The organism is Acinetobacter sp. CY73, from assembly GCF_059515865.1.
In genome coordinates, this window is record NZ_JCAKMZ010000021.1 from 1 (window position 1) to 57,671 (window position 57,671).

General features: G+C 38.0%; 47 protein-coding genes and 3 pseudogenes (1 of these 50 running past the window's edge). 27 read left to right on the forward strand and 23 right to left on the reverse strand.

The genetic code is table 11. The annotated features are described in order from the left end of the window. Positions 1-148: 148 nt before the first annotated feature. From AC5YD2_RS10740 to AC5YD2_RS10750, 3 genes and pseudogenes are all read right to left on the reverse strand, one after another. On the reverse strand, positions 149-526 hold the full coding sequence (locus AC5YD2_RS10740) for an IS630 transposase-related protein (RefSeq protein ID WP_496125791.1): 378 nt from the start codon (positions 524-526) through the stop codon (positions 149-151). A 97-nt stretch (positions 527-623) separates the two neighbouring features. Further along, positions 624-1,081, reverse strand: a pseudogene (locus AC5YD2_RS10745) (alpha/beta fold hydrolase); the annotation flags it as partial. A 174-nt stretch (positions 1,082-1,255) separates the two neighbouring features. After that, on the reverse strand, positions 1,256-2,041 hold the full coding sequence (locus tag AC5YD2_RS10750) for a crotonase/enoyl-CoA hydratase family protein (RefSeq protein ID WP_496126324.1): 786 nt from the start codon (positions 2,039-2,041) through the stop codon (positions 1,256-1,258). Between the two features lie 218 nt (positions 2,042-2,259). Here AC5YD2_RS10750 and pnuC point away from each other — a divergent pair, with 218 nt between their 5' ends. The 4 genes from pnuC to AC5YD2_RS10770 all read left to right on the forward strand — a co-directional run bounded on the left by pnuC (position 2,260) and on the right by AC5YD2_RS10770 (position 6,127). After that, positions 2,260-2,835, forward strand: a complete 576-nt coding sequence (pnuC, locus tag AC5YD2_RS10755) for a nicotinamide riboside transporter PnuC (RefSeq protein WP_496126325.1) — start codon at positions 2,260-2,262, stop codon at positions 2,833-2,835. 39 nt (positions 2,836-2,874) lie between these two features. Continuing rightward, positions 2,875-3,180: a hypothetical protein gene (locus tag AC5YD2_RS10760; protein ID WP_496126326.1), complete on the forward strand. Its 306-nt coding sequence runs from the start codon at positions 2,875-2,877 to the stop codon at positions 3,178-3,180. Positions 3,181-3,600: 420 nt separating this feature from the next. Further along, positions 3,601-4,794: a GGDEF domain-containing protein gene (locus AC5YD2_RS10765; protein WP_496126327.1), complete on the forward strand. Its 1,194-nt coding sequence runs from the start codon at positions 3,601-3,603 to the stop codon at positions 4,792-4,794. 220 nt (positions 4,795-5,014) lie between these two features. Then, entirely contained in the window at positions 5,015-6,127 is a 1,113-nt protein-coding gene (locus AC5YD2_RS10770; protein ID WP_496126328.1) for a GGDEF domain-containing protein, read from the forward strand. A gap of 412 nt (positions 6,128-6,539) precedes the next feature. On the opposite strand, the gene AC5YD2_RS10775 is transcribed toward AC5YD2_RS10770, so the two are convergent. Both AC5YD2_RS10775 and AC5YD2_RS10780 read right to left on the reverse strand, forming a co-directional pair. Further along, on the reverse strand, positions 6,540-7,046 hold the full coding sequence (locus AC5YD2_RS10775) for a GGDEF domain-containing protein (RefSeq protein WP_496126329.1): 507 nt from the start codon (positions 7,044-7,046) through the stop codon (positions 6,540-6,542). Continuing rightward, complete coding sequence (locus tag AC5YD2_RS10780) at positions 7,047-7,688, reverse strand: hypothetical protein (protein ID WP_496126330.1); 642 nt, start codon at positions 7,686-7,688, stop codon at positions 7,047-7,049. Between the two features lie 584 nt (positions 7,689-8,272). Between AC5YD2_RS10780 and AC5YD2_RS10785 the strand changes: the two genes are divergently transcribed. The 4 genes from AC5YD2_RS10785 (at position 8,273) to AC5YD2_RS10800 (ending at position 14,078) form a co-directional block, all read left to right on the forward strand. Next, positions 8,273-9,433: a GGDEF domain-containing protein gene (locus AC5YD2_RS10785; RefSeq protein ID WP_496126331.1), complete on the forward strand. Its 1,161-nt coding sequence runs from the start codon at positions 8,273-8,275 to the stop codon at positions 9,431-9,433. A 229-nt stretch (positions 9,434-9,662) separates the two neighbouring features. Next, positions 9,663-10,937: a glutaminase gene (locus AC5YD2_RS10790; RefSeq protein ID WP_496126332.1), complete on the forward strand. Its 1,275-nt coding sequence runs from the start codon at positions 9,663-9,665 to the stop codon at positions 10,935-10,937. A 60-nt stretch (positions 10,938-10,997) separates the two neighbouring features. After that, positions 10,998-11,555 carry a hypothetical protein gene (locus AC5YD2_RS10795; protein ID WP_496126333.1) on the forward strand — a complete coding sequence of 186 codons (558 nt, stop codon included), beginning with the start codon at positions 10,998-11,000 and terminating at the stop codon, positions 11,553-11,555. Between the two features lie 402 nt (positions 11,556-11,957). After that, entirely contained in the window at positions 11,958-14,078 is a 2,121-nt protein-coding gene (locus AC5YD2_RS10800) for a 3'-5' exonuclease (RefSeq protein ID WP_496126334.1), read from the forward strand. A 121-nt stretch (positions 14,079-14,199) separates the two neighbouring features. On the opposite strand, the gene AC5YD2_RS10805 is transcribed toward AC5YD2_RS10800, so the two are convergent. Both AC5YD2_RS10805 and AC5YD2_RS10810 read right to left on the reverse strand, forming a co-directional pair. Next, on the reverse strand, positions 14,200-14,685 hold the full coding sequence (locus AC5YD2_RS10805; RefSeq protein ID WP_496126335.1) for a hypothetical protein: 486 nt from the start codon (positions 14,683-14,685) through the stop codon (positions 14,200-14,202). A 128-nt stretch (positions 14,686-14,813) separates the two neighbouring features. After that, a complete protein-coding gene (locus AC5YD2_RS10810) occupies positions 14,814-15,167 on the reverse strand; it encodes a lysozyme inhibitor LprI family protein (RefSeq protein ID WP_496126336.1) in 354 nt (117 codons plus the stop codon). 226 nt (positions 15,168-15,393) lie between these two features. Between AC5YD2_RS10810 and AC5YD2_RS10815 the strand changes: the two are divergent. Then, positions 15,394-15,757: pseudogene (locus AC5YD2_RS10815) on the forward strand (endonuclease domain-containing protein). Positions 15,758-15,850: 93 nt separating this feature from the next. Here the strand turns inward: AC5YD2_RS10815 and AC5YD2_RS10820 are convergent. Together AC5YD2_RS10820 and metH are read right to left on the reverse strand one after the other, a co-directional pair. Continuing rightward, positions 15,851-16,681: a TIGR02391 family protein gene (locus tag AC5YD2_RS10820; RefSeq protein WP_496126337.1), complete on the reverse strand. Its 831-nt coding sequence runs from the start codon at positions 16,679-16,681 to the stop codon at positions 15,851-15,853. Between the two features lie 241 nt (positions 16,682-16,922). Further along, a complete protein-coding gene (gene metH, locus AC5YD2_RS10825; protein ID WP_496126338.1) occupies positions 16,923-20,627 on the reverse strand; it encodes a methionine synthase in 3,705 nt (1,234 codons plus the stop codon). Positions 20,628-21,091: 464 nt separating this feature from the next. On the opposite strand from metH, the gene AC5YD2_RS10830 reads away from it, so the two are divergent. After that, a complete protein-coding gene (locus AC5YD2_RS10830; RefSeq protein WP_496126339.1) occupies positions 21,092-22,714 on the forward strand; it encodes an inorganic phosphate transporter in 1,623 nt (540 codons plus the stop codon). A gap of 92 nt (positions 22,715-22,806) precedes the next feature. On the opposite strand, the gene AC5YD2_RS10835 is transcribed toward AC5YD2_RS10830, so the two are convergent. Together AC5YD2_RS10835 and AC5YD2_RS10840 are read right to left on the reverse strand one after the other, a co-directional pair. Beyond that, entirely contained in the window at positions 22,807-24,351 is a 1,545-nt protein-coding gene (locus tag AC5YD2_RS10835) for a hypothetical protein (protein ID WP_496126340.1), read from the reverse strand. 337 nt (positions 24,352-24,688) lie between these two features. Further along, entirely contained in the window at positions 24,689-25,306 is a 618-nt protein-coding gene (locus AC5YD2_RS10840; protein ID WP_496126341.1) for a rhomboid family intramembrane serine protease, read from the reverse strand. A gap of 159 nt (positions 25,307-25,465) precedes the next feature. Between AC5YD2_RS10840 and nfuA the strand changes: the two genes are divergently transcribed. The 3 genes from nfuA to AC5YD2_RS10855 all read left to right on the forward strand — a co-directional run bounded on the left by nfuA (position 25,466) and on the right by AC5YD2_RS10855 (position 29,872). Beyond that, entirely contained in the window at positions 25,466-26,104 is a 639-nt protein-coding gene (gene nfuA, locus AC5YD2_RS10845) for a Fe-S biogenesis protein NfuA (protein WP_496126342.1), read from the forward strand. Positions 26,105-26,278: 174 nt separating this feature from the next. Next, positions 26,279-28,504: a TonB-dependent receptor domain-containing protein gene (locus tag AC5YD2_RS10850; protein ID WP_496126343.1), complete on the forward strand. Its 2,226-nt coding sequence runs from the start codon at positions 26,279-26,281 to the stop codon at positions 28,502-28,504. 78 nt (positions 28,505-28,582) lie between these two features. After that, positions 28,583-29,872, forward strand: coding sequence for a methyltransferase domain-containing protein (locus AC5YD2_RS10855; protein WP_496126344.1), 1,290 nt, complete (start codon positions 28,583-28,585; stop codon positions 29,870-29,872). A 56-nt stretch (positions 29,873-29,928) separates the two neighbouring features. On the opposite strand, the gene AC5YD2_RS10860 is transcribed toward AC5YD2_RS10855, so the two are convergent. Both AC5YD2_RS10860 and AC5YD2_RS10865 read right to left on the reverse strand, forming a co-directional pair. Beyond that, the gene (locus AC5YD2_RS10860) at positions 29,929-30,933 is read right to left on the reverse strand and encodes a hypothetical protein (RefSeq protein ID WP_496126345.1); all 1,005 of its coding nucleotides are present in this window, start codon (positions 30,931-30,933) and stop codon (positions 29,929-29,931) included. Positions 30,934-30,977: 44 nt separating this feature from the next. After that, complete coding sequence (locus AC5YD2_RS10865) at positions 30,978-31,958, reverse strand: alpha/beta fold hydrolase (protein ID WP_496126346.1); 981 nt, start codon at positions 31,956-31,958, stop codon at positions 30,978-30,980. Positions 31,959-32,262: 304 nt separating this feature from the next. Here AC5YD2_RS10865 and AC5YD2_RS10870 point away from each other — a divergent pair, with 304 nt between their 5' ends. Further along, positions 32,263-32,877 carry a carbonic anhydrase gene (locus AC5YD2_RS10870; RefSeq protein ID WP_496126347.1) on the forward strand — a complete coding sequence of 205 codons (615 nt, stop codon included), beginning with the start codon at positions 32,263-32,265 and terminating at the stop codon, positions 32,875-32,877. Between the two features lie 38 nt (positions 32,878-32,915). On the opposite strand, the gene AC5YD2_RS10875 is transcribed toward AC5YD2_RS10870, so the two are convergent. Next, positions 32,916-33,503, reverse strand: a complete 588-nt coding sequence (locus AC5YD2_RS10875; protein WP_496126374.1) for an arylesterase — start codon at positions 33,501-33,503, stop codon at positions 32,916-32,918. Positions 33,504-33,571: 68 nt separating this feature from the next. On the opposite strand from AC5YD2_RS10875, the gene AC5YD2_RS10880 reads away from it, so the two are divergent. Further along, positions 33,572-34,306 carry an ABC transporter ATP-binding protein gene (locus AC5YD2_RS10880; protein ID WP_496126348.1) on the forward strand — a complete coding sequence of 245 codons (735 nt, stop codon included), beginning with the start codon at positions 33,572-33,574 and terminating at the stop codon, positions 34,304-34,306. Continuing rightward, a complete protein-coding gene (locus AC5YD2_RS10885) occupies positions 34,306-36,894 on the forward strand; it encodes an ABC transporter permease (protein ID WP_496126349.1) in 2,589 nt (862 codons plus the stop codon). The genes AC5YD2_RS10880 and AC5YD2_RS10885 overlap by 1 nt, the downstream gene beginning before the upstream one ends. An 88-nt stretch (positions 36,895-36,982) precedes the next feature. On the opposite strand, the gene AC5YD2_RS10890 is transcribed toward AC5YD2_RS10885, so the two are convergent. Next, complete coding sequence (locus AC5YD2_RS10890) at positions 36,983-37,804, reverse strand: rhomboid family intramembrane serine protease (protein ID WP_496126350.1); 822 nt, start codon at positions 37,802-37,804, stop codon at positions 36,983-36,985. A 77-nt stretch (positions 37,805-37,881) separates the two neighbouring features. Here AC5YD2_RS10890 and mtgA point away from each other — a divergent pair, with 77 nt between their 5' ends. Both mtgA and ppk1 read left to right on the forward strand, forming a co-directional pair. Next, the gene (mtgA, locus tag AC5YD2_RS10895; RefSeq protein ID WP_496126351.1) at positions 37,882-38,562 is read left to right on the forward strand and encodes a monofunctional biosynthetic peptidoglycan transglycosylase; all 681 of its coding nucleotides are present in this window, start codon (positions 37,882-37,884) and stop codon (positions 38,560-38,562) included. A 100-nt stretch (positions 38,563-38,662) separates the two neighbouring features. Then, positions 38,663-40,774, forward strand: coding sequence for a polyphosphate kinase 1 (ppk1, locus tag AC5YD2_RS10900; RefSeq protein WP_496126352.1), 2,112 nt, complete (start codon positions 38,663-38,665; stop codon positions 40,772-40,774). Positions 40,775-40,843: 69 nt separating this feature from the next. Here ppk1 and oxyR read toward each other — a convergent pair whose 3' ends face one another. From oxyR to rubA, 4 genes are all read right to left on the reverse strand, one after another. Next, positions 40,844-41,749: a LysR family transcriptional regulator OxyR gene (oxyR, locus tag AC5YD2_RS10905; RefSeq protein ID WP_496126353.1), complete on the reverse strand. Its 906-nt coding sequence runs from the start codon at positions 41,747-41,749 to the stop codon at positions 40,844-40,846. Between the two features lie 16 nt (positions 41,750-41,765). Further along, positions 41,766-42,701 carry an alpha/beta fold hydrolase gene (locus AC5YD2_RS10910; protein ID WP_496126354.1) on the reverse strand — a complete coding sequence of 312 codons (936 nt, stop codon included), beginning with the start codon at positions 42,699-42,701 and terminating at the stop codon, positions 41,766-41,768. A 57-nt stretch (positions 42,702-42,758) separates the two neighbouring features. Next, positions 42,759-43,937, reverse strand: a complete 1,179-nt coding sequence (locus AC5YD2_RS10915; protein ID WP_496126355.1) for an NAD(P)/FAD-dependent oxidoreductase — start codon at positions 43,935-43,937, stop codon at positions 42,759-42,761. A 78-nt stretch (positions 43,938-44,015) separates the two neighbouring features. Further along, positions 44,016-44,180, reverse strand: coding sequence for a rubredoxin RubA (gene rubA, locus AC5YD2_RS10920; protein WP_087511919.1), 165 nt, complete (start codon positions 44,178-44,180; stop codon positions 44,016-44,018). 537 nt (positions 44,181-44,717) lie between these two features. Here rubA and AC5YD2_RS10925 point away from each other — a divergent pair. Continuing rightward, positions 44,718-45,260 (forward strand): adenine phosphoribosyltransferase, encoded by a 543-nt coding sequence (locus tag AC5YD2_RS10925; RefSeq protein ID WP_496126356.1) that lies wholly within the window; start codon positions 44,718-44,720, stop codon positions 45,258-45,260. A 126-nt stretch (positions 45,261-45,386) separates the two neighbouring features. On the opposite strand, the gene AC5YD2_RS10930 is transcribed toward AC5YD2_RS10925, so the two are convergent. Both AC5YD2_RS10930 and AC5YD2_RS10935 read right to left on the reverse strand, forming a co-directional pair. Further along, complete coding sequence (locus AC5YD2_RS10930) at positions 45,387-45,884, reverse strand: YqiA/YcfP family alpha/beta fold hydrolase (protein ID WP_496126357.1); 498 nt, start codon at positions 45,882-45,884, stop codon at positions 45,387-45,389. A gap of 131 nt (positions 45,885-46,015) precedes the next feature. Then, on the reverse strand, positions 46,016-46,681 hold the full coding sequence (locus AC5YD2_RS10935) for a hypothetical protein (RefSeq protein ID WP_496126358.1): 666 nt from the start codon (positions 46,679-46,681) through the stop codon (positions 46,016-46,018). Positions 46,682-46,791: 110 nt separating this feature from the next. Between AC5YD2_RS10935 and lysS the strand changes: the two genes are divergently transcribed. Further along, the gene (gene lysS, locus AC5YD2_RS10940; RefSeq protein ID WP_496126359.1) at positions 46,792-48,321 is read left to right on the forward strand and encodes a lysine--tRNA ligase; all 1,530 of its coding nucleotides are present in this window, start codon (positions 46,792-46,794) and stop codon (positions 48,319-48,321) included. A 316-nt stretch (positions 48,322-48,637) separates the two neighbouring features. Beyond that, positions 48,638-50,080, forward strand: a complete 1,443-nt coding sequence (locus AC5YD2_RS10945; protein WP_496126360.1) for a capsule assembly Wzi family protein — start codon at positions 48,638-48,640, stop codon at positions 50,078-50,080. 93 nt (positions 50,081-50,173) lie between these two features. Here AC5YD2_RS10945 and AC5YD2_RS10950 read toward each other — a convergent pair whose 3' ends face one another. Further along, positions 50,174-50,704, reverse strand: a complete 531-nt coding sequence (locus tag AC5YD2_RS10950; RefSeq protein WP_496126361.1) for a hypothetical protein — start codon at positions 50,702-50,704, stop codon at positions 50,174-50,176. Positions 50,705-51,126: 422 nt separating this feature from the next. Between AC5YD2_RS10950 and cysD the strand changes: the two genes are divergently transcribed. The 4 genes and pseudogenes from cysD to cysN (AC5YD2_RS10970) all read left to right on the forward strand — a co-directional run. Continuing rightward, entirely contained in the window at positions 51,127-52,041 is a 915-nt protein-coding gene (gene cysD / locus AC5YD2_RS10955) for a sulfate adenylyltransferase subunit CysD (protein WP_496126362.1), read from the forward strand. A gap of 134 nt (positions 52,042-52,175) precedes the next feature. Further along, positions 52,176-53,792: a sulfate adenylyltransferase subunit CysN gene (cysN, locus tag AC5YD2_RS10960; RefSeq protein WP_496126363.1), complete on the forward strand. Its 1,617-nt coding sequence runs from the start codon at positions 52,176-52,178 to the stop codon at positions 53,790-53,792. A gap of 116 nt (positions 53,793-53,908) precedes the next feature. Then, a complete protein-coding gene (locus tag AC5YD2_RS10965) occupies positions 53,909-54,376 on the forward strand; it encodes a YfjT/YkfB family phage-associated protein (protein ID WP_496126364.1) in 468 nt (155 codons plus the stop codon). A 38-nt stretch (positions 54,377-54,414) separates the two neighbouring features. Beyond that, positions 54,415-54,672, forward strand: a pseudogene (gene cysN / locus AC5YD2_RS10970) (sulfate adenylyltransferase subunit CysN); the annotation flags it as partial. 63 nt (positions 54,673-54,735) lie between these two features. On the opposite strand, the gene AC5YD2_RS10975 reads toward cysN (AC5YD2_RS10970), so the two are convergent. Next, on the reverse strand, positions 54,736-55,893 hold the full coding sequence (locus AC5YD2_RS10975) for a sterol desaturase family protein (RefSeq protein ID WP_496126365.1): 1,158 nt from the start codon (positions 55,891-55,893) through the stop codon (positions 54,736-54,738). Positions 55,894-56,188: 295 nt separating this feature from the next. Between AC5YD2_RS10975 and AC5YD2_RS10980 the strand changes: the two genes are divergently transcribed. Both AC5YD2_RS10980 and AC5YD2_RS10985 read left to right on the forward strand, forming a co-directional pair. Continuing rightward, positions 56,189-57,073, forward strand: a complete 885-nt coding sequence (locus AC5YD2_RS10980; RefSeq protein WP_496126366.1) for an SDR family oxidoreductase — start codon at positions 56,189-56,191, stop codon at positions 57,071-57,073. A 204-nt stretch (positions 57,074-57,277) separates the two neighbouring features. Next, positions 57,278-57,671 carry the start of an NAD(P)H-quinone oxidoreductase gene (locus AC5YD2_RS10985; protein WP_496126367.1) on the forward strand. Its footprint extends 596 nt past the window's final position, so the window shows 394 of its 990 coding nt (coding positions 1-394); it begins with the start codon at positions 57,278-57,280; its stop codon lies off the right edge, out of view.

The following is a 57,671-nucleotide window of genomic DNA, read 5'->3' on the forward strand; positions in this document are numbered from 1 at the left end:
CTTAAGGAATGACATCGCTGGCCTCTTGGAGACCAACCATATTCTGCTATTTCATTGGTATTGATGCCTGATTCATCAATATAAAGAATATGATCCTCGCCATATTGTTTCTTCCATTGAGGTAGGAACCATTCAAATACAGCACGACTTAATTTACAGGCTTGTCTGTAAAGAAAACTCTTTTTTTACGCGTCCATCCCATCTTATTAAGGGCTTTTAAAATGACATGGTAACCAACGGTATAACCGAATTGTTGTTCAAACAAAGGGACAAGATCTTTCGCCTGAGTAAAAGGTGTATTTTTTACGAAGTGCTCAAAGGCTTGAAGATCTCGAATCCTCGAAGGGCGTCCTGCATTTTGAGGTTTAGGCTGTTTGAGCTGACCAGTCTGCTGTTCGAGTAGAATCCAATCATCTAGGGTGGTTCTTGCAATATTAAACAGTTCACACGTTTTGGATTTATGCTGTGATTCTTTATAAAACTGCATGACTTTTTCGCGTAAATCGACAGAATATGTTTTTGGCATGATCCTAAATCTTAGTGTTTTTTCTATTGTAGCTCATATTGGATTTTTAGCTATAGTGAGCAGCGTCACCAAAAGAATAAGTTGGATATTTACATCATTTACACCATTGATGGTAAAAACCTAAGGTTAGATCAGCCCCTATATTGAGTTTGCTCCAAGGCAGATAACCCTTTATTGCAACCAGTGGAGGGCCACATGACTTGAACTTTAAATCGCTCTTTAAAAATGTATATTTCCTACCCAACCTGCATCTGCACCTGTGCTAAAGCAATACATCGCTTTAATATTATGATAATTAGTTGTTAGTGCAAAAGTCTGTCAGCCATAGGAATGTCCGACTACAAACAATGGGGTTCGATTGCTGCTGTTAAATCTAAAGCCCCCCAATCCAAATAAGACATTTTAGAGCCTTTAAGTGATTGAGGACGCAGATAAGGCGACACCTCTATAATCAAATGTAAGTACTTCAAATCCTTTTTGAACTGCATATTCTGCGAAACGATGATAAAACAGTTGTGCTACACCTGTAGCACTTGCCACGATTATTTTTTGTCTTCATCGCTTTTTTAGAGCTATGAAGTATGCCAGTGAGTTAGTAATGGTCATTTGTCTGGATTTTTAATGTTTAAGTAGAGCAAGAATAAGCATCAAATTTTTGTATTAAGTTTGACGTAGCAAGATTCATCATGGATTGAGGTAAATTTGAGGATGCATCTTTTTTAAATAGAGTTAATGACCTAAAAATTGAGGTTCTCTTCTTTCAAGCATTGCATTCATACCTTCTTGGACATCTTGACTGGCCAGCAAAGGCTTAAGGTATGCATTAAGATTTTCAAAAGATTGAGATTCACCCAGTTCAATGGCATCTTTAGCTGCTGCCAAGGTGGCTTGCACAGCGAGAGGGGCTGCTTTGGCAATTCTTTCAGCCAGTTCCATGGCACGATTGAGTGGATGATTAGTAGTAAGTTCAGTAATGAGATTCAAGTTGAGTGCAGTCTGAGCATCGAACAAATCACCCGTGAGTAAATAACGCATTGCATTTGACCAGCCAGCAGATTTAACAAAACGCGAGGTTGAACCGCCAAAGGGAAGAATGCCACGTAATACTTCAATTTGGGTAAATTGAGTATTATTTTGAGCAATCGCGATATCAGCATTTAACAGCAGTTCAATTCCTGCAGTATAGCAATAGCCATGAACTGCAACGATCACTGGTTTTTTTCGCTTACGACCGGAAGTTCCCCAAGGGTTAATCATATTGGGATCTGAACTAAAAATACCTGATTCCATTTTAGGTTGAAGTTCGGCGAGGTCTAATCCTGCTGTAAAATGATCTCCATGCGCAAAAATAACCGCGCAGCGTAATTGATCATTGTCTTCATACTCTGTTAATGCATTCGATAGATCGTCAATCATATGACTATCAAAAGCGTTGCGTTTACTGACGCGATCTAAACCAATTAAAAAGAGATGTTGTTGTATTTCTCGACTGACTTTTCCATGTAGCGCAGGCATTTTGATTATTCCTATGTGTAAATATCTATAGTTTTAACTAGAGTATAAATTTTAAGCAAAACTTTTAAGTTCAAAATTGTTTAGTTATTTTTAGATTTAGTACGTTTTAAAAAGTTAGTTATCGTTTTGCAAAGCTTTTCATAAATTCATGTATTTCAATCATTGAAATTATTGAGTTTGATTGGATAATAGCATTATTCAATTTTAAGCAATTTCCTATGTCATTAATTGAAATTATTGCAGTTATTATGAGCATCATTGGCGTGGCACTCACAATCAAAAGAAAAATGTGGTGCTGGTTTTTTAACTTTGTTGCTTTTGTTATGTACGCCTACATTTTCTATCAATATAAATTGTATGGAGAAACAATTCTACAATGTATTTTTATTGTTATGAATCTATATGGTTTTTATCATTGGAGAAAAGGCAATACTGAGCAACACACAATACGAATTGAAAAGTCACATTTTCCAACACTCGCAATGCAAATGGTTCTGGCTTTAATCGGCGGATTATTATTTGGATTCGGACTACACCACTTTACAGATGCCTCCTTACCAATATTAGATGCGCAATTGGCAGCTTTTAGTTTATTAGCCACCTATTGGACCACGCAGAAGTTTATTGCGACTTGGGTGTTGTGGGTGATTGTAGATATTGTTTACGTCGGCATGTTTGTTTACAAGAGTCTTTATCTGACGGCTGGACTATATGCTGTGTTCATCGGTTTGGCGATTCTCGGGTGGAAACAATGGAGCAACGTCAGAAAGCAGCAAAAGATAGGTGCGATTTAAATAGATATAAATGACTTACTAACTGGTAGTGAAACACAAATGCTGATTGATTTTAATACAGCCCAATTGGACAAGTTCGATGCATTGGTACAACAGATTTTAGCCAAACCGCATGAGTATGTTCAGTTTGATTCAATTGCAGATTTTTATAGTGCCGAATGGCTTAAGAGTTTCCCAAAAGGTACCTTTTGGCGTTGCGCAGGACAGGATGATGGAGCCGAACATTTTTATGCTGTAATTTGCTATAAAAATCGTAGGTTGAGTATTGATAATACAGATACAAGTAGTGTCATTTTTAAAATTTCAGATGAAGCTGAGCTTGGTACAATTCATAACGCACACTAAATCTAAACCGGACATCAAAAATTATAATCCCTCATATCTCTGAGGAAATGACAGAGCTTATTATTCACCTTAATTATTTAAGATAAATTTATAAATCAGTCATCAAAATGTAAAAATCAATTTTCTTGATCAATATTTTGTAGGCATATTCAGTCAAAATATCTAGCTGAAATCATAAATCTAACTTTTAATTCGAAGGAATCTTTTGAATATCATGACTTTTGATCAGTGATGACAGTGAGAATAAGTATTGTGTAATGGTTTGATAAAGCGTAAATTAAGCTAATTATTTGTTATTTTATTAATATAATTGTGATGTTTTTATCATTTTAATAAGAATTAATTTTCTAAATGCATGTAGGTATAGGATAAATAGACTTATCGAGTGAATAAGTTTTAGATTCATACAGAATAAATGAAATGAAAATCTATCGTAAAATTACGCAATCTGAAGCGGTTCAACAATTCATGAATAATAGTGTTCTGATGAATTGGAGTGACTTAAATAAAAGCGTTCTAGTCTTATTGTTAGGCGGTGCTGCTCATATTACGTGGATTGGATGGTATCTTTATTTTTCAAATCATCCGTCATTTCAACATTGGTTTAATCATGATTATGGAACATATCATTTAGCACGAATGATTGTATTCTGTATCATCAATTTTGTATTGATTTTTCCCATATTATTTTACTCAAGAAATACTTTTATCAAAAAATATTTACCCTATATTGCTGTAATTTTTTTCGGCATAAGCTTTGTATATGGTGGTTATGCGGTTGGGATTATGAGTCCTGTATCTATAGCTGGCTATATCAGTTTAATTACCGTCGGGATGGTTTTATTTAAAAGAACTGTAATGTATTTGGTTTTTATACCGATCACATTTTATTTGATTATGGCAATTATCTTAACTTTAAATGGTCAAATGACTTATGCACCCATTTATACTCAAGAGTTTAATCAGATTATATTTCATCGAAATGAATTTTGGGTGTATACCCAAATGTATTTCTATATCCCTATATTTTTTTGTTCATTGGTGTTATTTGAAGTATTACTCATTCAATGGCGAAATCGAGAAAAGAAAGTAAGAGAGATGAGTCAAATTGATCCGCTGACGGGTATTTATAACCGTCGAAAAATAGGGCAAAATCTAACGGAAATTCAAAATGAACATCGAGCAGTTGCTATTATTTTAATGGATCTTGATCATTTTAAACAAATTAATGATCGTTATGGTCATGATATCGGAGATGATGTACTCAGGCAAGTAGCCTTTATATTGTCAAAAAATGTCAGAGATGAAGATGTTGTAGGGCGCTTTGGAGGTGAAGAGTTTATTTTGGTGCTACAAAATAAATCTATACAACAGGTGGTAGATATTGCTGAAAGATGTAGACAACAAATTGAAAATACGCCCATAAAAATTACTGATCGAGAAACTATTCAGATCTCTGCGAGTTTTGGTATAACCCTTGGAAATCATTACCAGACTAAAGAACAAGTTTTAAAACAAGCAGATGATGCTCTATATTTGGCTAAAAAATCAGGACGTAATCAAGTGAAGAAATTTCAAGAATGTGAATCTTATTTAAAAAAATCAGATATTTGATCGTTAAATTATCAACCTGATTATTTTAAACAATAGACTACAATTTCATATCATGCTGTAGCATTAAATCATTAATTTAAACAACGAGAAAATAATGAATCACAAGTTAAAGCATAATTCTTCAAAATTTAATTTAAAAGAATAGTTGTTCATTGCGATGCTCAATATTTGGATGAAGTTACCTCAAATTAAGACCTTACGTGAAAGCATGAAAACGTTCATGCAAACTAGTGTCATTATGCAATGGGATAATATCAGTAAAACGATAATGATCTTAGCAATGGGGGGACTCGATTTCTTAGTCTGGCTCGTATGGTTAGTTTATTCCTATCATTCAGCCGAGTTGAATCATTGGATTAACACAAACCACTATCCCTTTTTTGTATGTTTTTACCTGCTGGGTGCGTTGAGTTTTTTTATCCTGATTTATATTTGTAATCGTTATAAAAAAAATAAGAAATTCAAAATATATCTGCCTTATATAGCTGTAGCATACTTTGGAATCATGATGCTATTTTCAGGGTTTGCAATTGGTATTGCGAGTCCAGCAACAATTGCAGGATATATAACGGTGGTCACTGTAGGATTAGTTTTATATAGACGTAAGATTATTTATTCCACGTTTATACCAGGAACGATTATCTTACTGTTGCTTATTACACTAAGTGCAAAAGAATTCATCATTTATGCTCCAGTTTTTAGTAATGAATTAGAAGCAGGAAATCTTTATCAAAATTCGTATTGGGTTTACAGCATGTTATTTCTGTATATTCCAATATTTATCGTGAGCATTGTTTTATTTGAGGTATTACTGATTCAATGGCGTAATCGTGAGTTATGGATGAATGACATCAGCCGTAAAGATCCATTAACAGGTATATTAAACCGTCGCAGTATTGGTGAGTTTTTAAAGAAACTAGAAGATCAGAAGCAAATCTATGCTGTAATTTTATTGGACTTAGACCATTTTAAAAAAATTAATGATACTTATGGACATGATGTGGGGGATCAGGTGCTGATCACTGTTTCAAATGTACTTTCGAATATTGCAATTGATGGAGATTGCTTAGGCCGCTATGGAGGGGAGGAGTTTATGTTGATTTTACCTCAACTCAATAAAGATCAAGCAATGACTATCGCTCATAGATGTAGACAAACAATCGCCGAGACACTGATTCGACACGCAAATGGTGCCGAGTTCAATATATCTGCTAGTTTTGGCGTGGCCATGAGTAGTCGAGATTCTAGAAAAGAAGATGTCATTAGACGGGCAGATCAAGCATTGTATATCGCCAAGGATCAAGGGCGTAATCAGGTTCAATTTTTATCTTAATGACTATCATTGTTAGCTTTAACTGATGAAAATTTTCTTATAATCTCAGTTTTATTTTCATTAAAAGCTCTCTTCACAAACTTCTCTTAAAGGACCAAGACAGTTAGTTGAGTTAGATCAAGAATAATAGTAGTTCGAATTTAGCGTTATAGCCAAACGACTATTGCAATTGAATTAAGATCTGAAGCATTCAATTGATTCAAGATCACAAAGTACAGATCGATTCAAAATATTAACTAACCCGAATAGCGGATAAGGATTTTTCTTTAAAATCATAAGCTAAATGTAATTTTATGATTAGTTTTTAGTGTTATCAGACCAAAGCATAGACTTTTTTATGCTCAAAATGATGGATAAGTCTCAAGATGAATGATCTCATTTCCTTAAGCAGGATTCGGGTTAACTACTTTATTTAAGGGATGAGTTGCCACTGAATTTGATTACGTCCCATGTTCTTTGCTTGATAAAGAAGTAAATCGGCAGACTCCATGGTTTGGTCAAACTTAATTCGATGATTAAAAAAATCCATACCGATACTGACTGTAATTGGGATATTTTGTCCATTAATGATGAGTGGTTGGGATTCTATCGCTTTGCGTATGCGCTCTCCAATATTTAATGCAATCTCATGATTCACATCTTTCAGTACGATTACAAATTCTTCACCACCAATACGTGAAATTTCGTCATAAGGACGAATCGATTTACGCATAATTGAACTGACATGCTTCAATGCTTCGTCACCGATAGGATGTCCATAAGTATCATTAATTTTCTTAAAATAATCTAAATCACACAGCAATAACGCATTTTGAATCAAATTTGATTGGGTAAGTGCGTTGATCCGTTCATTTAACGCACGACGATTCAGTAATCCCGTGAGTGGATCAATATTACGTTCGACTCTTAGTTTTCTCATCTAGTCTTGTAGAGCACAGCCGATAAACAAACCAAAAAACAGTAAATCCAATATGATGAGCAGTAATTGAGTAGTTGCCCAAATATTTTCACTATCTGAGACAAGTTTGTTGTTGTCCATGATCATAAATAAAATCATGCCACGAAAAACCGCAATAAAGACGATAAAACAGACGACATATTTAAGACCAAGATCGACATACATGCGTGGTTTTAGTGACCAGATTTCATAAATACGATTTCCAAAAATAGATGAAATCGTGATGCCTAGAATTAAATGTCGTATATCTTGATTATCTTGAATCGCTGAGAAGTAAAAGAGTAAGCAAAAGCCAATTAAGGCAACGAATACGATATTGCCCCAATGTGTTTCTATATCGAGCCGATGATGGACAGCATGAGTGATAAAAATAGAAGCAAGCAAAAATATGCCAAGTACCAGTGCAATGCTATAAGCCATGACTGAGTGCGCTAGAATGGTATGCAATAAAATACACAGCCCAATGCAAACTGTTGCGACTCCATGCCATGTAATATATTTTGGTAATACTTTGATTAGGTTAAAGCAGACAACGCATAAACCAATGACAATCAAGAAAGCAGGAATAATCAGACTAAAAAAGTTTAAGTTTTCAATGATCATGGTCGTTATTTCAACCTCTTTTTCACGTCATCATCTCAGGTGATGATCTTTTAAATCGTAATTTTGTTGAGCAATTTTTTGCATTCTGATTACTTTTTATCATAAATATAAATATATAAATTAGATATGTATTTATTAAAAAATAACTGATATTTTAAGGAGATAAGTTCGAACTAGAACATAAATTATGTGACAAGTTTTGATTTTTAGCTTGAAAATATGATCTTCATTTAATCTAAATATTAATAGCTGTGCGATTAAATTGTCCCGTAATAGATAAATATCAATGATCGTATTGATATTCAGAATTAAGCTGACCTAAGCAAAAAATAAAATGACAAATGATTTTTTAATTAATCGATTAAAGGGGTAGTTTTTAGTAAGAATAAGAAGGACGTTCTAGCAGAGGATCAGCACTTTTTTAATGTAAATGCATGTGCAAGCCAAACAAGAGACGGACAAAAATTAAGAATATTGAGACATTAAAAATGAAAGGGTTCCTAAGCAAAATTATTGATTGATTTAATTTTAAAAACTCAGCATATGGAATTCAAAACATAATTCTAATAGCAAATAAAGGACGTATGAGCAAAAGCATTTGGCACAGACAGATTGATTCATTACACCAATTTATGCTCAGGAGCTCTTTACTCAACAGTAGTAACTTGACTAAGTCCATTCTGATCTTAATTTTAGGGGCTAATGATTTTATTAAATGGTTTTTGTGGATTTATTTTTCGAATGCAAATCCTCAAAATCAACAATGGATTAATCAGGATCATTATCTTCCCTTTCTGATCTATAACGTAGCGGGATTCATGCTATTTTGGGGGATGGTTTGGGTCTGCATACGATTCAAACATGCATCATTTACCCAACAATATATGCCTTATATAGCGGTAATCGTTCTGTGTTCTATTTATATGTTTAATGGTTATTTTATTGGTATCGGTAGTCCAGCAACGATTGCCGCCTATGTCAATTTGATCTGTTTAGGCTTGGTTCTATTCACTAGAAATATTGTATATACCGCATTGATTCCAATGACGGTTGTATTACTGGCACTCATTTTCCTCAGTGCATATCAAATCATTCCTTATGCACCCTTATTCAGTGAAGCGCTGAATCAATCGATTTTGATTTATAACACCTTTTGGGTGTATAGCATGTTGATTATTTACATTCCGATTTTTTTTGCCAGTGTTGTTATTTTTGAGATTTTGTTGCTGCAGTGGCGAAATCGTGAAAACTGGGTTAATGAAATTAGCCAAAAAGATCCGCTGACGGGTGTATTTAATCGACGCGTTATTGACCGAGATTTAAAAAAACTACATCAACTCAATTCGTCTTATGCAGTGATATTGATCGATTTAGATCATTTTAAATCCATTAATGATCGTTTTGGACATGACGTGGGGGATCATGTGTTACGACGTGTGGCTCATGTTTTAAGTGTGAATATTCGTGGAAATGATATGGTCGGGCGTTTCGGTGGTGAGGAGTTTCTAATGATTTTACAAACATCTGATCTAGATAAAATGAAGGAGATTGCGGAGCGATGTCGTCAACAGATTGAACAGGAGAATTTCATCATTCAGGATAATCTTACGATTCAAATTACGGCAAGTTTTGGTATTTCGATTTACCAAGATGGTATGACGCATGAACAAGTGATTAAACATGCAGATCAGGCTTTATATTTGGCAAAGGAGCAAGGACGTAATCAGGTTCAGTGTGCGATTTAAAAGCGCTACTAACATTAAAATTGATCTTAGCTTCTTACAGAGGGATGGATTTCTTAGTGGTTATTGAAATCCTGATGCAAAACTATCTTAGATTTTTGGCAACGCCCGATGCTATACATTTGTAAACTTTAATCACGATCTGGCTTTGTTAACTTACATGGTGCTCAAGCGTTAATTATATAACATTATTTTTATGATGATAAAAAATAAAATGATTTAGAGGTTCATGATGAAAAGCCCTGTACCAGATTACTTGAATCAAGTCTTATCCAATTGTGATTTAAACCATGAGGGGGCATTGGCAGATTATATCCCTGAACTGGCGAATGCAGATCCGAATAAATTAGCACTGGCACTTTCAACGGTAGATGGTGTTATTTATTCGAGTGGAGATGTGGATGTTGAATTTACTATTCAATCTATGTCGAAACCTTTTGCTTATGCACTAGCACTCACAACACATGGTTTCGATAGCATTTTATCTAAAGTAGGTGTCGAACCTTCAGGTGAGGCTTTTAATCAGATTGCTTTAGATCGAGAGAATTTACCTAAAAATCCGATGATCAATTCAGGGGCGATCACGACACATTCCCTACTACCATTTGATGCATACACTGATCGTGCAGAGACACTGAGACAATTCTTGAGTGAGCTTGCAGGGCGTGAGTTGGAGTTTGATCAGCCGGTTTATCAATCTGAATTAGAGACTGCGTTTCGAAATCTGTCGATTGGCTATATGCTCCGTACAGTTGGGGTGCTTGAGTCAGATCCTGTTGAAATCGTACATGGCTATATCAAACAATGTGCAATAAAAGTAACCGTGAATGACTTGGCGAAGATGACCAGCGTCTTAGCAAACGGTGGAATTCAGGCGCAAACAGGTAAAAGACTGATTGAGCGTAATGTTGTGCGTCAGGTGCTGAGCGTGATGATGACTTGCGGTATGTACGATGCTGCGGGGGATTGGTTAACCACAGTCGGTATACCTGCGAAAAGTGGTGTGGCGGGTGGAATTATTGGTGTACTCCCTGGGCAGGTAGGTATAGCCGTATTTTCACCAAAATTGGATGACCATGGTAATAGTGTCAGAGGCGTGGATATCTTTGAGCAATTATCACGAGATATGGGTTTGCATTTGATGGAGGGTATACCTTCGGCGCAAACCATTGTGCAACGTCGTTATTCACCCCAAGGTAATGATTCTATTGTGATCTATGAATTGGTTGGTGCATTACAGTTTGCTGAAGCTGAGATGTTATTGCGAATCCTGGAAAATGAACCAGTGGCATCGAATAAGATTGTTTTTGATTTAAATAATCTCTCTTTTATCCATGATGTAGGGCGTCGTATGTTGATTGAGGGGATCGATCGACTCATGGACGATGGGCACTTTGTCGCTTTAATTGATCCTGATCAGCTTATACGACAGAAACAGACACATCAGGCTAGAACATTGAATTCCTATCCTCTTATAGAAGACTGTATAAATGAACGAGTTGATTGATTTAAAATAAATAAAGCTGAATTAAAAATAAAGCCAGTGAACATTCAAAGTGAATAAAAAATGAAATTGATTAAAAAGAGAATCATCAAAGTGAACATGATTGAAACACAAAACCATAAAATCAAAATGAAGCAAGATGCTCGCGGATCTATATTTTCACAATGCGTCGTGAGTTTAATCTTCGGTTTGTTACCGATGCATATTTTTGCTGAAAGCTATGTTCAGCCGATTATTCATGGAAAAGTACAAACTCATTTGGAGATGAATCTTAAAATGCTACCGAAGCCTAAACAGGTGATTCGAGGTGGTGAAGATGAATGTAATGGTGGTCATTTCCCAGATCAATATCGTTATGGAGACTTTACCGTGCTTGATAATGGACAAATTCAAGAAGTGGTCATGAATGGTTCAAACGGCGTTATTTTTCACCAACAACGTATTGTAGATACGATGAATCAACAGGCGTTTAAAAAGAAGTTTAAAGCGTTCATTTATGAGGATGAAACAAATCCAAATGTTTTCAGCGCAGATATGGCAAAGGATGGCAATGATTCAATTCAATTTATATTTAAAGCAGGAAAATTACAGCGTTATCGTTTAAATTTTGATAATTGTTAGCCGTAGCGCTTTTGAGATTAAGAAAACTATGTTTTTAGATCGAATATGAGCCGTTCGCAACTCAATCATGACTGAGTATTAGAGAAGAAAGAGATTTTTTATTTGGAATTTGAGATTTTTTTGCTGTTTTTTTATATTTTCATTATCTCGTTGTCTTTCGATTAAATAACTTATCTACTTTCTAAAGAAGGTTGAGATAAAGTTGTACATCAGCATCCGAAAAATGAAAAAGGAGAGATTGTATAATAACTGCTTTTGATAGAGCAAATAGTCATATAATGAATGAAATGTATACTAATGTACTAATACGAGTTGATGTTTTTTAAACTATACTATTATTGAATTAAGTGCATACACTTTTATTGAATTACACCATTATTTAAAATTAGAGAGTTTCTTATCGTGGCTGAATTGATCCCTACTAGCATACAACAGTTAAAATCTGCGAGCGGTGGGGAGCGTAAAGTCTATCAATTACTCGAACATGTTTTTAAAGATGAAAAGGCGATTATCTGGCATGAGCCTAAAGCTTTAAATCGCTATACTGACTTTATTGTTTGGCTGCCGAACCATGGTCTATTGGTAATCGAAGTTAAAGATTGGTCAAAAGAACGGTTTGAAACGCTCAATCCTGAAAAATTTAGTGGGCGTTTTTATAATAAAAATGAACAACAGATTGTGACAGTTGCAAACCCTGAGCAACAAGTTCGCAAATGCATGTTAAATATTCTGAATCAATTTAAGAAAACTGCGGTCTTTGTACAGGATCAAGGGGCTTATCAAGGAAATGTTAAATTTCCAATTACAAGTTGTGTGATTTATACCGAACTTAAACAAGATGAGGCGGATGAAATCCATCTAAGTTTGCCTTCAATTAGTACTGCACATAAAACCATCTTTAAAGAAGATATACGCCTCGTTGCAGAAAATAAAACCTTTAAACAAAAACTGATCAACGCATTTCGTGATGTAGCTTTTCCATTTCAGCCTTTAAGCGAAACTGAAGAAAAGCTATTACGTTATATGATTTTTCCAGAAATTCGAGTAAATAAATTTACACAAGATGAGTTGTTTGAAATACAGCCACAAGAGGTGAAAGCCTTAGATTTGTCTCAAGAATCTATTGCTAAAAATATTGGTGATGGTCATCGTATATTAAAAGGCGTGGCGGGTAGTGGTAAAACCTTGGTATTGGCATGTCGGGCTAAATATTTAAAGACGATCTATCCTGAACATAAGATTTTGGTGGTGTGTTACAACAATTCGTTATGTAATCACTTAAAGCATATGTTTGGTGATGATTGTGATCAGCAGATTGAGGTGCTGAATTTCCATAGTTTGGTTAAACAAATCACTCGTGCAAATTTATTGATGCTACCTAAAGAAAAACAATCGGATTACAACACGCGTGTAGGTCAGATTTTATTGGATTATATTGACAGTAATCTATTAGAAGATACGCAGAAATATGATGCGATTCTGATTGATGAAGGACAGGACTTCGCGCAAGAATGGATCGTTGGATTATCTAAATTAGTCAAATCTGAAAGTAATCATATTTTATTTTGCTACGACCCTGCACAGAATATTTTTAATCGAAAAAGACCAAGTTGGCGTTCGGTAGGTTTAGAGGTACAAGGGAAGAAACCTGTCGAACTATCAAAATGTTACCGCAATACCAAAGAGATCTTGGACATCGCCAAAGCTTTTTTGAATCCGAAAGAATTAGAAAGTCTACAAAATAATGATGACTATGATCGTGTACTCGACCCTGATACGGGAGAGTGTAAAGCTGGAGAATATCCAAGTATTTATCACCAAAATGATGTGCGTCATTTAGCGGACTTGATCGCAAGAAAAATAAGACAATTAATTCACTCCGATGTATCTGCCCGCGAGATTGCTGTATTGCAGGCAAAATCGAGCGGATACGATAGTTTTATGACGGAATTAAAAGCCAAGTTAAATGAATATGTACCTGAAACGGAAGTTGAATTTATCTTTAGCGGTCCAGAGAAGAAAGCTTTAGATTTGCAAAAAAAATCTATTAAAGTCATGAATGTGGAGTCTTCTAAAGGCTTAGAGTTCCCGTATGTGTTTTTTGTCGGCATGGATTACATGCCACGGATTGGTGAAAATCGAGATATTGATTCTGAACGTAAATTGGCATATGTGGGAATGACTCGTGCGCAAAATAAGCTGTTTATTTTAGGCTGTGAAGATAAAGGATTTTTGGCGGATGTCAGAGAAATTCATGAAAAAAATCAGCCTATTACCAATGAAGCGCAGACCTCAGTAGAAGTAAGTGTGGAAAAGTCCGATCAGGCTATTGAAGAAGAACAAGAAGAAGATACAACTACGAGCGATAGCATGATTGGACAAAAGTGGACTGAAGATGAAGAGGTCAGATTGATAGATGCTTTTGTGGAAGAAAAACTGTCGATTAAAGAAATTGCGAAACGGCATAATAGGAAAGTAGGTGGGATTCGTGCGCGTTTAAAGAAATTACGTCTTATTGAGTAAGATTAAATTAGAAAATTATTCATTTTTTGGTAGTGCTAAAAACCAACGTTTAATAATTCATTTATATATTTCAATATCAATAACTTATTATTTTTATCACGTCATATTCATGCACTACCAATTATTTGTAGAAAATAGAAAGTTTATTGATGATTTTCTCTTCTAATACGGAATAACCTGTGGCTAAAAAGCTCGCTAAAGTAACGAGCATAATTACGAAAATCGTGAATGCCACACCTTTAGATTGTTGATAATTCAAGCCCAGCTGTTCATAACTGACCGAATAATCTATTTCTTTGTCGTCAATCGAATCTTGGACTTGCAACAGTTGTATATATTTATAGCCTTTGATGCTTACAACATTTGCTTGATCGATGGTGACTTTATTTCCTGCCCTTATGAACTCATTGTCACAGAGAGAGTGAGTCAATGAATCACAATCAAATGCAAAAAGAATTTCACTATTCTTCGAGATTAAAAGGTGGGAGCTGTCGTCTAACTTTCGTTGATACAGTTCGTATTTTTCTAAAGATGAAGCATTGATGGTTTTATAGTCTTTGATTTCGACAGGTTGATTATCGAGGTTCCTTAGAAGTAACCAAATCATTATTGCGCATAATAAGAAAATGAAAAGAGTCAGAATTTTTGCGAGCTGTTCAAGGCGAAAGTACTTCGTTAAAAAATTAAACATTTTATATTTTTGCTCTTGTACATCTTGATTCATCCTTAAAGATCTTATTCTAATTCTTTCAATTGCTGAATTCGAGCTTTGATCAATTCAGCGTTGCATGACAAATTGATTAATTTACTCCCTGCACCTAATGTATAAGTGGAGAAATGCGCCACTAATTCATCACAATGTGAGTTCTTATATAAAAGCCAATTTTTTTGAGAATTTTCTAGAATTGAACGTCTTTCAACATCCATGGACTGTGATAATTTTTGATGGGTCTGATTTAGTTTGCTTTTATCCTGCTTTAATTCATTTTCATAACATTGGATGTCATTATTAACATTTGAGGATGAGCATTCTGCAAATACTTGACTAGAAATTAAAAACATAAAACAAATGGAAAGTGTATATTTCATATATTACTCTTAAGATAATGTATTTTTATTATGGTAGATGTTGGCTGTAGGAATCATTGGATTCCAAAAAAATTGTATTCTTTTCTCAGTGGTCAAGCTTTCTAAATATACAGAAGAATAGAGAAATGCAAAAGCTCAGATCAATTACGTTTAGTATTCTTATGCATTGTACGTCTGATGATTAAATGCTTAATGAAAGGTAGTATTGAATCGTTCAGTGGAAATAATCAAACCCTATAACAGAAACTTAAAAACAACCTTCACGTGATTTACGCAATAACATGACCGATGCTGAGAATTTGATGTGGTAACGACTTCGTAATAAGCAAATTTTAGGTTTACAGTTTTATCGTCAAAAACCATTACTTAATTACATCGTGGATTTTTATTGTCCTGCTGCGAATTTAGTGATTGAGTGTGATGGTAGTCAGCACTTTACAGATGAAGGATTAGAAGCAGATCGAATTCGGGATGATGCTTTGGCTCAGCTTGGGTTAAAAGTATTAAGGTTCGATAATGGGCAGGTGATGGGGCGGATTGATAATGTGGTTGATGTGATTTATCAGTATTGTTTTCAGGAATCTCCCTAAATCCCTCTTTGGAAAAGAGGGACTTTGTACGAATTTAATTGCGGTTGTGGATTCGTGGAGTTTCCCCCCTTTTTAAAGAGAGGTTAGGAGGGATTATATGTGTCCTTCATACATTTTTTTAGCTTCAGTGGCTTTATCTAATTTTCTATGAATTAAGGATACTGTTGATAAAATATCTAAGGCATCTTGTTCATCTATATTCCATGTGATTTTAGGAGCGTGGGCTGTAGTGTTTCTGAATGTACCAAATATGCCTTTAAGTAAATGCATGAAACCATTTTGTTCACTTTGATGGCTTGGTGTCGTTAAACTATTTAGAGCTAAATACGGAACTTTATTTTTATATGAAAAAGCTTGATCTACTAATTCAGAGCCATCACAGGTTAGATTTGTTTTTATCCTAATTTTTTCAGCAATACTTTTTGTAGCTTCAAATACAGCATGAAAGTAGTTGTCCACAACTAATTCTGCTTTACAGAAAGCGAGTACATCAGGATGAATCCTTCTATCTAAAAGTATTTTCTTTAAATTTTGGGCACGTTCTTCTGCTTCGGAAAAAGTTTTAACTTTTCCAGCTAGCTTGATTTCTCCACTTTCAGTTAACTCAAAACCTTCAAATGATAAAACAAAATTTAACTCAGTTCGTATTTGTGCAAACCATTCTTTTTTATGAATATGTCTAGAAGGACGCATTACGTACTTAATAAAAGATAGAATATTATTTGAACAATGATCTAGGGTCTGTTTTGTGTAGAGCGCATCATATAAGCGCTTCCATTTTGTGGAATTTAATTCAGGGTCTTTAATATTACATTCAGATAAATATTTAGTTATTTCTGCACCTGAAAGTCCATTAGAAGTATCTCCTAAAATTTTACAAATACTTTCTAAACTTCCAAGGTCTAAAGCTTTTACTATTGCCATTTGTTCATCTTTAACTTTTATTTACTTAATTATCTTAAATACTTGTCTTATTTATAGCAATTTAATCCCTCCCAACCTCCCTTTAAAAAGGGAGGAGCAGTCACGTAATCAATTCGATACGTGAAATCCCCCTCTTTGAAAAAGAGGGGTTAGGGGAGATTAAAAACAAAACATCCCCTCACTCGAGGGGATTTTTAGTTCCCCCTTTTATCAAAGGGGGCTAGGGGAATTCTAAAATCAATTAAACAATCGAATCATCCAAATTCGGCGCTAACCAACGTTTCGCTTCATCCAATGTCCAACCTTTACGCTTCGCATAATCTTCCAACTGATCTTGCGCGATTTTACCCACGTTAAAGTATTGGCTTTCAGGGTTGGCGTAGTAGAAACCACTTACACTTGATGGTGGCCACATTGCAAAACTTGAAGTCAATTGTGTACCAATGGCATTGGTCGAATCTAACCAACTAAACAAAGTCGCTTTTTCAGAATGCTCAGGGCATGCAGGGTAGCCCGGTGCAGGACGAATCCCCACATACTTCTCTTTAATTAATTCTTCATTGCTTAAAGATTCGGATGCTTGGTTGCCCCAGAACTCTTTACGGATACGCTCATGTAAATGCTCCGCAAATGCTTCGGCAAAACGGTCACCTAAAGATTGTGCCAAAATCGCAGAGTAATCATCGCCTTTGGCTTTGTACTCATGTGCCATTTCTTCCGCACCAAAGATCGACACCGTAAAACCACCTAAATAATCTTCAGCTTCATCTTTCTTCGCAACAAAGTCTGCCAAAGAGAGGTTTGGTTTACCTGTCACTTTATCTGATTGTTGACGGATATGATGGAAGGTATGCGTCACTTGAGAACTTGCTTCATCATAGACTTCAACCGAATCCGCTGCAGAACGATTGGCAGGATAGATTCCAAATACCGCACGCGCATCAAAACGTTTGTTATCAATAATGTCCTTTAACATGGCTTGCGCTTGATTGTATAAATCAGTTGCAGCTTCACCGACAACCTTATCCGTAAGGATTGCAGGGAATTTACCTGCCAAGCTCCAAGAGATAAAGAACGGTGTCCAGTCAAAGTACTCAACCAATGTTTCTAGCGGGTAGTTGGTTAACGTTTGTTTACCAATAAAGTTTGGTTTTACAGGTTTGTTGGCAGCAAAATCAATTTTTAAACCATTTTCAATCGATTCTGCATAAGACAACTTCGCAGCTTTGGGTTGTTTATTGGCAATACGTTCACGGACTTTAATATATTCGGCACGTGTGTCTTCAACAAACTTAGGCTTCATTTCAGGAGAAAGCAGGGTTGTTGCAACACCCACCGCACGAGAAGCATCGGCAACATAAATCACTGCATCATTCGAATATTGTGGATCAATTTTAACGGCTGTATGTGCTTTAGATGTGGTTGCGCCACCAATCATCAGTGGAATGTTAAAGCCTTTGCGTTGCATTTCTTTTGCAACAAATACCATTTCATCTAAAGATGGGGTGATGAGACCTGATAAACCAATGATATCTACTTTCTCATCAATCGCAGTTTGTAAAATTTTCTCGCACGATACCATCACGCCAAGGTCAACGATGTCATAACCATTACAACCTAAAACCACGCCTACGATATTTTTACCAATATCATGTACGTCGCCTTTAACGGTCGCCATTAACACTTTACCTTTAGACTGACCCGCAGTTTTTTCAGCTTCGATGTACGGGTTTAACCAAGCCACAGCTTGTTTCATCACACGTGCAGATTTGACCACTTGTGGTAAGAACATTTTGCCCGAACCAAACAAGTCGCCCACCACGTTCATACCATCCATCAGTGGTCCTTCGATCACATCAAGCGGGCGAGTGGATTTTAAGCGTGCTTCTTCAGTATCTTCATCAATAAATGCCGTGATCCCTTTGACCAATGCATGTTCAAGACGTTTTTCAACAGGCAGTTTACGCCATTCTAAATCTTCAACTTTCTTTTGTGCTGCGCCCTGACCACGATATTGCTCGGCAACTTCAAGGAGTTTTTCAGTTGCTGCTTGTGCCCCTGCTTCTGATGAGGAGTCGCCTTGGTTTCGGTTCAGAACCACATCTTCAACTGCAGCTTTAAGCTCTTTATCGATGTCATCATAAATCGCCATTTGACCTGCGTTTACAATCCCCATCGTCATACCTTGTTTGATGGCATGGTACAAGAACACTGAGTGAATCGCTTCACGTACAGGCTCATTACCACGGAATGAGAACGATACGTTAGACACACCACCAGAAATCATCGCATGTGGTAGGTTTTGTTTAATCCAACCCGTTGCTTCAATAAAATCAACTGCGTAGTTGTTATGTTCTTCGATCCCGGTTGCAATCGCAAATACGTTCGGGTCAAAGATAATGTCTTCAGCAGGGAAGCCAACATCATTCACTAAAACATCATATGAGCGTTTACAGATTTCTTTTTTGCGTGTAGCCGTATCCGCTTGACCATCTTCATCAAATGCCATTACGATGACAGCAGCGCCATACTGACGGCATAAACGAGCACGTTCTACAAACTCGTCATAGCCTTCTTTTAACGAAATCGAGTTAACAATCGCTTTACCTTGTACGCATTTTAAACCTGCTTCAATGATTTCCCATTTTGATGAGTCAATCATGATGGGCACACGTGAAATTTCAGGTTCAGACGCCACCAAGTTCAGGAAATGCACCATCGCACCTTCTGAATCGAGCATCCCTTCATCCATGTTAATGTCGATCACCTGTGCACCTGCAACCACCTGTTGCAATGCCACATCCAGTGCTTCGGCAAAGTTTTCTTCACGGATCAAACGAAGGAATTTTTTAGAACCTGTGACGTTAGTACGTTCACCGACGTTTACAAATAATGAGTCCGCTGTAATGTTAAACGGCTCTAAACCACTTAAACGACAAGCAGGTTTAGTTTCAGGCACTTGACGTGGCTTAATATCTTTTACTGCATTGTAGATGGCACGAATATGGTCAGGCGTCGTACCACAGCATCCACCCGTGATGTTGATCAGACCACTTTCAGCAAATTCTTTGATAAATGCAGCCGTTTCCGCAGGCGTTTCATCATAACCACCGAAGGCATTTGGTAAGCCTGCATTTGGATGGGCTGAAACAAAAGTATCTGCAATATCAGACACAGTTTTCACGTGAGGGCGCATCGCATCTGCACCTAAGGCACAGTTAAAACCGATTGAAATCGGCTCTGCGTGACGCACTGAATTCCAAAATGCTTCGGCTGTTTGACCGGTTAATGTACGACCTGATGCGTCAGTAATCGTACCAGAGATCATGATGGGTAATTCATAGCCTTGTTCTTTAAACACTTCTTTTACTGCAAAGATTGCAGCTTTGGCATTCAAAGTATCAAATACCGTTTCAATAAGGATGATGTCTGCACCACCTTCAATCAACGCTTTAGTCGCTTCGATATAATCAACTTTTAAAGCATCAAAGGTGATGTTACGAAACGCAGGGTCATTCACTTGAGGTGAAATAGAACAGGTACGTGATGTAGGTCCAAGGACACCTGCGACAAAACGTGGTTTTTCAGGTGTTGAATATTTTTTACATGCTTCTTTGGCAATACGTGCAGCTTCACGGTTGATTTCAGGGACTAAATCTTCCATGTGGTAATCTGACATTGAAACGCGCGTGCCGTTAAAGCTGTTGGTTTCAATGATATCCGCGCCTGCTTCTAAATAAGCTTCGTGGATGCCCTGAATAATATGTGGCTGCGTTAACACCAAAAGGTCATTGTTGCCTTTTAAGTCGGATGCCCAGTCTGCAAAACGCTCACCACGGTAATCAGCTTCTTCTAATTTATGGCGTTGGATCATAGTTCCCATCGCGCCGTCTATAATCAGAATGCGTTGGGATAGAAGCTCTTTTAAGGTGGCGAGGGTAGACATCAATGACGCTCACTATGTTGGACTTAATTAGGTGCGATATTTTAGCAGATCTAAAGTACATTTTTTGATAATTCCATCGTCATTGGCTTGTAAAGCCATGAAAGCGTATGAAAATTAAACGCTTTATGTGAAATCAATAAATTTAATTTAAATTTTTGTTTTTGTTCATATCTTTGTCATATTTAGCTTGCAGAATAGTGCTCTGATCAGAAATTGAAAATTTAATGAAAAATATTACATATTTATTTCATTATCTTGGGTCAGCTTTATTCTCTGTTAAATAAAAGGTGTGTTTGGTTAAGTAATTGAAATCAATATATTTATGTTAAACAAAATCTAAGGAAATCTTATTTCTATATCCATAAAGTGTCATTTAGATGCTTTATATGACACGTTTTTGTCATATAATTGTAATAATTAAATTGAACAATAAGGGGATATTCTTATCCTCTTTACTTGCTTGCATGAATTCTAATCAATCTCCAGTTTCAGATTCAGCACAACAATCGGCGCAAGTCTCGTCGACCAATGTTCATGTGCCGACACCGAAGTTTTTTATGCCGGTGTTCTTAACACTGATTATTTCCACTCTCATTTATATTGGCTTCCAATTGGTGGCTGATTTATCTCATGTACCTGCATTAAGCCTTTACTCTGTGATTTTGCTTTCAACAGCATTATTCATTGCATTGGGTTTTGAGTTTGTAAATGGTTTTCATGACACAGCCAATGCAGTTGCAACCGTCATCTATACCAATGCCTTATCTGCACCTGTTGCGGTGATGTGGTGTGGTTTCTGTAACTTCTTGGGCGTAATGGTCGCAAGCGGTGCAGTGGCGTACGGTATTATTGCTTTACTCCCTGTAGAACTGATTATGAATGTCGGTTCTGGAGCGGGTTTTGCCATGGTTTTTGCCATGTTGATTGCGGCAATTACTTGGAATTTAGGAACGTGGTACTTTGGTATTCCTGCATCTAGCTCGCATACATTGATTGGTTCGATTTTAGGTGTAGGGATCATGAACTACATTCTAAACGCGAGCAGTGGTGCATCAGGCGTAGACATGGAACAAGTAATGAAAGTGGGTAAAGCACTTTTATTCTCACCATTAATCGGCTTTGCATTTGCAGCTGTGTTGTTCTTGCTGGTTAAAAAAATCTTCAAAAAACAAGTGGAATTATTCCAACCACCTGAAGGTAATAAGCCACCACCACCGTTGATTCGTGCACTATTGATCTTTACGTGTACGGGTGTAAGTTTTGCACACGGTTCAAACGATGGTCAAAAAGGCATGGGCTTGATCATGCTCATCCTGATCGGTTGTGTACCGTTGGCTTATTCTTTAAACAAGAATTTAGATCAGCAGCACATCCAATCATTTGAACAATTGTCTGCTCAAACTGCGCAAGTCATCTATGCAGATCATGCTGATATTCCGGATGAAAAAGCACGTGATGTATTAACAACGTACATCCAAACCAAAGAATTAACGCCTGAAGTTGTACCTGCATTGGCAAGTATGACCGATCACTTAGGTGACCGTGTAGGTGCTTATGGTTCATTAAAAGATGTGCCTGAAGCAGAAGTATCCTCTTTACGTAATGACATGTATTTGAGCGCAACTACTTTCAAACGTTTGGATAAAGCTGAAGCGCTACCAGCAATGAATGAAGCTCAAGTTAAAACTGTAGATGATTATCGTGACAACATGGATTCATTCCTACAATACATTCCTAACTGGGTAAAAGTCGCGGTGGCACTGGCATTGGGTCTTGGAACAATGGTGGGTTGGAAACGTATCGTTGTAACTGTAGGTGAGCGTATTGGTAAGCAACATATGACTTATGGTCAAGGTATGTCTGCTGAGCTAGTGGCAATGTCTACCATTGCTGCTGCTGATGGTTTCGGTATGCCAGTATCAACCACTCACGTACTGAATTCTGCTGTCGCAGGTACCATGGTTGCCAATAAATCTGGTTTGAATTTCCAAATGGTTCGTACCATTCTGTCAGCTTGGATCTTTACTTTACCTGCAACGATCTGTTTATCAGGTGGTTTATTCTGGTTATTGTTAAAAGTCTTCTAAGTTAGATTGATTAAAAAAAGCTGCCTCAGGGCAGCTTTTTTATTGGGTGATTTTTATCGATTATTTTTTCTAAACGAATCATGAAATATCCGTTATTTCTTAAACCTTTTCATTAAACCCTTAGGCAGCTTTTCTTCAGCAAAGCCATATAACGCTGCAAAAGGAAGTGCAGTACGTGCTAAATATGCCACACGCCATAAACCACCGTGATTAGCGCCTTCCATCATGAGTTCCAATGGATGATTCATTTTACGCTCAGGATTGGCAATTGACTTTGGATTACGCAAATCATGTACCCATAGCGCCGCCATAATGGCATTGGTTGTAGATGGATCAAACGCTTCTACATCAAAAATCCCTGCGCCATTAAACGCAGCTTTAAGCAACGGATTTTTGATCACTGAATGTGTGGTGGTTGATGGTGCAATATTGATACTCACACGTTGACCTTGATGGCGAGCCAAAGTTGCACGCCACTGTTGAATACGTTTAGCAAGGGCATAGTTAGGTCCTTGCTCCACCACTAAGCAATCTGCGATCCCATAGGCTTGGCCTTGCTCCGATGAAATCAGATCATGTGAATTTTGCTTAAAGAAATATTTAAGACTCAGTGCTTCAATCCCTTTACTGATGAGTTTTTCAGGTTGAGAGCGTGACTTGAATTTGGCAGCAGATCCATTGATCACTTCAGCAGGGACTGCATACACATCGGTTGGCGTACACATATACATTAGACTGGTATCTGGCTTTTTTTCACTGATATATTGCATGATACTGTCCATTGCCATCGATACGCGAACATGCTTTTCACCATCGAGGTAGGCAATTGCAGCCAGATCTAAAGCCTGTTCTTTTTTACTTAGCCATTGTGCAATTTCAGGTGTTTGAGTCAGTAAATTAGCACCCAGCTTTTCTTTTAAAGTCTCAATCGATGCATTTGGATCAAGCTGCTCTATGCACGGAGCAATCAGCGTCGCATTGCCTTTTTTGATCGTGGATAAGATCTTGTCCCAAATACGTGGATTAGGCAGATCTAGGGCAATAATATTGGCTTTCCATTGCGCTAACCATGTCAAAGGACCCGCTTCAGAGGCAGCACCAAACAGCACCATGGTACGGTCAGATAGATCAAACCATTCAGGATGTGCATGTACCGTTCTGAGTGCTTCAGCATGGCTACTTTCCATAATGCCAGTATCTTCCCATGTTTGAATTTGATCTAACAGGGCTTGTCCTTTTAGATGTTGCCCATGATAGGGCACATACCATTCAGGTTTCGCGTTACTTTCACCGTGTAACTTAATGGAATAGAGAGGTTGAGCCTCTAGGTTCAACATCTCGTTTAAGTTACATTTTTGACCATCACGATAAAATTCAAAGCTGTGATGGGCTTTATTTAAACCTGCTTGAGCAATTTGAATCGGATTTTCTTGATTCCGAATTCCATTTTCGACCAAAGCTTTAAAATAAATCGGGTATTTTTTGCGCCAGTTTTTTTCAGATAGCACTTGTTGTGATGTTTTATGGTCAACAGTAGACAATGCTTCAGATAGAATGGCTTGCCCGGTTTTCGAGGTGCTTGGTTTATTATTGGTAGAATTGATCGGGAATTGAATCCCTTCTAATGCTTCAGACATGCAAAAACTCTCGTGATGATTCATCATTTATATACAGATGTAAACATTATCTATGCCAAATTTGATTTGTTGGTGGCATTAACTACCAATATTGTGTGGATTGTATAATTGGTTCATCGATATTTTTAGCAAGCCTGATGATGGTTCAATCTATGAGAGCCAAAATGATGAATCCACAGTATAAGAAAACTCAATTTAAAGAGAAAAGTGAAAGAGCAAAATAAAAAAAGGACGATAACCGTCCTTTTATTGTTAAAGCTAAATGAGTGTGACCAACCTTTATTTTCAAGATTTGATCGACAAGTCTAATTTAAAAGCCATTATTTTATAGAATTCTTTAGAAAGGCAATTGAGTGAGTTTATTGAAAAAATGTGCAATCAATCGTGGTTCAATGATGATGGTCATCATCACGCCGTAAGCCGCACCCCATAAATGCGCACTGTGGTTCACATTTGAATTGCCTTTTTTGCCAGACCAGATGCTATAAGCAATGTAAAGAACAGCAAAAATAATCGCGGGAACAGGAATGAAGAAAACGAAAATCAGTTTCCAAGGTTCAAATAAAATATAAGCAAAAAGTACAGCAGAAACTGCACCTGATGCCCCCAGGCTTGCCCAACGATGATCATTTTTGTGTTTTAAATAACTGGGGATAATTGCAACGATTAAACCGCCCAAATAAAACAGTACAAAGCCTAGATCATAGAAATATTGACGATAAAAACTCTCAATTACGCTACCAAAGAAAAACAAGGTGATCATATTGAACAGTAAATGTGTACCGTCAGCATGGATAAAACCATGGGTAATAAAGCGATCATACTGACCTTTCTGCATGGCAGGTGGCCAAAAAATTAAACGATTCATTACATTTTGATTTGAAAATGCAATGAGGGAAATGATCACCGTAATGATGACAATGCTAACAGTATGATTAAAAGGTAAATCCAGCATAAATAAACGATTCTTTTTTTAACTATTTAATGATCATAATGCCTTTTCACTTATCAATATATTGTAATTTGATAATAATTCCGACAAATTTAGTTGATTTTCAGATATTACCCCCGATCTTAAGTTAAAATAGATGCTTCAGCATGAGGAAATATTGTTATGTCGACTGAGAACACCAGCACTGCAGTTGCTGAAGAAATTCCAAATTTATTGATTACACCAACTGCACAAGAGTACTTATTTGACTTGCTCAACAAGCAAAATACTCCGGGCATCGCTGTACGTGTTTTTGTGGAAAATGCAGGAACTCCACGCGCAGAGTGTTGCATGGCTTATAGCGCACCTGATGAAGTTGTACCAACAGATTACAAGCAAGATTATCCAGAATTTGCTGCATATATTGATACGCCTTCTATTCCATATTTGTTAGATGCTGTAATTGATTATAATAAAGATCGCTTTGGTGGTCAGTTAACTTTCCGTGCACCGAACTCTAAAGTGCCACGTGTTGGTCCTGATGCATCGATTGAAGAACGTATTACTTATATCCTTCAATCGGAAATCAATCCGGGTTTGGCAGGGCATGGCGGTAATTGTGCCTTGGTGGAAGTGGTTGAAGATGAAGAACATGGTTTAACTGCTGTATTGAAATTTGGTGGTGGTTGCCAAGGTTGTTCAGCCATTGATGTGACTTTAAAGCAAGGTGTACAAACAACGTTGCAACAGCATATTCCCGAGTTAAAGCGTGTTGTGGATCAGACAGATCACAGCCAAGCTGAAGGTGCTTATTTCAAATAAGATCTAAGTCCATATTAAAAAGATAGCTTCCTCATGGAAGCTATTTTTTTAGCTTAACTTATTTTGTAAATAATAATGAGAATAATTATCATAAGCAATTGCAAATTTAATCCCTTTTGTTACAATGCGCTACGAAAAGTTCTCATTCTCTCCTTAAATTTTTCGGAAATACGTATGAACAACACATGGATTAAATCTTCATTATCAGTTGCAGTCCTGTCTTTAATGACGATGAATGCACAAGCGGAAGATCAAACACAGATTGAAAAAAAGAGTACTCAATTAAAAACGATTGTTGTGACTTCAGCAGGGGGCTATGAGCAAAATATTGCAGATGCAGCGGCAACCATTTCTGTGATTTCAAAAGAAGAATTAGAAAAAAAATCGTATAGCGATGTCACCGATGCTCTGAAAAATGTACCAGGTGTATTTGTGCAAGGCGGTGGGACAAATCAAACCATTTCAATTCGTGGTATGGGTTCAGCTTATACATTGTTTTTGATTGATGGTAAGCCCATGAACGATGGGAGTTTGCTGACCACAAATGGTGGAGTGCAAGGAGCTTCAGTCAATTTCTTGCCGCCCATTGAGGCGATTGAACGTATTGAAGTGATCCGTGGGCCTTCATCGTCACTTTATGGCTCAGATGCGATGGGCGGTGTCATCAACATTATTACCAAGAAACATCAAAATGAACTGACAGGCAGTATTCGTACTGAATATATCAAAGCGGGTCAATCAAACGATGTGAACAATGATGCAACGAATACCAGTCTGTATGTTAATGCCCCTTTGATTGACAAACTATTATCAATGCAAGTCACCGCTGGTGTACAAACCATTGAAGAAAGTACGCTTCAAAAAAATACGTCTGAAACGGGTGAGAGTGAGCCAGATTTTTTAAAGAAAAATTTATCGACTAAATTTGTACTGACACCAGATGAAAAAAATACCGTAACAGCTGAATATTCTTTTACTCAACAAGAAAGAACGCATAATCCAGGCAAAAGTTATACGCGATACGTGTCTGCAACAGGTCAACGTGTTGATATTGATGCTAAAGACCACATTTTGTCGGGTGGAAATTATTATCCCGCTTTTGATACAGGCAAAACCAGTGATAAGGGGGCGATCTATCAGTCGGATGTCGTTCCGAATACAAGATCTTATTCAGAATTAGAAAAAAATAGATTCAATTTGTCTCATGAAGGCGATTATGAGGATTTAAAACTAACCTCGTATATTCAGTTCGATCAAGATAAAAACAATTCAATTTCAGGTCGAACCGTAGGTAAGTTGCAAAACCCAGGTGGCATATTATTTGAAACCTTGACAGCCAACTCACAAGGGACTTATTTCTTAGATGAGCACACCCTAACTTTAGGCGGAACCTTTAAAAAAGAAAATTTAGAAGATGGGACAACCAACCAAAAAGCAGAAATGGCCGGTAAAGTGACCAAGATGGATCGTTATCAATGGTCATTATTTGCTGAAGACACTTGGGCAGTCTCAGACCAATTGGCACTGACCTTAAGTGGTCGATACGATGAAAATGAATTTTTCGGTAATAACTTCAGTCCGAAAGCCTATGCAGTCTACAAGGCATCTGATCATTTCACGCTGAAAGGTGGTGTAATTTCAGGATATAAAGCGCCAAGTCTACGGAATTCATCGCCTCAATACATGTTGAACTCTATGGGGGGTGCCATCATGCCTAACCCAGATTTAAAACCAGAAACCAGTTGGACCTATGAAACGGGATTCTCTTTTGAAAATCATGATCTCGGTTTATTGGCGAGTGTCATGGTTTATCAAACGGATTTCAACGATAAAATTACGCGTTCAGCACGTATGCCTGGGAGTCGTCCACCGGTTGATGAAAATGGTGATGCCATCACCAGTGGTCCATTGTATGAAGAACATTTAGCATTCTATGAAAAAAATCCAGACTTACCTATAAATACCAACGGTTATACGTATAACTATAATGTTGATGAAGCTCAAATTCAGGGTGTTGAGGTGACCACGGATTATCATATTAATGATTATTTAAAATATCGACATTCTTATACTTATACAGATAGTGAGCAAAAAACAGGTGCCAACAAAGGCAAACCATTAAATGATTTACCTAAGCATATGTTCAATGCAGGTTTAGATTGGGATGTGAATGATCAACTTTCATTGTGGAGTCAATTGAATTATCGCGGTAAGACCGTCGGTAATAATCAAACACCCACCTATACATTTGTCGATGTCGGTGCGGTCTATAACTATAGTGATGCAATTCAATTGTCTACAGGGATTTATAATGTAGCCAATAAGAATGTACTCGATGATGGCAATGATTGGGTTTTAGATGGTCGAAGATATAGTTTTGCTTTGAACTACAAATTCTAAATACTCAATCTAAAAATGGGGCCTAAAGTCCCATTTTTGTGCTTTTAGCTCTTATTTTGCATGAGTCACGGGAATGTTATGAAAAGAAAAGAGGGTTATGTGGTGGATACGACTTATCCTGTATTTTTCTATAAAGAAATGCAGCCCATTTGGTTGAATACAGTGGTTCATTTTTTAGGGTTTAAAACACCGAATATGCAACAAGCGTTTTCATATTTAGAACTGGCATGTGCGACAGGTATAAATCTTTTAATCAGTGCTTTGAATAACCCTCATGCAGATTTTGTTGGCGTGGATTTTAATCAACACCATATTCAGCTAGCACAACAGTCTGCTCAGAAACTTGGATTGAAAAATGTTCAATTCGTTCATGCTGATTTTGCAGAGTTTTTGGCAAGCAGTACCCAAAAATTTGATTTTATTGTGAATCATGGCACGTTTACTTGGGTCTCAACGACACATCAGCATCAGATACTCGACATCATTGATCAATCCTTGAATGATTCAGGTCTGTGCTACTTACACTATATGTGCTACCCAGGCTCTAAAGATTTAATTCCATTGCAGAAACTATTGAACTTGGTTGATGAGCAGCATCAACAGTCATCTTTAGTCAATATTGAAACTGGGAAACGGCTTTTTTATGATCTGCATCAAGCGGGTGCATTTGTGAATCAAATAAACATGGATGCAGTATTAAATACGCTGAAAAATAATGAGACATATTTAGCACATGAGTTTTTAACAGATCATTGGAAACCTTTATTTAGTGTTGATTTACACAAAATGGTTTATGACCAAACCCAAATGTCATATTTGGGAAATGCGCTTCCATGTGAAAATTTGGAAAGCATTAGTATTCCTGCAAATATGCAACAGATCATTAGAAATACCCAACAGCCAGCTTTGCGAGAATATCTGAAAGATCTAGCGAGAGATGCGAAGCAAAGAGTGGATATATTCCAGAAAAAACCAGTGCAATTAAGCCATGATGATCACTTTAAAAGAATAAGTGACATAAAATTCAAAATACTATCGCCTCAATCACTAGCGAATCTTAAAGTTTTTAATACGCCGATTGGTCAAATTGAAGTAAATCAAAATGTGCTCACGTCACTGCTTCAAACAATGGGAGAGGGGCAGCAAAGCTTTAAGGATTTATTAAATCTTCCTGTATTTAATCAGAATCCGCTTTTTTTAATTGAGACACTCTTTTTACTGATGCAGGAACAGCATATCCATCCCGTTATAGATCAGGGATTTTCCATTCATAAAGAACAAGCTCTTCATTTTCAGGATTGGGTTCGAGCTTTAGGGATAAATTTAGAATTAGTCCCTGATTGTGCTACGGCGATTTATAAAATTTAAAGTGATGAGAGACGAAAAAACCGCTGAAATCAGCGGTTTCTTTAATCAAAGTGCCTTTATTCTGCACTCAGAATTTTTTGGACAGGGTCTGAGTAATAAAATTTCTCAAGATGAAGTCTAGCACGTTGTTTTAAATGATCGGATGAGATCATCTGTTGAATCACAGGAGCAAGTAGTGCTTGTAATTGATTTTGAATGAGACTTTCATCAATATTGATATCATTCAAAATCGCATCAAAATTATGATCTTGATTGCGAATGTACCAAGCATAGATACCATCATGCACTTGTTGTTTTAAATAATCTGTTTGACGAAGATGATCCCAAATTTCGTGCCCCATTCCTACCGTATTGGGGAGGTCAGAGACTTCAATATAGTTTCTCAATCTTGATAAAGGCACTGGTTTAATCTTGTGCCATAGATTGGCTTGAAAATGATAGAGCTTATTGTCATCAAACTGCTGATTGATCACGTGTTCACTGAGTTGGCTAATTTTAATGATGTTTTTTTGAAGATAATGTTTAACAGTGTCATCCAAGTTTGAATCTGTCACAGACTCTAAAACAGATTTACCCATTTTCATGAAGCGTCCCACACCAGGGACTTTTTTATTCATGACTGAATTATCAATATAATCTTGAATTGAATGATGAATCAGTTGGGTCAATGTTGTTGAAAAAGCAGGATGATTGACTAATCTTTTGATTAAAGCCTGACGATGTGAGCTTTTACTTGCAACGTATTGAGCAATTTTATCAATGGTTGCAACTGGGATGATATCTTCAATCTTGGTGGAGTCATTTACATTATGTGCCAAAGCCAGTCGAATATGATCGGCAATTTGCTCAATCAAAAAAGAGCTGGCTGGCGTTTCCAGAATTTGTTTCTGTAATAAATCATTGATTTGAGGAAAACTCCAAAGATTCTTGAGCGGCTGCTTTCGAAACCAATGATAAAAAGCAATAAACTCATTTTGAATGGTATCTGCACTTGAAAACTCTTGATCCAAGAATTCAAGTTGAGCATCGATCAGTTGTTCAATGATGGGGTTCTTCGTCATGAAAATAATCTCAAAAGTCCTTCAAGGATGGCATCCTTTGCCTATCATTGTACTGTATTTAAGAACTCTAAATAGCTCTGACTCACACGTTCTGGCGCCTCAAGCATCGGAATGTGGCCAACATGGTTTAAAATAATCGGTGGTCTAGCATTTTTGAGGGCATTTTTAAGGTCTTGTGCGACTTCAACGTTTACAATCTGATCTTGCTGACCCCAGAGAATCAACGTAGGGGAATTAATTTGCCCCAACATTTCTTTAAATGATGCTAAAGAATATTGTTTATTCATATCGTTGAGCTGGTGAATTAAGCGTGCTGTATGTTGAGAATTTTTAATTAAATTTTGTTCATATTGTTTTTTAATAATAGAGGGAATAAAAGGGGGATTGTACATTACCTTACGTGTGACAAAGTCTAAGTCTCCCGGTTGTTGAATGAGTAATTGTTTTAAATAAATCGGGTTGTTTAAGTAGTGAGTTTGATTGTTTTTTAAGATGCCACCAGCACTCATAATAAATAAACTTTTGGTATCGTAATGATATTGCGATGCGTACATCAGTGCGATCGAACCTCCAACCGAGTGACCTGCTAGATGTAATTGATTTTGGACATGTGAAGCTTCAACAAAACGACGAAGTTGATCCGTTAAATTCTGCAAGCTAAGATCAAAATGATCAGGAACGTTTGTATCACCACTACCGGGTAAATCTGGAATAATCAGGTGATAATCCAAACTTAATGTACGAGCGATGGGGTTCCAAGAATCTCGGTTTGTACCTATTCCATGAATGAGCAATATCGTGGGTTTATTTGACGCACCAGCTTCACTATAAGTCCAAGTAACATCGCCAACTTTCAGTGTTTTGGTCTTTACATTTGCCCACTGACGTTCCTCATTTTGGTATTTTTTGAAGTCAATAAATTCTTCTTGTGCATGTGAATGGGCTAATGCAAAAAGAAAAGATGAACATGCGAGACAACAAACTAAAGTGTGTTTTATGGAGAAAGTGGGAGCAAATGATGCCATTCAAAAAAAGTCCAAAAATTTATCGACAAATTATATTCAGTTTTTAGAAAATGATTTCTATAGAACTGTACGACATTTGCAGTAGGAACTCGCCAAGGTGGTCGAAAAAATCCCTCAATGGATGCCGCATTTAAGTTGAAAAAAATCAAAGTTAAGGGCGTTGAGCGACCGAGTAAATCATGCATGCTATGGAGGATGTATTTTTTCGCAATAAGAAAATAATGTAACTGAGTATAAATTTAGTCAGTGACTTTGAAAAAGTACGGTATTAAAATTGTCGAACCTTTAGACCCATGGAAGAAACATGCTGACTGCAGAAGAAGTTTTAGAACGTTTAAAAAATGGTAATCAACGTTTTGTAGAGGGTCAAACAAATCATCAGAGACTTTTGTCACATCAAGAGCGCGCTCAAATGGCAGAAACTCAAGAACCATTTGCCATTATTTTAGGTTGTTCTGATTCTCGTGTACCTGCCGAAATGGTTTTTGATCAGGGGTTAGGAGATTTATTTGTAATTCGTGTTGCAGGAAATATCGTTGCACCATCACAAGTTGGAAGTGTTGAATTCGCTGTGGATAGCTTTGCCTGTCCTGTGGTTGTGGTACTGGGTCATACCCACTGTGGTGCGATTGAATCAACCATTGAAGTGCTCGCAAATCCAGATAAACCACCCTCTGCAAATCTCATGTCTATTGTAAATCGTGTTCGACCATCGGTTGAAATCTTAATGCAAACAGAACTTAAAGATGATCTGAAAAAATTATCGTGCCATGCGGTTCGTTCAAATGTCTTTGCATCGGTGAATCAGTTACGCCATGGTTCTGCTGTATTGGAGAGTTTTATATCTAAAGGCAAATTGAAAGTTGTAGGTGCAGAATACTCACTTGAAACAGGTGAAGTGACCTTCTTCGATTTCTAATTGAATCAAATCAAAATTAAAGATTGAAAAAAGGCGCTTTATAAAGCGCCTTTTATGTAGGGATATGCATTATTTAGAAGAATTTTCTGTGCATTGGCATTGGGGTGAATCAAGTCTTTTTGCATTAGGTTTTTATTACCAGCAACACCTTCCATAAAGAATGGTAGCAGTTTGACTTTATAGGTTTGGCTGAGTGTTTTGTAATTATTCTCAAATGCTTTGCTATAAGCTGTTCCATAATTAGGTGGTATCTTCATTCCAAATAACAAAACAGTTGCTTTGCTTTTCTGACTTTGTTGAATCAATCTTGCCAAATTTTGTTCAATCATCTTGGGCGGTTGTCCACGTAAGGCATCATTACCTCCCAATTCGATCACCACAATCTGTGGCTTGTGCGTTGCTAATAATTTAGGTAAACGCGCCAAAGCACCGCTGGTGGTTTCACCACTGACACTGGCATTGACCACCTTATGTTTTTTCGGATACTGTTGGTCTAAGCGCTGTTGTAATAAATTGACCCAACCCTGTTGTGGGCTTACACCGTAGCCTGCACTTAAGCTATCACCGACAATCAGGATCGTTTTTGCAAATGCCGAGACAGGCACAGCGATAAATAAACCACACATAATTAACGGTGTAAATCTCTTTAAGATATTGAAATTCATTATACTTTTAAAATACATAAAGGCTTTCTATGCTTCAATCTGATTCGACTTCATCTATCATGCCACAAGTGATTATTTCTGCACAGAAACTTACACAAAGCATTCAATTGCAGCAAAAGTTACTCACCATTTTTGAAAATGTAGATGTCGAAATTTTGGCAGGAGAGCAGATTGCAATTACTGGGCGCTCAGGTTCAGGTAAATCAACATTATTGGGGATCTTAGCCACTTTGGATCAAGCATCTTCTGGTCAATTTTATGTCAGTGGTGAATCTGTACATGATCTAAATGAAGAACAGCGCGCTTTGATTCGCTTAAAACATATTGGTTTTGTTTTCCAATCCTTTCAATTGTTGCCTTCGTTAACGGCACTTGAAAATGTCATGTTGCCATTAAGGTTACAGCCTCATTTTAATTATGCAGAAGCAGAGAAAAAAGCAGAAAGCTTACTAAAAAGAGTGGGGTTGGAAAGACAAATTCATCAAACCCCAAAAGTTTTGTCGGGTGGTGAGCAACAACGTGTTGCGATTGCTCGAGCTTTGGTCAGTGATCCCAAAATCATCTTCGCAGATGAACCGACTGGAAACCTGGATGGGGATACTGCACATGAGATTGAGCAGCTTTTATTTAATTTAAATCGTGAATTCGGTACGACATTGGTGCTCGTCACCCATGATCCCAAATTGGCAGCGCAATGTCAGCGTCATTTTGAATTAAAAGATGGTCGCTTGATTGAGCATGTTAAAACAGTTGAGACAATGTAATGAATGCATTGTTTAAACCCTTACTGCGACAGAGTTTCGGCTCCACAGGCATTTACTTACTCATTATTGCGATTAGTTTGGCAATTAGTGCAACCACAGCATTGAAGTTTAGTAATGATCAAATCAAACAGGCGGTGTCGCTTCAAGCAGCCAAGATGCAAGCGGCAGATTTGGTGCTAACGGATCATGATCCGATTGACCCATCATGGAAAGAAGCAGCGACTCAGCAAGATTTAAAACAAACAGAAGTCACGGTATTTAGCTCAATGGCACATACCGATGCTGAATTTGTCATGGTCAATGTCAAAGCTATTCAGCCTAATTTTCCATTACGTGGTGAGTTGGTGATTGCTCCGAGTGCGAGGTCTATTCAATCAGGAGAAGTTTGGCTGAGTCAAAGGGCTTTGGAATTGCTAAAACTCAAATTGGGGGATGTGCTGAATATCGCAGATGCTCAATTTAAAGTCACAGGTGTGATCCAACAAGATAGCAATCAAGAAATGGGATTTGCAGGCTTTTCACCAACGGTGATCATTTCCCAACAAGACGTTGCAAAAACCAATGCGATTCAACCAGGTAGCCGAATTGATTATCGACTGCTGATGTCAGGTGAACCGCAACAATTAAACGCTTTTGAAAATTTTTATAAGCAACAGACAGGGCGTTTAGACGACTCAAAAAATAGGCTCAATACTGGGTCTCAGACTAATTTTTCTCAGACCAATTCTTCTCAGCGTATTTCTAATCAAACCAATTCAGCGCAAACGAATTCATCAGACAATGTTGATGCAGATACTGTAAATGAAGGTGCTGAGCAGGACAGTTTAAGGCTTCGTACTGCGAGTGATGGCAACACACGGTTGGTCAAGCCAATCGAAAACTTAGATACGTTCTTACAACTGGCGAATATTTTAACCATTTTACTTTGTGGAATTGCCATTGCACTGACCAGTCAACGTTATGTTCATCAAAACCAAGATTACATTGCATTGATGCGTTGTATGGGGGCTGAAAAGAAACAAATTCTTGGTGCCTATATCAGCTTACTCGGTGCCATCGTGCTGATGTCGATGATTATCGGCAGCATCTTGGGATTAGGTTTGGGCTATACATTATTACAACTGATGCTTCAAATTATTCCGAATTTAGAACTGAGTTTTAAAATTACGGATATGCTGTTTGGACCATTGCCGATTGCTATCTTTACCAGTGCGATTGTACTGTTCGGATTTGTCCTTCCCAGCTTATGGCAATTGTTGAATACACCCCCAATACGCGTGATTCGTCAACAAGAAAAATCTGCTCGATCGATGATGATTATGTTTGCATCAGGTGTGGTGAGTCTGATTATTTTTAGTTTAGTTCTGACTGAAAATATCATGTTGAGCGCCTTGGTGATCGGCGTGATTATTGTATTAAGCGCGATTTTATATGGTGTGATTTGGTTGATTTTAAAGGGCATCAAAGCGCTCAAAAATAGACTATCGAGCTATGTTCGAACCCCCACACAGACAGCATTACAGATTACAGCATTAGCATTGGGTTTGAGCTTAATCACGGTGCTTGCGGTGCTAAGAACAGATTTGTTGGATCGTTGGCAACAGCAATTACCCGAAGGTACGCCAAATCAGTTTGTATATGGTTTACCGCCGTTTGAAGTGCAACAATTCAGATCTCAAATCCAAGCCAATCAATGGGAAAGTACGCCGTTATATCCAAACATTAAAGGACGTTTGATTGCACATAATGGTCAAGCCTTTAGCCCTGAATTGGTTAAAAGTAATAATTCATTAAGACGTGAGTTGAACTTGACGCAGTCGGATCAATATCCTCAAAACAATGATATTGTCGAGGGCAATGCATCTTTTAAAAATATAGGTGAGGTCTCAATCGAAGCGAATCTTGCAACCGAGTTAGGGATTAAAGTAGGGGATCAGTTGACTTTTAGTTTGCCAGAAGGTGAATTACAAGCCAAAGTGATTAATCTACGCACGGTCGAATGGGAAAGTTTTACGCCTAACTTTTTCTTTATTTTTGCACCGAACTCGATGGATGCCAATGCAGGCAGTTATCTAGGCAGTTTCTACGTTCCACCTACGGATAAAGATGCATTGGTGAAAGTGATTCAACAATTTGCCAATACCGTGTTTATTGATGTGTCATTGATTTTGGATGAGATGAAGAAACTGGTGAATGTATTGGTTCAGATCGTGACGATTTTAGCGATCTTAGTGAGTTTGTCGGGCTTCCTAGTGCTGATTGCTTGTATCAATTTATTGATGGATGAACGCAAACGAGAAGTCGCTTTAATGCGTTCTTTTGGGAGTTCTAAAGCCCAACTCAAAAATATGATGACCGTTGAAATAGGTTTAATTGGGCTGATTTCTGGTGTGGTGGCATGTTTATTTGCAGAAGTGATCAGTGCCATCGCCAGTTATAAAATGGACTTGAGTATTCAACCCCATTGGGAAATTTGGCTGATTCTACCCATCACTATGTTTATCTTATGTGCTTTGATTGGGCGTTATCGTTTGAGTTATCTCAGTGATATTCCACCCTTACAAAGCTTAAGAGAAATGAGCCAATAAGGCTTATGGTGGACAGAATAGATGGCTAATCAAGAAATCTATTCTGTGCCTCTGTTTGAAAGGATGAACCCATGTGGTTTATCTTTTTTTATTGCGAAAGCTCACTTAGAATTTGTTGACTGAATTGTTGCCAGAGTGGTTCAATATCCGTGACCAAATTTAAGCAATATTGATAAAAGAAATAGCAGCAGAATATGCCAATCAGCAAACCGACAATATTAAACATAGCACCTTGATTGAGTTTTTGACCGATATACCAAATCAATGCCAATACAGCACCCATGATCATGCCACCGATATGTGCGGCGTTATTAATACCGCTGATCATAAAGCCCATTGAAAGGTTGATGCCTAGTACCATCAGTAACGTTTTTTTATCCAAGATAAACAGCTGATTTTTAAGTTTGGGTAAGATAGATAGCATGGTGAGGGCAGCACCAAGACCCATCACCGCACCCGATGCGCCTGCGCCTACACCGGGATAAAGGTCTTGTTTGGGTTCCCCGAGTTGAATCAACGTATAAGTGTCTTGAATGCTCATATAGCCACTGAGCAAGCTTCCCAGCAATCCTGCGAATAGGTATAAACCCAAAAAATAAAGACGACCGAAGAGTTGCTCTGCCACATTGCCAAAGATATAGAGCGCCCACATATTTAACATCAAGTGAATGAAACCAAAATGGAAAAACATGCTGGTAAAAAGTCGAATGGGTTCCGAAAGAAATGTAATCGGTGCATAATCAGCACCCCAGCGGATAGCATCCATTGAGCTGGGTTGGGTGATATCCATCCCTTGCATGACTTGCCATGCAAAAAGCCCGACATTGATTGCGATGAGACAAGCAGTGATCCACCAAAGCTGCATTTGTATTTTATTTTTATTTTGCATAGAGATCGGATAATCAGACATGATATTTTTGTGCATTCGCCATTATTTATCCGCAAGCTTAGCATGAAAATACATTTTTTCAGGAGGGAACCAGAAGCATGAAGGCTTTTGTTGTACGTACAGCACTGATCATTATAAGCTTTATACTTTTGGTACAGCTTTGGATATTTTCAAGTTTAGTCTGGTGGCGAACCCATCCTGTTAACTCCACCATGATGATGCGGATTGACTATTGGTCTGATTCATCACAGCCAATTAAGCATGAATGGCGTGACTATGACAATATCAGTACCTACTTCAAACAAGCAATTGTTGCAGGGGAAGATGCAAAATTTATGCAACATCATGGTTTCGATTGGGATGGGATGCGTTTTGCACTTGAACGTAATAAAGACAAAGGTAAGGTGGTTGCAGGTGGCTCTACGATTTCGCAACAGTTAGCCAAGAACCTGTTTTTATTTAACAAGCGATCATTTGTTCGTAAAGGTCAAGAAGCTGTTGCGACGTGGATGATGGAACGCATTTGGTCAAAACAGCGTATTCTTGAGGTTTATATCAACTCGGTTGAATTTGGTGAAAACATTTATGGGGTTGAAGCAGCCAGCCAGCACTATTTTGGGATCAGCTCACGCAGTATGTCACGTGAACAAGCGGCATTCTTAGCAGCATTATTACCGAATCCAAAATATTATCAAAATCATCGTAATGACCGTACATTACAGTACCGAAAGCGACTGATTTTAAAATATATGCGCCATAGCGATTTACCAAAACAATAAAAAAGACCAAAAGCCTAATACATTTAGGCTTTTTTTTATGAAATTGTCATAAATTTGAAGCATACTAAACTTAGATCAAACCATTGAACACAGGTTGAACATGAATACCGCAGTGACGACTTCTTCTCAAGACACTAACGTGTCAAAAGATACTTTAGCGCCAGTCCAATATACCTATAATGATCGATTTATTAATCGTGAACTGTCTATTCTTGATTTCCATTTGCGTGTTCTCGAACAAGCGGTTGATCCTCTGCATCCGCTATTGGAGCGCATGAACTTCTTGTTGATCTTTTCTCGTAATATGGATGAGTTTTTCGAAATTCGTGTTGCAGGTGTCATGGAGCAACTTGCACTGGGTAATGAAAGTCGTAGTCCAGATGGTCTTACACCTAAACAAGTGTTAGAGAAAATTTCTGAGACGACGCATGCTGCGATTGAGCGCCAATATCGTATTTTAAATGAAGAAATTTTTACTCAACTGCGAAAAGAAGATATTTGTTTCTTGCGCCGTGGTGAGTTAACGCCTGCGCAGTCTCAATGGGTGAAAAAGTATTTCCAAGAACAAGTTGCACCGGTTTTAACCCCAATCAGTCTTGATCCTGCGCATCCATTCCCGAGATTAGTCAATAAAAGTCTCAACTTTATTGTGACTTTGGAAGGTAAAGATGCATTTGGTCGTCAGATTGATTTAGCGGTTGTTCCTGCGCCACGCTCATTGCCACGAGTTGTACGTTTACCTGATGAACTTACAGGTGGCAAAGAACATCATGTGATGTTGTCAGCGATTATTCACGAACATGTTTCTGATTTGTTCCCGGGTATGACTGCAACGGGTTGCTACCAGTTCCGCGTGACACGCAATGCAGATTTGGCATTGAATGAAGATGTTGAAGATTTAGCAATCGCACTCAAAGGAGAGTTGAACTCACGTCGTTTTGGTCGTGCGGTGCGTTTGGAAGTGACTCATAATTGTCCAAAACATATTTATGATTATTTATTGGATGAGTTTGATTTAGAAGAAGAACAACTTTATAAAGTCGATGGGCCAGTCAATCTTGCCCGTTTACTGTCTAATTTCAAGCGTCCACATTTACGTTATGACTCACACACGCCCGTAATACCAAAAGCATTGAAGAAAGCGGAGAATGTGTTCTCTGCAATGAAGAAACAAGATATTCTGTTGCATCATCCTTTTGAATCATTTTCACCTGTCATCAATTTGTTGCGTGAAGCAGCACGAGATCCTCAAGTGCTTGCGATTAAACAAACGCTTTATCGTAGTGGTCCTGACTCAGAAATTGTGCAGGTGCTGGCTGAAGCCGCGCGCAATGGTAAAGAAGTGACCGCAGTGATTGAGCTTCGAGCACGTTTTGATGAAGAGTCGAACATTGCAGTTGCTAATGTTCTTCAAGAAGCGGGTGCAGTGGTTGTTTATGGCATTGTAGGTTACAAAACGCATGCCAAAATGATTCTTGTGGTACGCCGTGAAAATAATAAATTGGTACGTTACGTACATTTAGGTACAGGTAACTATCATGCTGGCAATGCCCGTATCTATACAGACTATGGCTTGATGACCACGCAAAAAGATTTGTGTGAAGATGTACATCGTATTTTTCAAGAGCTGACAGGCATGGGTAAAATGGCGAAGCTGAAAAAGCTGTTACATGCGCCATTTACTTTGCATACGCAATTGATTGCTTTCATTGATGAAGAAATTGCACATGCAGAAGCAGGTAAGCCTGCAAAAATTATTGTCAAAGTGAATGCACTTACTGAAGTTCAATTGATCAATAAGTTGTATGAGGCATCTCAGGCAGGGGTGCAAGTTGATTTGATTATTCGTTCAATTTGTTGCTTACGTCCGGGCTTGCCGGGTTTATCTGAGAATATTCGAGTACGTTCAATCGTAGGGCGCTTCCTAGAACATACACGTGTGTATTACTTTGGAAATGATGGCAATTCACGATTGTATTGTTCAAGTGCGGATTGGATGGATCGTAACCTCTTTAATCGTGTTGAGGTGTGTTTCCCAATTGAAGAGCCAACGTTAAAGAAACATATCTATCAACAAGGGTTGTTGAATTATATGAAAGACAATCAAGGTTCTTGGTTGCTCAATGGTGATGGCACTTGGGAGCGAGTCAAATTAAAAGAAGGGGAAATTCCTCATAATGCTCAACATGTCTTACTTGAAGTTTTTAAATAAAACCATTGATTAAAAAAAGGAGCCAATCGGCTCCTTTCTATCTTTAACTTAGGTGTTCTATTTTCATGTTTAGCTTAAATCAGATGTAATTTTTTGCAAAACTTGAAATAACACATCAAATTCACTTTGAAGCGGTGTGCTCTTACGTGTCACTAAAGATAATACACGTGATGGTGCATTCTCAATTGGTTTAATCACAAGTTGATCATTGTATTTCAACATATGCGTGTTTACTGCAATCTGAGGTAGCAAAGTGAAGCCTAGGTTTGAGCTGACCATTTCAACCAAAGTGGGTAATGAACTCGCCTTCAAGCGATGATCATTTTTACGCTCACCAATTGGGCAGACACTCAACGTATGATCACGTAAGCAATGACCTTCTTCGAGTAGCATCAAATGTGATAAATCTAGATCTTCTAAACTGTTTGCTTGCGCAGTTTTATGATCGGCTTTATTACACACCAAATACAGGCTTTCTTTTGCAATTTCTGCAACTTTCAAACCACGTGTATCAAATGGAAGTGCCAACATGATCATGTCCAAATTACCATGTTCAAGCTTTTCAACCAGATGTTCGCTTTGTGCTTCATGCAAATGAAGTTGAATTTTGGGTAATTCTTTGTGCACTTCTTCTAATAATTGCGACAAGATAAATGGGGCAATTGTTGGAATGATACCTAAATGCAGATCACCCGTCAGTGGTTCGCTCATTTCACGACTGAGTCGCATTAAATCTTGAGCATCTGCAAGCAGGACACGGGCACGTGCAACAACTTGCTCGCCGAGTGGAGTTAAACGTACATTTTGACGGTCACGTTCAACCAGTACGCCACCCAATAAACGCTCAAGCTCCATAATCCCACCAGAAAGGGTGGATTGTGTAACGAAAGAGCGACGTGCTGCTTCAGTAAAATGCAACGTCTCAGAGAGTGTCACCAAATATGACAGCTGTCTTAGGGAAGGTAATGCAGCCATAGTGTCCTAGTGTTTATCATTTAAAATGTTTTGCAAATAAGCCACTGAGTTGTGGAATGAAATGCGCAGGAATATCATGCCCCATTCCTTCAATTAATTCAAATTTCGCGCCTGAAATGGCTTTCGAAACTGCTCTACCATGGCTAGATGGTAGTAAACGATCTTTAGAGCCGTGTACCACTAGGGTTGGCTTATCAATTTGTTTATCGATCTGAAGTAAAGAGCCTGTACATAATATTGCTAAAAACTGTTGAAGTACACCCGCTGGATGATAACTGCGTTGATATAATTTTCTTGCGGTTTGTATTACCTCGATTTGATTGAGGTATCCAGGGGAGCCAATCGTCTGCATCACCTTTAAACTGTGATAAATAATTCCATCTTGATCGTTCGATGCAGGTCTACCAATTAAACTAAACAGTTGCTTAGGAAAGGGGGGTGCAAGAAAGGGCTGATTGTTACTGGTAAATAATAATCCGACTTTATCTACTTTTTCTGGATGTTTGGCAGCAAGAATCTGAGCAATCATGCCACCCATGGATGCGCCAATGATATGTGTTTTTGCTAAACCTAAGCGCTCAATTAATAAAGCGGCATCATCTGCCATGTCATAGAGATCATAAGCAGAACCATGATTTGACAACCCAAAAGCAAAGCGTCCCATCAGCTTAAACGTATTTAAACGAGGACCTTTATTACGGATTTTAGAGGAAAGACCAATATCGCGATTATCAAATCGAATGACTTGATAACCTTGGTCAATGAGCGATTTACAAAAGAAATCAGGCCAAAACAACATTTGAGCACCTAAACCCATAATCAACATCACACTGGGATGATCAGGATTGCCACCGATCTCAACATGAAGTTGAATCCCATTGCCTAAGTCGACTTTGGTTTCTTGCATAAAATGTGCATAAGGTGAAACAGTATATTGTAAGGCGCTATTCATTTTTATTTTTCCTCTAAGAGGATATTTTGATTACAAAATATCCTCAACATTAAAGCCTTAAATGGTCGCAGGAATCAAGTCGGGCACTAATTTAGTTAATGCTAGACGCTGTTTACCTGCTGTAGCACCCAATAGCACAAAACCACGCAAAGTATTTTCGGCATCTGTTGCTTTGGCGATCATGCCATCATCAAACTCTTCTGTTTCCCAAGTCACCTCTACGCCAGTAGGTGCAGGAAGCACTGTTAAAGGTGCAGCAGGTGTTTTTACGGCAACAGGCATGGCAGGGTAGTGAACGGTAGTGGTTTGTCCTGACAGTGTTTTTGCCAGCGCGCGCGCTTGTTGCATGAGTGGCATGACATAAGGCAATAGCATGCCATTCACTTCTGCGCAGTCACCAATGGCATAGATATCCGGTTGGTTGGTTTCCATCAGTGTATTGGTAATTACACCACGACTGGTGTTGATTCCTGCTTCTTGAGCCAATCCAATATTCGGTTGTAAACCAATGGCCGAAAGTACCACATCCGCAATTAAGTTTTGACCATTGGCAAGTGTTACGATATACGCATCATCTGCTTGTTTAGATACTTTCTCAACTGTAGTCCCCAATACAAATTGGATTCCTGTTTCTTCCATATTTTGTTGAAAGGCTTCAGCAACGTGGCTTGGCAATAAGCGTCCCAAAGGCTGTGGTGCTAAATCAATCACTGTTGCTTGATGACCTGTATTTTGTAAGTCGTTGGCAAATTCACAACCAATCAAGCCTGCGCCTAGGATCACCACACGTTTTTGAGATTTTTTTTCTAGATTTTCACGAAAGGCTTTGTAATCATTGAGCGAGTTCACAACCAAAATGTCATCACTACCATCGCCTGCAATCGCCAAGCGTATTGGATGTGCACCGACAGCTAAAATGAGTTTTGAATATTGTTGAAGCGTTTTTTGACCATTTACGTCTAAAGTTAATTCGTGTTTTTCAACGTCAATATGGCGTACTGAAGTATGCGCTTGGATGTGCATATTCAGTTGAGCAGACATTTTTGCAGCATCACCTAAACCAATTTGTTCAGGTGCTTTTTTACCCACCAAAGCATTTGAAAGAGTTGGTTTTGCATAGTTTACCGCATCATCTGCACAAACCATCACCAATGCATGTTCGGCGTTTAATTTGCGATATTCTCTTGCAAGTGTATAACCTGCCATGCCAGAACCAATGATTACGATAGGATGCATATTACTCTCCAAAATGTGAGGGAAGGTTTTTATAGTTGATTAAAAAAGACCATATAACATGGTCTTTTAGGGTAATGATTAGATTTCTACCATTTCAAAATCAGCTTTTGAAACGCCGCAATCAGGGCAAGTCCAATCATCGGGGATATCTTCCCATTTTGTTCCAGCTGTAATGCCATCTTGAGGCCAGCCTTCAGCTTCGTCATAAATCCATCCACAAACGATGCATTGATATTTTTTCATCTATTTCTCCAAAAACCGACAGATCCGATAAGTTGTCAGTAAAATATTCCAAACCGTACATTAACTCAATTAAACGACTACTTGTAATAGTGTACGCATTCACGCAAATTTTTACGCAGTTCTATGATGAATGTAAAGTAAATAACGGAGTTTAACCTACTAAACTTTCTGCAGAATGGCAGAGAAGAACAAAACGCGTGCTGTTTGGGCTAATTATGCAATTTTTGTGACTTGACTCATTTTGGTAAAATGAACATTTTCAAATGCTTGCTTGGCTTAATCTGACTGATTCTGAATACAAAAATCTTTTATTTTGTTTTATAAACACGCTATTTAGACTTAGGTCTAGCATAAATATTAGGTAAATTACGGTATAATTCCATTCTCTAAAATATATATCTAATATTTATTTTATTGATGTGTCTAATAAAATCAATAACTTAGTATTTTTGTTTGATTTAAAAAAATCAGCTCTCTGTTTTTTATATCTAAAATCCATTAAAATTCGCACATTCTTTATCTTCTCCTAAATCTCCTATGAACAACACGTCTACAGCTTTGTGGTCTCACATTCGTACTGTCCAAAATTTTCCAAAGCCCGGTATTTGTTTTTTTGATTTAACACCATTATTTATGAGCAATATTGGTCCATTAACAGATGCTTTAATTGAAAGTATTCCAGCTGAGCAACTGGCAGACGTAGACAGTTTTGTGGCTGTAGAAGCACGTGGTTTTGTTTTAGCGAGTTTGTTGGCGCAGCGTACAGGTAAAGGCTTATTATTGGTTCGTAAAGCAGGTAAATTACCGCCACCAGTGGTCGGTGTGGGCTATAGCTTAGAGTATGGTATGGATCGCCTTGAAATGTCGGCGGATATTGCCCCACAGAAAGTGATTATTGTGGATGATGTCTTGGCAACAGGTGGCACACTAAAAGCTGTGAAACAATTGATGGATAAATGCCAGCATACGATTCTAGGTGCAAGCATTTTCCTTGATTTACCAGATTTACATGGTGATCTAGGTTTCAATATTTGGACTGTTTTAGACGATAAAACGATGCCAGAAGCTCAAGTTGCGTAATGCTATATAGATCAGTAGAGTTATTTGCTGACTGATCCTATATCTAAGCCTTGCTCAAGCAAGGCTTTTTTATGTCTGGATCAAAGTTGTTCAGCTTTTTTACATATTCAAATCAATGACTACAACTTAAACATAGTCTTTTAAGCGGTGAATCAGGTCGTTAATTCTTTCGGGATATTCTAAACGGTGATGACCCCCTTCAACAGTGTCTACTTCCATAAAGGACTCGAGCTGATCTGCTGTTTGGCGCATATCAAGTACTTCATCACCCAATTCAATATAGGCTAATTGGGGAATATCATGATCTAAATCTTGCTCATCAATCGCGGGATAATCTTCACGAAAACAGGGTGAGAGATTAGGATTGGCAATGATGGCAGGAAGTTGAAAAAGCTTAGACATTTTAAGTGCCCAGTACCCACCTAAACTGTGTCCGATCAGAACCTCAGGTTTTATTTTTTGAATAATGTCCTGATAAAAAGTTTCAACAGTTTTGAAATTTAAATTGCGATAATCAACATTGATACAGAGCTTATGTTCTGCATCAATGACTTCGAACTTACTTGATTCTTTTGATGAATCAAGTCCGTGTAAAAATAAGATTTTTGAAACGCACTTATTCATTGTTATATATTCACATTATCGTTCTTTTAAATTAATGAGGAATTTAATCACCTCATCTGCTGTTTAAACCGTTTAGTATTATATGGTTAGGTTGAATCATTCGGCTATTAGCATTTGGTATTGGTTTCTGGTTATTTACATTTAACTTCAAAAGGTTGCATGATTTTTATCTCTGAAGGTATGCCATCGTAGTTAAAAGGATATAAGCGCCCCTCAAGTATCTCTTGATCAATGTAATGATTTAATTTTGTTAATCGACTTTGATTTAAGTTTTTTATTTTAATGATATTTCCATTATGGTCGGCCAATAAGGCTATATTTAATTGAAAAGAATTCGTTTTCTCATTATAGAGCGTAGGATTAACCCATGTAATAAGTTTGGGGTTAAATTCGCACATGAGGGACATGTAACTTGAAGACTTTGTTAAAACTGGTGGTTTTAACCATTTTGGTCCCAAAGGAAAAATGACTGCAATAATGATAGGTTTCATTTTGATGATATTTTTTTGCTCAGACTTCATCACATATTCTGCTGCTATTTCAGATGCTCTTTTATTGAGTTGATCGAACTTCTCATTGGGGTTTAAAAGCAGCGTATTAATTTTCTGTAATTTAAGGTCGATATCAACTTTAACTTTCCATATATAATCAGATGTATCGAGATTGGATGTTTCAATCAGTTGCGGAACGCCTGTGTCAGGTTGGTTTTGTTCTTGAATATTTTGAGCTTCATGCATAACTCCGTAAGCACTCTGCATAAAGATGGACAAAATAACAATGAGGTTGATTTTTTTCATTTTAAAGACACGCTTATTAGTATTTTTGATCGTATAGAAACTTACTCATTATTCTCGAACTCTGCTATGCTATGCAACTTCCGATTTTTCAATTTATACACGAGGCAGAGATGACGCAACAAAACGCTCAATCGACTTCTGAACAAGCCATTTCCGAAAACGATTTAATTGCACAGCGTCATGCCAAGCTTAAACAAATACAAGAGAAGGCGAAGGAAACCAATACCAGCCCTTGGCCTAACACGTTTAAACGTGAACACTATGCACAAGACTTACAAGATCAGTTTGCTGAAATCTCAAAAGAAGATATTGAAGCTGGCGAAAAAGTGTATGTCAAAGTTGCAGGTCGTGTGATGTTGAACCGTGGTTCATTCATGGTGATTCAAGACATGACAGGTCGTATTCAGCTTTATGTTGCACGTAAAGAGCTTGCACCTGAAGTGTTAGAAACGATTAAAAGCTTAGACCTTGGTGATATTATCGCTGTTGGTGGTTATATCGGTCGTTCAGGTAAAGGCGATCTTTATGTGCATATCGAACAATTTGAACTTTTAACCAAGTCACTTCGTCCACTTCCAGATAAGTTCCATGGTTTAAATGACACCGAAGTTAAATATCGTAAGCGTTATCTAGATTTGATCGTCAATGAAGAAACGCGTAAGACCTTTGAAATCCGTGCCAAAGTCGTTGCTGGTATTCGTGCTTTCTTAAATGAAAAACGCTTCATGGAAGTTGAAACGCCAATGATGCATGTGATTCCGGGTGGTGCATCTGCACGTCCGTTCGAAACGCATCACAACGCTTTGGACATGCCATTATTCCTACGTATTGCGCCTGAGCTTTATTTAAAACGTTTGGTAGTGGGCGGTTTCGAACGTGTATTTGAGATTAACCGTAACTTCCGTAACGAAGGTGTATCGACCCGTCATAACCCAGAATTCACCATGATCGAATTCTACCAAGCGTATGCTGACTACAAAGATTTAATGGAACTGACTGAGCAAATGCTAGAAAAGTTAGCCATTGATATCTTAGGTTCGACTGATGTGCCTTATGGTGATGAAGTATATAGCTTCAAAGGTCCATTTAAGAAAATCTCAATGTTTGACGCAATTTTAGAGCACAACCCACAATTTACACCAGAAAATGTAAATGACCGTGAGTTCCTTGCGAAATTTGTTCAAGAAGAGCTTAAAGAGCAAGTAAAACCAGGTTTTGGTTTAGGTAAGCTTCAAACCATTGTATTTGAAGAAACGGTTGAAACTAAACTTCGTCAGCCAACCTTCATTACTGAATACCCTGCGGAGACTTCTCCACTTGCACGTCGTAATGATGATAATCCACATATCACAGATCGTTTTGAATTCTTTATTGGCGGTCGTGAATTGGCAAATGGCTTCTCAGAATTAAATGACCCGATTGATCAAGCAGAACGTTTCCAAGCGCAAGTTGATGAAAAAGAAGCGGGCGATGATGAAGCGATGCACTATGATGCAGACTTTGTTGAAGCATTAGAATACGGTTTACCGCCAACAGCAGGTCAAGGTATTGGTATTGACCGTCTGGTGATGTTATTTGCCAATGCGCCTAGTATTCGTGATGTGATCTTGTTCCCGCATATGCGTCATAAGAACGCTTAATTATTTAAAACTCTTAGATTAGCATTTGAAAAGCCACCTTTATGGTGGCTTTTTCATGTGTGCACTTTTAAAGTTTAAGAAGATATTTTGATGGAATGAGGTGTTTAAACGATAAATATTTGAAATATGGGGGGATTTTAATGGGATAAATTCAAACTAAAGTAGGTTACTTAATTCAAAAGTTATTGAAAAACAGGAAATTAAGAAATGATAAACAAAATTAAAGATATGTCGTCTTGTCACACTTTAATGATTGAAAAATGTGACATATGAATTTAAGGTGCAATATATAGATAACCATTAGGTAATGAATAACATGCTTATTAAAAAATCACTGTATACGGCAATTTTTGCCAGTGTTTCGATGACAGGATTTGCACAAGGAATTGTGCTTAATCAAGCGGATCTAAAAACGGATCTCAATTGGTTAAATCAGCAAGGTGTTATTCAAATCAGTACGTCTACTTGGCCATTGAGTGGTGATGAAATTCAACGTGCCTTGAGTAATGCTCATGTGACGACATCGACACAACAAAAAGTCATTCAATCTGTGCGCCAGAGCTTAGAGGCTGAGAATGAATTCTTAAAAGTTGAAGTCTTTGCTGAGACTGATCCTAAGAGTATTCCGCAAGCCTTCGGCGATGATCAGAAAGCTCAATATGCCATTGGCGCAGAATTCAATGCTGGCGGACAAAACTGGGATGCACGTTTAAAAGTTAAAGGAGAGAAAGACCCACAGATTGACAATGATCAAGATGTCAATGTGGAAAGTTCTTACTTAGCTGGAAAATTATGGAATCAGTGGGTTATCGCTGGACAAATTCCTACCTATTGGGGCCCTGGTCATGATGGCAGCTTGATCCGTGGTGATGCCAGCCGTCCTGTTTATGGTGTTACGGTACAGCGTGCAGAGCAAAATGCATTTGAAAGTAAATGGTTATCTTGGATTGGGCCATGGCAATATCAAGCCTTTGCAGGTCAGTTAGATGATTATCAAGCGATACCTGATGCGAAATTATTGGGTTTACGTTTAACAGCTCAACCTTTACCGTATTTGGAATTAGGGGCTTCCCGTGTATTGCAATGGGGGGGAGAAGGGCGTTCGGAAAAATGGGATACACTTTGGAATGCCATTAAAGGTAATGATAATTTTGATGATGGAGATTTAGATAAATCTAATCAAATTGCTGGATTAGATGCAAGATTAAACTTACAACAATTATTCAATGTACCTGTTGGTTTATATGGTCAATTTGTCGGTGAAGATGAAGCGGGATTATTACCTGCCAAAAAAATGTATTTAGCAGGTATCGATTATTCAGCAAGTTATAAAAATATGCCTTATCAAATATATGCAGAGTGGGCAGATACGACAACCAATGGCAATGTAGAAGGCGTTTCTTATAACCATTATATTTATACCGATGGGTATTACCAACATGGCTATCCACTGGCACATGCAATTGGTGGAGATGGGGAAATGATTTCATTCGGTGGAGATATTCGTTTTGATGCTATGAATCGATTATCTGGTCGTGCATTGTTTGCCAAAGTGAATCAATCTGATCGCATAACCAATTTTGCCTTTCCAGAAAATGATGAAATTAAAGCGCTAGACCTGACGTGGACACATTACATCAAGCCAAGTATTCCTTTGAAGATCAACGGTTGGATTGCTGATTCAGATCTTTATGGTAATGATGCGGGTCTCTCCCTAGGTGTCGAATTACCCCTAGAGAAAGCGATGTTTGGTTTTTAAAATCACTTGAGTGAAAAAAAGTCCCATCGAATGGGGCTTTTTTATGGCAGAAATATCCAAAATTTTACAGAATAATTTGAAAATGACTGAACATTACAATAGACAGGTTTGAATTCGAACTTTCATATCCAAGCTAGATTGCAAAATATAGTGCTTCATCCAATGATAAGACTGCCCCATTGGATTAATTTTAGTGGCGCTTTCCAAAAAATCTAATTCAGGCTGATTAAACAATTGTTGTTCAATGCATTGGGTAAATTGCTCTGAATTGACGTATAAATCTGTTTCGATCAAATAGAATTTTTTAGGATAGTTATAAAAGGCATAACATAGATTAAAGGCTTTTTGGTCACCTTTTAAATTGTTGATCGCGATTTCGTAGCGCTTGTCTTGATTGCTATGCGTGACGCCAATCAAGTATTTCAGTTTTTGATTCTCCAGTTTAATTGCAAATTGAAGTCCAAGTTGGTCTGAAGTGTGTTCATGCTGCACAAAAATATTAAAAGCCGCGCCATCTTCAGTATAGGGTTCTTGCAAGACAAGAATATTGTCATTGTGCTGATAAATATTTCCAGCGAACTGGGCTTTTTCAAGAGACTGTTTGATCTGTTCTAGGCTAAGCATGGGAGAAAGCTTCTGTAGAGGTCGAATGATTGAATTTTATATGAGCTTAGATTGATAATCTGTTGAACTATTGGACAGTTGAATTTTATATAGGTGATTTAAATCATAGCAATTGCATTCTCATGTCATTTTTATTCGCGTTGTAGACCTTGGAAATGATTAAAATGCAGTGTGAGCGCGGAAAAGAAATAAATTATTGTTTTATATTTCAGTTAAGGTTTAACAGTTATATGAATAAGGTAGACTGGTTATAGCTAAGCCATGGTTTTATAATGTTAATTTTGTATTTATCCTGTTTTTATATGATGTTTACATATATCAATATAAAAAAACATGCTAAAGGAAAGTTGGCTAAATCACTATAATGAATATAAATTTTCAAAAGTGTCATAAGTACACGTTTTTCTAAGCTGGTGTTGTCCATGTCGTTAAATGAGGAAAGACTTACTCATCTAAAGCAGCTTGAAGCTGAGAGTATTCATATTATCCGCGAAGTCGCAGCCGAGTTTGAAAATCCGGTCATGCTGTATTCTATCGGTAAAGATTCAGCAGTGATGTTACATCTAGCGCTGAAAGCATTTTACCCTGCAAAACTTCCATTCCCACTGTTGCATGTCGACACAGGTTGGAAATTTAAAGACATGATTGCCTTCCGTGACAACATGGCGAAAAAGCATGGTTTTGATTTGATCGTGCATCAAAACAAAGAAGGGGTAGATGCGGGCATCAATCCATTCGATCATGGAAGTTCAAAATATACCGACATCATGAAGACTCAAGGCTTAAAACAAGCCCTTGATAAATACGGTTTTGATGCAGCTTTTGGTGGCGCTCGTCGTGATGAAGAAAAATCACGTGCAAAAGAACGTGTCTATTCATTCCGTGATGATAAGCACCGTTGGGATCCTAAAAACCAACGTCCTGAACTTTGGAATCTTTACAACGGTAAAGTGAACAAGGGTGAAAGTATTCGTGTATTCCCATTATCAAACTGGACTGAGCTTGATATTTGGCAATACATCTATTTGGAAAGCATTCCATTGGTACCTTTATACCTTGCTGCAGAACGTCCTGTGGTGGAGCGTAGTGGTACGTTGATTATGGTTGATGATGAACGTATGCCTTTATTCGAGGGCGAAGTTCCAGAAATGAAATCGGTACGTTTCCGTACTTTAGGTTGTTATCCATTAACAGGTGCAGTGGAATCAACTGCTGATACCTTGCCTGAAATCATCCAAGAGATGCTTTTGGCAACTAGCTCTGAACGTCAAGGTCGTATGATTGACCATGATGAAGCAGGCTCGATGGAGAAGAAAAAACAAGAAGGTTACTTCTAATTCAATCTCCCCAAACCCCTCTTTGAAAAAGAGGGGCTTAAAGGCGAAGGAAAGTCTCCCTTTCTTAAAGGGAGATTTAGAGGGATTAGAGATTCCAATACACCGATTTCAACGTATTTGTGGAGCTATGAGCCATGTCTCATCAATCAGATTTGATTAGCCAAGATATCTTGGGCTATTTAAAACAACATGAAAATAAAGACTTATTGCGTTTCTTGACTTGCGGTAACGTAGATGATGGTAAATCAACTTTAATTGGTCGCCTGCTTTACGATTCAAAATTGATTTATGAAGATCAATTGCAAGCAGTAACGCGTGATTCTAAAAAAGTCGGTACAACGGGCGATGCGCCTGACTTGTCTTTACTTGTCGATGGTTTACAAGCTGAGCGTGAGCAGGGTATTACGATTGATGTCGCTTATCGTTATTTCTCAACTGAAAAACGTAAGTTCATCATTGCCGATACTCCGGGACATGAGCAATATACGCGTAACATGGCAACAGGTGCGTCAACTTGTGACCTTGCGATCATCCTCATTGATGCACGCTATGGTGTTCAAACCCAGACGCGCCGTCATACCTTTATTGCGAGCCTTTTGGGTATTAAGAACATTATTGTTGCGATCAACAAAATGGACTTGGTGGAATTCTCTGAAACACGTTTCAATGAAATCCAAGCTGAATATGCAGGCTTTGTTGCGCAATTGGGTGACCGTAAACCATCGAATATCATCTTTACGCCGATTTCTGCGTTAAACGGTGACAACGTGGTGAACAAATCTGAAAATACGCCATGGTACACGGGTCAAACCCTAATGGGTTCTTTAGAATCTGTTGAAATTAACCGTGATACAGCGCAACGTGATTTCCGTTTACCTGTGCAATACGTCAACCGTCCGAACCTCGATTTCCGTGGCTTCTGCGGTACGATTGCGCTAGGTGACGTTAACGTTGGCGATACCATTACTGCTTTACCATCTGGTAAGTCGTCTACGGTTAAAGAGATCGTGACGTTCGATGGTAATTTGGAACGTGCAGTTGCAGGTCAAGCTGTAACGATTACTTTAAACGATGAAATTGATATTTCTCGTGGTAATGTGTTGATCCGTGCTGATCAAGGTCTACCTTCAATTTCACGTTCGGTTCAAGCGACTGTGGTGTGGATGGCAGATCAACCGCTGGTGATGGGTAAGCTATACAATGTCAAGATTGGTACGCAAACTGTTCCTGCTAAAGTAACTGCGATTAACTACCGTACCAACGTCAACACATTGGAAAAGGCAAAAGTTGACAGCCTTGAGCTGAATGCGATTGCCAATGTCACTGTTGAGTTCGATGCGCCAGTAGTCTTTGACCGTTATCAAGACAGTCGTTACACAGGTTCATTTATCTTCATTGATCGTTTAAATAACGTGACGATTGGTGCAGGTATGGTGGAAGAGTCTGTTGAATGGACGGCACATAGTAATCCTGTGACTGCTGAAGCGCGTGCTGCACGTTTAGGTCAAAAACCTGCTGCGGTGACTGTGTCTGAAGCTGCACTTGCAAATGCTCAAGCGATTGAAAACTTGTTACTTCAACAAGGCATCGTAGCGATTGCAAAAGCAGGTTTAGATGCTACTCAAGTGGCATTGCTTCGTGAGACAGGTGTGGTTGTGATTACGACTGTTGCTGAAGGGACTGATGTCAGCTATGCAGATGAGTTTGCTGAAGCATTGGCTGAAAAAATTGTGGAATTGGTTCGTCTTTAATTGATTGAAAGAACCCGCTTAATGCGGGTTCTTTGTTTAACAATAGTAAGGTAATACTTTCCTTCATTTAAGAAATATATAAAGTAGTATTTAAGATATGGAAATTAAGGTGGGACATGAAAAAAATACTTTATGCAAGTTTAATTATGCCTTTGACGACATTGGCTAATGCTGTACCTAATATATGGGATACTGGGTTTGAAAAAGGGTATGAGATATATCAGATTAATGATGTGAAAGGAAATAAGCTTCACATTGATTGTGCTAGCGGTACGGGTGAAACAGGTGATCATGGTGTCTATATTACTACTGCTAAACGCCTGTCTTATGAAACAGCTTATAAGAATTCTGTATCGAAAAGACCATTAACATTTTTGATAAATCAAGAGACAGTAGCAACTCCTCCAGCTACAACTAAAACATCAAATTCATCTACTGAATGGAATGATTTTACAAAGAAAATTTCTGGTGCTAAACAGATAGAGGCTTATTGGAATGAGACCAAAATTGCTACGTTTAGTCCACGTAACCCAAATGAAAGTGTAATACTAAAAGATTGCATGTCAAAGTTTGAAGAACTGTAGATATTGCTTATTTCAAAACGAATGCAGTGTGATGTACTGCACGTTTAGGTCAAAAACCTGCTGCGGTGACTGTGTCTGAAGCTGCACTTGCAAATGCTCAAGCGATTGAAAACTTGTTGCTTCAACAAGGTATCGTGGCAATTGCGAAAGTAAGTCTTGATGCTACTCAAGTGGCGTTGCTTCGTGAGACAGGTGTTGTTGTGATTACGACTGTTGCTGAAGGGACTGATGTCAGCTATGCAGATGAGTCTGCTGAAGCATTGGCTGAAAAGATTGTGGAATTGGTTCGTCTGTAATAGATTGAATCAATAAAAAAACCCGCTTATCGCGGGTTTTTTTATTGGGTGTGAATGTTCGGATTAAGACGCATCTTTATTCAGTCGTTTTTTAAATTTATTGACATAGCGTTTGAAAGGCCAAGTAAATTGCTTCACAAAACTATTAGGAATTTTATAGCCGACTGTTCCATACACACTGGCTAAATGCTTAGGCATGTATACTGTTTTAAAAATGACATCATACAACGGAATAAATGCCGCATAATTTTTATCAATAGCCGGTTTTTCAGAAGAATGGTGCCAATGATGAAACTCAGGTGTTGCAACCAGCCAACGTAGGTAAGGGAAGCGAAATCTGACATTCGAATGGATAAAAATGGCATGAAAGGAAATAAAGATTAAATAGGCGAAAACAGCAGATGTATGAAAACCGAGTAAGAAAATAGGTAAAGTGGCGATAAAGCGTGTCAGTACCACTTCAACGATATGTAATCGCGAAGATGCTAACCAATCCATATGTTCTGTGGAGTGATGGATGGCATGAAACCGCCATAAAAAATTTACTTCGTGCATGGCACGATGAAGCCAATAAGTTGTGAAGTCTACAACAATAATCAATTCTATAAACTGTAACCAAATCGGTTGAGATTGAACCACAGCGACAATCGGATTATTGGGAATATGTGTAATCCAATATTGGATAGGCATCACGGTTAAAAAAGAAAACAGTTGAATACCGATATGACTGAACATGAAATATTTCATATCAGTCAACCAACCCACACGCAGAATTTTCTGATCTTTATTCTTGGCGAAAAATCCTTCGAGCGGTATAAACACTAAGGCTAGAATAAGCAGTGTCAGTACAAAATAATCAATGCCTGCATAAAAAGGAAGATTCGGCAGTGTAGGCGCTTTAATCAGACCACAGCCTAAGATCGCGGCAATGATGGTAAAACATAAACCATAAAAGCCATATCTATTTTGTTTAATAATGGAGCTATAAGCTCCAAAGCCTGCACTGATTGCAATGGCAATCAATAAACTATAATAAAGTATATCGTGATGCTGATGATAAAATGGACGTAATTCAGGCGTGGTGAAGATGCTAGGAAACAAAAAACAGAGTGCAGCAAAAATTCCAAGTAGTCCTAAGGCGATTGAAATAAAAGCACTGATTTTACCTTGACCCTGATTTAATTCTAGATTTTCAAATTTTTCTCGAAGTTGATCTGTCATTATAATTTTTCTATAAATTTGTCATTGAGAATATTATTACATTTTATTTTATTGTGCGATTTAAATTATTTCAGCCCTTGTTTATAAACTGACCACTATCTTAGTGATTTTTAAGCAGTCGAGATTGATTGTTATATCCCAAATGCAGTGATTGAAAAGAGTAGAGAATATCATCATCGCAAGATAGGCTGGTAAGCGTACGTATAACTCAAACTTTTTAAATTCGCTTAGACATTGAATCTCAAGATAGATTCGGGTTTACTGCTGAAGAATATAAAAAAGGTACAATAACGATATGGGATATCATTCAATTTTCAACGCTCATGCCTTTCAAAACCAAGTCATCATCATCACTGGAGGTGGTTCAGGTATTGGTCGTTGTACCGCCCATGAATTGGCATCATTAGGCGCACAAGTCATTATCACAGGTCGTACATTAGAAAAACTCGATCAAGTCGTGGTTGAAATCCTTGAGGATGGTGGAAAAGCGCACGGCATCGCTTGCGATAACCGTGATGAAAACCAAGTTAAAGCCATGATCAGCGAAGTCATTGAAAAGTTCGGAAGACTGGATGGTTTAGTGAATAATGCAGGTGGACAGTTCCCATCACACTTAGAAAACATCTCTGCCAATGGCTTCGATGCTGTCATTAAAAACAATCTACACGCCACCTTCTACCTTATGCGTGAAGCCTATAACCAATGGATGGCGAATCATGGTGGAAGCATCGTAAACATGACTGCCGATATGTGGGGCGGTATGCCCAACATGGGACATTCAGGTGCTGCGCGAGCAGGAGTCGATAATCTGACCAAAACCGCTGCGGTGGAGTGGGGAAAATCAGGCGTTCGAGTCAATGCGGTTGCACCCGGGTGGATACTTTCCTCAGGGATGGACAGCTATACAGGCGAAATGGCAGAAAAAATCATTCCCAGCATGGCGCAACACGTACCACTGCAACGCATGGGCACGGAATCAGAAGTGTCTTCAGCCATCGTATATTTGCTTTCAGAAGCATCGAAATTCATTTCAGGTGTGACCATTCGCATCGATGGTGCAGCTTCATTGGGAACACGCATATTCCCATTATCCACGGCTCAAAACAATGAAGCCTATGACGGATTTCATCGATCATTTTTACCTGATGTGATTAAAAATTTGGACCATAACAAGAACTAAAGCAGCTATTTTCCAAGCATTGGCTTTGAATAAAAGTTATTTTGAACTTTTGCTGAATGACGTGCAAAATGATGAATATTCACATTGAGACATTTCCAAAAATGATGGGGAACTTCAGACATAAGTCAGACAAGACTTCAAACCTGAGATGAACTATGTTCAAATAAACTCAATACATGAATAGTGAACCAATAAGGAAATCGAATGTCACAGACGATGCAACAGATCATTATTACAGAACCGGGCGGTGTTGAAAAACTGGCTTATGAAACAGTGGAGATTCCAAGCCCTGCAAATAATGAAGTCCTTGTAAAAGTTCATGCCTTTGGTTTAAACCGCCCAGATATTTTGCAACGGCAAGGTTTATATCCAATGCCAAAAGGCGTAACGCCAGTGCCGGGCTTGGAAGTTTCAGGTGTAGTTGAAGCTGTAGGTGCAGACGTTAAAGCGTTTAAGGTTGGTGACAAAGTCTGTGGTCTGACCAATGGTGGTGGCTATGCAGAATATTGCGTGGTGCCTGAAAGCCAAACTTTATCCATTCCCGAAGGCGTGAGCTTTGTACAAGCAGCGGCGATTCCTGAAACGTTTTATACCGTTT

What these genes read in the sequence shown, in the direction of transcription:
- AC5YD2_RS10740 (WP_496125791.1), bottom strand. Translation starts at nt 526, where the DNA reads ATGCCAAAAACATATTCTGTCGATTTACGCGAAAAAGTCATGCAGTTT.
- AC5YD2_RS10750 (WP_496126324.1), bottom strand. Translation starts at nt 2,041, where the DNA reads ATGCCTGCGCTACATGGAAAAGTCAGTCGAGAAATACAACAACATCTC.
- pnuC (WP_496126325.1), top strand. Translation starts at nt 2,260, where the DNA reads ATGTCATTAATTGAAATTATTGCAGTTATTATGAGCATCATTGGCGTG.
- AC5YD2_RS10760 (WP_496126326.1), top strand. Translation starts at nt 2,875, where the DNA reads ATGCTGATTGATTTTAATACAGCCCAATTGGACAAGTTCGATGCATTG.
- AC5YD2_RS10765 (WP_496126327.1), top strand. Translation starts at nt 3,601, where the DNA reads ATGAAAATCTATCGTAAAATTACGCAATCTGAAGCGGTTCAACAATTC.
- AC5YD2_RS10770 (WP_496126328.1), top strand. Translation starts at nt 5,015, where the DNA reads ATGCAAACTAGTGTCATTATGCAATGGGATAATATCAGTAAAACGATA.
- AC5YD2_RS10775 (WP_496126329.1), bottom strand. Translation starts at nt 7,046, where the DNA reads ATGAGAAAACTAAGAGTCGAACGTAATATTGATCCACTCACGGGATTA.
- AC5YD2_RS10780 (WP_496126330.1), bottom strand. Translation starts at nt 7,688, where the DNA reads ATGATCATTGAAAACTTAAACTTTTTTAGTCTGATTATTCCTGCTTTC.
- AC5YD2_RS10785 (WP_496126331.1), top strand. Translation starts at nt 8,273, where the DNA reads ATGAGCAAAAGCATTTGGCACAGACAGATTGATTCATTACACCAATTT.
- AC5YD2_RS10790 (WP_496126332.1), top strand. Translation starts at nt 9,663, where the DNA reads ATGAAAAGCCCTGTACCAGATTACTTGAATCAAGTCTTATCCAATTGT.
- AC5YD2_RS10795 (WP_496126333.1), top strand. Translation starts at nt 10,998, where the DNA reads ATGAAATTGATTAAAAAGAGAATCATCAAAGTGAACATGATTGAAACA.
- AC5YD2_RS10805 (WP_496126335.1), bottom strand. Translation starts at nt 14,685, where the DNA reads ATGATTTGGTTACTTCTAAGGAACCTCGATAATCAACCTGTCGAAATC.
- AC5YD2_RS10810 (WP_496126336.1), bottom strand. Translation starts at nt 15,167, where the DNA reads ATGAAATATACACTTTCCATTTGTTTTATGTTTTTAATTTCTAGTCAA.
- AC5YD2_RS10820 (WP_496126337.1), bottom strand. Translation starts at nt 16,681, where the DNA reads ATGGCAATAGTAAAAGCTTTAGACCTTGGAAGTTTAGAAAGTATTTGT.
- metH (WP_496126338.1), bottom strand. Translation starts at nt 20,627, where the DNA reads ATGTCTACCCTCGCCACCTTAAAAGAGCTTCTATCCCAACGCATTCTG.
- AC5YD2_RS10830 (WP_496126339.1), top strand. Translation starts at nt 21,092, where the DNA reads ATGAATTCTAATCAATCTCCAGTTTCAGATTCAGCACAACAATCGGCG.
- AC5YD2_RS10835 (WP_496126340.1), bottom strand. Translation starts at nt 24,351, where the DNA reads ATGTCTGAAGCATTAGAAGGGATTCAATTCCCGATCAATTCTACCAAT.
- AC5YD2_RS10840 (WP_496126341.1), bottom strand. Translation starts at nt 25,306, where the DNA reads ATGCTGGATTTACCTTTTAATCATACTGTTAGCATTGTCATCATTACG.
- nfuA (WP_496126342.1), top strand. Translation starts at nt 25,466, where the DNA reads ATGTCGACTGAGAACACCAGCACTGCAGTTGCTGAAGAAATTCCAAAT.
- AC5YD2_RS10850 (WP_496126343.1), top strand. Translation starts at nt 26,279, where the DNA reads ATGAACAACACATGGATTAAATCTTCATTATCAGTTGCAGTCCTGTCT.
- AC5YD2_RS10855 (WP_496126344.1), top strand. Translation starts at nt 28,583, where the DNA reads ATGAAAAGAAAAGAGGGTTATGTGGTGGATACGACTTATCCTGTATTT.
- AC5YD2_RS10860 (WP_496126345.1), bottom strand. Translation starts at nt 30,933, where the DNA reads ATGACGAAGAACCCCATCATTGAACAACTGATCGATGCTCAACTTGAA.
- AC5YD2_RS10865 (WP_496126346.1), bottom strand. Translation starts at nt 31,958, where the DNA reads ATGGCATCATTTGCTCCCACTTTCTCCATAAAACACACTTTAGTTTGT.
- AC5YD2_RS10870 (WP_496126347.1), top strand. Translation starts at nt 32,263, where the DNA reads ATGCTGACTGCAGAAGAAGTTTTAGAACGTTTAAAAAATGGTAATCAA.
- AC5YD2_RS10875 (WP_496126374.1), bottom strand. Translation starts at nt 33,503, where the DNA reads ATGTGTGGTTTATTTATCGCTGTGCCTGTCTCGGCATTTGCAAAAACG.
- AC5YD2_RS10880 (WP_496126348.1), top strand. Translation starts at nt 33,572, where the DNA reads ATGCTTCAATCTGATTCGACTTCATCTATCATGCCACAAGTGATTATT.
- AC5YD2_RS10885 (WP_496126349.1), top strand. Translation starts at nt 34,306, where the DNA reads ATGAATGCATTGTTTAAACCCTTACTGCGACAGAGTTTCGGCTCCACA.
- AC5YD2_RS10890 (WP_496126350.1), bottom strand. Translation starts at nt 37,804, where the DNA reads ATGTCTGATTATCCGATCTCTATGCAAAATAAAAATAAAATACAAATG.
- mtgA (WP_496126351.1), top strand. Translation starts at nt 37,882, where the DNA reads ATGAAGGCTTTTGTTGTACGTACAGCACTGATCATTATAAGCTTTATA.
- ppk1 (WP_496126352.1), top strand. Translation starts at nt 38,663, where the DNA reads ATGAATACCGCAGTGACGACTTCTTCTCAAGACACTAACGTGTCAAAA.
- oxyR (WP_496126353.1), bottom strand. Translation starts at nt 41,749, where the DNA reads ATGGCTGCATTACCTTCCCTAAGACAGCTGTCATATTTGGTGACACTC.
- AC5YD2_RS10910 (WP_496126354.1), bottom strand. Translation starts at nt 42,701, where the DNA reads ATGAATAGCGCCTTACAATATACTGTTTCACCTTATGCACATTTTATG.
- AC5YD2_RS10915 (WP_496126355.1), bottom strand. Translation starts at nt 43,937, where the DNA reads ATGCATCCTATCGTAATCATTGGTTCTGGCATGGCAGGTTATACACTT.
- rubA (WP_087511919.1), bottom strand. Translation starts at nt 44,180, where the DNA reads ATGAAAAAATATCAATGCATCGTTTGTGGATGGATTTATGACGAAGCT.
- AC5YD2_RS10925 (WP_496126356.1), top strand. Translation starts at nt 44,718, where the DNA reads ATGAACAACACGTCTACAGCTTTGTGGTCTCACATTCGTACTGTCCAA.
- AC5YD2_RS10930 (WP_496126357.1), bottom strand. Translation starts at nt 45,884, where the DNA reads ATGAATAAGTGCGTTTCAAAAATCTTATTTTTACACGGACTTGATTCA.
- AC5YD2_RS10935 (WP_496126358.1), bottom strand. Translation starts at nt 46,681, where the DNA reads ATGAAAAAAATCAACCTCATTGTTATTTTGTCCATCTTTATGCAGAGT.
- lysS (WP_496126359.1), top strand. Translation starts at nt 46,792, where the DNA reads ATGACGCAACAAAACGCTCAATCGACTTCTGAACAAGCCATTTCCGAA.
- AC5YD2_RS10945 (WP_496126360.1), top strand. Translation starts at nt 48,638, where the DNA reads ATGCTTATTAAAAAATCACTGTATACGGCAATTTTTGCCAGTGTTTCG.
- AC5YD2_RS10950 (WP_496126361.1), bottom strand. Translation starts at nt 50,704, where the DNA reads ATGCTTAGCCTAGAACAGATCAAACAGTCTCTTGAAAAAGCCCAGTTC.
- cysD (WP_496126362.1), top strand. Translation starts at nt 51,127, where the DNA reads ATGTCGTTAAATGAGGAAAGACTTACTCATCTAAAGCAGCTTGAAGCT.
- cysN (WP_496126363.1), top strand. Translation starts at nt 52,176, where the DNA reads ATGTCTCATCAATCAGATTTGATTAGCCAAGATATCTTGGGCTATTTA.
- AC5YD2_RS10965 (WP_496126364.1), top strand. Translation starts at nt 53,909, where the DNA reads ATGAAAAAAATACTTTATGCAAGTTTAATTATGCCTTTGACGACATTG.
- AC5YD2_RS10975 (WP_496126365.1), bottom strand. Translation starts at nt 55,893, where the DNA reads ATGACAGATCAACTTCGAGAAAAATTTGAAAATCTAGAATTAAATCAG.
- AC5YD2_RS10980 (WP_496126366.1), top strand. Translation starts at nt 56,189, where the DNA reads ATGGGATATCATTCAATTTTCAACGCTCATGCCTTTCAAAACCAAGTC.